Below are 45,698 nucleotides of genomic sequence, written 5' to 3'. Positions count from 1 at the left end.
TTTTTGAGACCGATGGAAAAAAAGGATTATTACGAAACGCTGGGCGTCACCAAAGAAGCGTCGCAGGATGACATTAAAAAGGCATTCCGGCAGCTTGCACGTAAGTATCACCCGGATCTTAACAAAGGGAGCAGAGAAGCAGAGGAAAAGTTCAAGGAGATAAATATTGCCTACCAGGTACTGAGCGACCCGCAGAAGAAGGCCGAGTACGATCAGGTGGGACACGCGGCGTTCAAACCCGGGGACTTTTCCGGGTACCGGACCCCCAGTTACGACGATCTGTTCCGCGACTTCGGGTTGGGCGATATCTTTGATGTGTTTTCCCGGGGTGTCGGAAGAGAACGAAGCCGGGCGGGCGCGGATCTCAGGTATGATATCGAAATCTCTCTCACGGACGCATTCTACGGTACGAAAAACACCCTCGAGGTTCCCCATTTTTATGAGTGCGGTACCTGCCACGGCACCGGCGGACAGCCCGGTTTTACCCGGGAGTGCCCCACCTGCAAGGGGACCGGCGAGGTCCGGCAGGTGCAGCGGAGCGGCCGGCGGCAGGTGATGACCATCGCCCCGTGCCCCGACTGCAGGGGACGGGGAACGATCATCGAAAAGGCCTGTGAAACCTGCGGGGGCAGAGGGACGATACGAAAAACGCGACGCATTGACCTATCCATCCCCCGTGGCGTGGAAGACGGCCGGTTCCTGCGAATTGCCGGTGAGGGCGAGCCGGGAAGCGAGGGGGGTCCGCCGGGTGACCTGTATGCCGTCATCCATATCCGGAAACACCCGGTATTCGAACGGCTCGGTGCCGATCTCCAGAGCACGACGGCTATCGGGCTCGGCATCGCGCTTCTTGGCGGCGAGATCACCGTGCCGACGCTCACCGGAACGGCCTCCCTGATCATACCGCCGGGGAGCCAGAGCCATACCCTCTTTCGCCTCAGGGGACAGGGAATGCCTCACCTGAATTCAGACAGGCGGGGCGACCTGCTTGTCAGAGTGGTGGTGAAGATACCCGGAAAACTGACGAAAAAACAGGAAGAGCTGGTAAAAGAGGCCTTTCCGGTGAAATAAATCTCCCGCAGGGCATCTCAACACTGTTTTTAATAATGCATTCTCACCAGTACCGGGACGACGTGAGTGTATGGAAGACCAGTTTGCCGCAATGATCGCCTACGTGCAGTCGGCGTTTCGGGAGTCGGGATCCCACGGATTCGATCACGTCCTCCGGGTCACGCTACTCTGCGAACGGCTGGGTGCGGATGAGCAGGCGGATATGCGGATCCTGCTCCCCGCAGCGTTGTTTCACGATATCGGCCGGCCTGCCGAGGAGGCGACCGGGATACCCCACGAGGAGGAAGGGGCCCGGATTGCGGAGCGGTATCTCCGGTCGGTACGGTACGACGACGCGCGTATCCCGGCGATTGTCCACGCCATCCGCACGCACCGGTTCAGGTCGGCGGCGATACCGGAAACCCCCGAGGCACGGATTCTCTCCGACGCGGACAAGCTGGATGCAATGGGGGCGGTCGGGATTGCCCGGACGTTCATGCAGGCCGGGGAGCGCGGCGGTGACATGACCGACGCCGCCGGCCATATCACGGAGAAACTGCTCCTGCTCCGGGACCGGCTGTATACTGCGAGCGCCCGGCGCATGGCACAGGAGCGGCACGCGGTGCTGGTCGCTTTTCTTGCGGCCCTCACCGATGAGCTGGCGGTACCCCCGCCGCCCCGGGCTCCTCCCTGACCGGGAGGCGGGACAGCCCCGACCCCGCAGGCCTCCGGACACGGGAATGTCGTGACGCACGCACCGATGCCGGCGGGATGCACGGCTTCGCGACAGGATACGGGCGGCATGTGAGATGTATGCTATTGCCGGAATCGCGGGAGTTCGATGATAGAACCGGTTGGTTCGCTATCGCGGCCTTCCGCTCATGCATGCGCGAAATGCCATGGCTCCGGGGAGAGGGGTGGAGGCGGCAGGCCGGGCTTCCCCCCTATTTGCCGGTAATCCGGCGCATGTCATTTCTTCCGGCCCGGAGCACCGGATCGTCGGGGGAGAGGGCGAGGGCTTTTTCGTATGCGTCGCGTGCCTCGTCGAAACGGCCCAGTTCCCGGAGCGTGCAGGCGAGGCCGCCCAGGATGTAGACATTCTTCGGATCGGCGGCGTGGGCGCGGCGATAGGCGTCGGCCTCCTCCTCCCGCCGCCCGAGTGCGGCAAGCGCATGTCCCTTGTTGAAGAGGATGCCTGCCTTTTCCGGCTCGTGTTCGAGCGCCCGGTCATAGTGACCGACGGCCTCCTCCCAGAGCCCGAGATCGGAAAGCAGGTTGCCGATATTGTTCAGGACGCGGGTGTCCGCCGGATCACGGCGGAGCGCCTCGCGGTACGTGGCGAGCGCCTCGTCGGGGCGGCCGAGTGCGGAGAGCACGTACCCTTTGTTGGCATACACCGCTGCGTTGTCCGGCTCGGCGGCAAGCGCTTTTTCATAGGCCGCGAGCGCCTCCTCCTCCCGCCCGAGGTCGGAGAGCAGGTTACCCATGTTGGTGAGCGCCATGGCATTGTCGGGCTCCTCGTCGAGCACCCGCTCAAAGAGGGCGAGCGCCTCCTTCTCGCGCCCGAGGTTCCTGAGTACGTGAACGGCATTATTCAGCGCGACATCGGCAAGCAGCGGATTTTCCGGCCGGAGATCGATGACTTTTTTGAATTCGGCAAGCGCCTCCTCTTCGCGCCCGGACTGTGCGAGTGCGTTGCCGATGCGGTTGCAGGCGGCGAGGTATTCGGGGTCCGTGGCCCGGATCTGCCGGTAGGCCTCGATCGCTTCCTCATACTTTCCTTTCTCAAGCAGGGCATCGCCCCGTTTCTCCCATTCCCCGGAATCCGGCACGGCGGACTCCTGAATCGTCGGCGGCATGGTTCTCACGGGGGTGTATGGGCACCGGGGCACTTCAAGGTGACGCCCGCGGACGGCTCGGGCACCCCGCATCCCAATCACGTTCTGCCGCTTCCGAACCGGTCCGGGTCCGTGAAAACATCGACGATGACAGGACGGTTCAGTGCCATCGCCCTCTCGATCGCCGGGCCGAGGTCCCCGGGCCGCTCCACCCGGATGCCGACTCCGCCGCACGCGTCGGCATAGGCGGCGAAGTCGGGATTGAGGAGATCGGTCGCGTAGTTCTCGTACTGCTCCATCATTTGCTCCACCCGGATCATGGCGAGCTGCCGGTTCGAGAGCACGACGACCACCATGGGAAGATCGTACTTGACGGCGGTCACGAAATCGGCCATCGCCATCGCAAACCCGCCGTCTCCGGTGATACAGAAGACGGCTTTGTCGGGATACGCGCATTTTGCCGCGATGGCGGCAGGGAAGCCGAACCCCATCGTGCCGAGATAGCCGGACATGGCGAACCGCTGGTGCTTCATCCGGAAATTGCGGCCGAACCACCACTGGTTTTCGCCCACGTCCAGCGTGATGACGGCGTCATCGGGAATCAGCGCGGAGAGCACCTTCATGATATAAGGCGGGCGTATCGGGACGGCGTTTTCGTCCGCCTCGCGGTCGGGGTGCGCCCGCCACTCCTCTTTCATCGCGGCGATGCGCTCCCGCATGCCCTCCTCCGGCTTCGGCTCAAGGAGAGGGAGGAGGAGCGGGAGGAGGTGCACGCAGTTGCCCCACAGAGGGATGCAGTCGGCGTTCATACCGAGTTTGACGGGATTCGTGTCGACCTGCACGATCTTTTTGTCGAGCGGAACATTGGTGAATTTCGAAAAGCCGACACCCAGTGTGATTAAGAGATCGGCATCGGTGACCAGTTTCCGTGCATGGGGCGACCCGACCGATCCGAGGATTCCGATGAGCCATTCATGGTTATCGGGGAGGATGCCCTTGGAGCGGAACGTGGTGACGATGGGCGCCCGAAGGGTGGCGGCGAGGCGGACGACGTCATCCGCCGCCCGGTGCGCTCCCCATCCGGCGATGATCACCGGACGGCGGGCGGCATTGATCGCCTCCGCCGCAGCGCGAAGGCCGCGTCCGGCGGGCACAACGGGGAAATCCCGGATGCATGTTTCACGCGGGCTGTGGGGTGCGCTGAGGGGCATTTTCTGGATGTCGTTCGGGACCGACAGCTGGGCGACGCCTTCGTGGAGGGACGCATATTTCAGCGCCTTCGTGAGCAGCAGGACCGCCGTCTTCCGATCGTAGATCGTGTTGTTGTAGACGGTGACCGGCCGGAAAAAGGCGTCCTGGTCGATCTCCTGGATGCCGCCCGGCCCGGTGTACTGGGTTTTCACCTGCCCGTTGATGGAGAGCACCGATGCGTGATCCTCCTTCGCGTCATAGAGGCCGGTCGCAAGGTTCGTCGCACCGGGCCCCGCGATCGTGAGGCAGGCGGCGATGTTGCCGGTGAGCTTGTGGTATGCGGATGCCGCCATCGCCGCGTTCTCTTCATGGCGGACCACGATGTACCGCATGCTATGGTTCCTTCGGACGGCGTCGACAAGCCCGAGGGACGACGTTCCGGGCAGGCCGAAGATCAGGGAGATCCCCCATGCCGCCATCTCGGCGATCAGCACGTCGGAAACCGTCGTATCCGCCGTTTCGTGCACCGCCTCCCGGAGGACGGGTTCGAAGACATTCTTTCCCGAGCCGCAGACAGGGCATTTCCAGTCGTCCGGCAGGTCCCCGAATCGCGTGTGCAGGGGAGTGTCCGTCGCCGGCTCGCCGGCCTCCTCGTCGTAGACATAGCCGCAGACACTGCATTTCCATTTTGTCACCGCCCGTGCCGGTCCGGTATCCGCTCCTTCGGGGAGCGGTGCGAAAGCGCTCCTGTCCGCCCCGCAGACGGGGCATCGCCAGTCCTCCGGCAGATCCCCGAATCGCGTACCCGGCGGGGTATCCATCGCCGGTTCACCCCGCTCTTCGTCATAGACATAGCCGCAGATGCTGCATTTCCATTTCGCCATAGAAATCTCCCGCCCCGCGATCACCGGTTTTCCGGGGATTCGGGGTCTGCCATAGGGGGAAGTGGGAAGGAGCGATCATAAAAAAGTATTGCCGCCGGATACGCGGTCAGGCAACAAACCGGGCGCACCCGCACGCCACCGCCTCGGCCCTCACGGCTTCGGCGACCGCCCTTGTGACCCCCTTGTCCAGCACGTTCGGGAGGATGCGGGACCGGTTCGGTTTTGCCACATAGTCGGCGAGGGCGTGGGCGGCAGCGAGCTTCATCTCGTCGGTGATGCGGGAAGCGCCGGCATCAAGGGCGCCCCGGAAGATCCCGGGAAAGGCAAGGACGTTGTTGATCTGGTTCGGGTAATCGCTCCGCCCGGTGCCCACCACCGCGGCGCCGCCCGCGTGCGCCTCCTCCGGCATGATCTCCGGCACGGGATTGGCGAGAGAGAGAACGATGGGGTCCGGTGCCATCGTCCGCACCATCCCGCGGGTGACGAGTCCCGGGGCCGATACGCCGATGAAGACATCCGCACCGGCCATCGCATCGGCCAGGGTTCCGGTGCGGTTTTCGGTGTTCGTCTCGTGGGCGAGGATGTACTTGTGGTAGTTTTCGAAGAGGTCGTCGCGCCCCCGGAAGATGATGCCCTTTCTGTCGCAGACGATGAGGTCCCCGACCACGATGCATGCCTTGTTCCTGATTCCGAGGCATTTCAGCAGCCGGGCGATGGCATACCCGGCGGCACCGGCACCGCTGACGGCAATTCTGAGATGGGTGAAATCCTTTCCCGTCGCCCGGCAGGCGTTGATGAGCGCGGCAAGCACCACGACCGCGGTCCCGTGCTGGTCGTCGTGCATGACCGGGATGCCGATATCCTGCAGCTCCTCCTCGATCGCAAAGCACCGGGGCGCCGCGATGTCCTCGAGGTTGATGCCCCCGAAGACGGGTGCGATGTTTTTAATCTCCTCGACGAGGTTCTCGTCCTGCGAATGGAAACAGATGGGAAATGCGTCGATGCCGGCGAATTCCCTGAAGAGAATTGCTTTGCCTTCCATGCCCGGGATTGCGCCGTACCCGCCGATATTTCCGAGTCCGAGCACCGCGGACCCGTCGCTGATGACGGCGACCGAATTCCCCTTGAGGGTATAGCGGAATGCGCGATCCGGTTCTTCGGCAATCTTCCTGGACACCTCGGCCACGCCCGGCGTATAGGCGAGGCTCAGGTCATGGCGGGTGTGGATCGGGATCTTTGACCGTACTTCCAGTTTTCCCCGGTGCCGCTTGTGAAGGGCAAGCGATTCTGCGTATATATCGTTCAGGCCGGACATCTCTCCTCCTTATGTTTCTCGTGTCGGGAACGGGACAGAAGAGCCTGAATTCCGCTATCCTTTTCCCTGACCGTGCCTATTGTGTCGTGTGGACATAAACGTTGGCGACCAGAAAATCTTCGCACTGGATGATCCGCTCGGGATGGAGGGGGCGGGAAAAAAGGCGGAGGAGCTGAAAGGGCAGGCATTCGGGACCCTGGACAAACTGCTTTTCCTCTCGCGGAACGACGAGACACACCTCCGGTACATCGAAAAACGGTACGAACCCTTCTGGCACCTGCACTACAGCACCCATATTGAATACGAGCGGCAGCAGAGGTATGCTTTCGAGGTCGGTCCTGTCGTGCAGACGGTCGTCATCGACGGGCGGGAGTACCGCCCCCGGTCCGGGAAATGTACCCTACAGGGCCTTGAGCGCTGCGTCGAGGACCTGTCGGCCGCGGCGTTCGTGGATGCCGTGACCGGTGGGCACCGCACGTTCGCCCGCCATGTCGCCGCTTCGCGTACCGGTATTTCCGGGACCGAAGAGCTGGAAAGCGGGGATGCCATCGTCGTTCCGCCCAGAGTGAAGGCGTCGTCCCTGACCCGCACCATTATCGCCGGGATGCTGCGTCCCGTCACGGCGGATCATATTGCGGTCGAGAAGATCCTGATCGATACCCTGCATCTCTATTTCCGCCCCGTCTATGCGTTCGAGTACTTCTGGCCGTCGAAACAGAAGACGGCCACACTCGAGCTTGATGCCGTCACCCTGGAATTCCGGCACGGCGGCGTCACGCTGAAGCAGAAAATGCGCGAGGTCTTCTCCGAACACGATCTCTTCGATCTCGGTGCGGATGTCGTCGATCTCATCGTGCCGGGCGGAGGGATAGCCGTCAAACTCGCGCGAAAAGTCGCGAAGAAGTGATGCGGTGATGGACGGAAAAGGAACGGAAGGGAGGAAAGCGACACCGGTTTCCGGGATTCTCCGCTGCTTCCTCGCACTGGCGGCCGTCATCGCGGTGTGCGGGTGCATGACGGGCATCGGCACACCGGAGCAGGTGCTCTCCGGAACGGGGACAATCACGTTCGTCCCGGAGGACGGCGGTTTTTACGGCATCGTGACCGAAGACGGTACCCGCTACCGCCCCCTGAACCTCGATGATCCGTACCGGGCGCCGGGCGTGCGGGTGATCTTTGCCGGGAAGGTGCGGTCGGACAGGATAGGTATCGGGCAGTGGGGCCTGCCGGTGGATCTCATTACGATACGGCCCGCCGATCCCGGTGCACGGGCGCTGAACGATTCCGCAGATGACGGTACTCTCACGCTCTTCGGACGGATCATCGCTCCCGGGGACGGGGGATATGCAATCCTCGGCGACGACGGCACCGTCTATCTCCCCGATCACATCGATCCCGTGTATCGGAAAGAAGGGTTGTATGTAGTTTTTTCCGGAAACCTAACGGATTCCGGCAATGATTCCGGTGCGGGCGGGACGGGGGTGGCGCTTCTTGAGATTGCCCCCGCGGAGACACCGGCGCCGCCCGTCACACAAGCCTGACGGCGGTGCCGTACGCAAGCAGCTCCGCCGCCCCGGCCATGGTTGCCGCTGTCGTGAACCGTACGGTGACGACCGCGTCCGCACCGAGCCGCTGTGCCTCGTTCACCATCCTGTTCACGGCCTCCTGCCGCGCATCGGAGAGCATTTCGGTGTACTCCTGCAGTTCCCCGCCGACGACGCTCTTCAGGCCGGACATGATGTCCTTGCCGATATGCTTCGACCGGACGGTATTGCCGAAGACGATACCGAGTATTTCCATCTCTTTTCCGGGTATTTCGCTGGTTGTGGTCAGGATCATGGTTTATTCTCCAGAATCTCTTCTATCGCCGCTTCACGCCCCCGGAAGAGAATCAGGGCGATTCCGATGATGATGAGGGGAACGGCAATATATAAAATGGCACCGAGCGGGATCGGGTATGCGGCCTGAAGGACAGGGATGAGAATAATCCCGGTGATGATAAGCCCGATTCCCCATTTCACCTCGCTCTGCATGAATCTGTTTTCGCATACCGTGCTGTTAATGGTTCTGGTGCCCGTGGCGTCGTGCGTCGGGGGCCGTAACAACATTATAACAAATGATTTTATTAAAGTGATTTAAAATTTAATATTGTAATAACATTTCATACAGAATAGAAATTCCTTAATAATATCGTAACCTTTTGTGTTTATTGATGTGATTTCCATGAGAAGTACCACTGTTTATGGACTTGGAACAATGCTGCTCATCGTGGCGATAATCGCCGTCTGCGGCTGTACCGGTGCCGGTTCGGCACCGGCATCGTCACAGGAGAGCGGAGAGATGCTAACGATTACCGATTCCCTCGGCCGGACGGTCACGGTGCCGAAAGATCCCGCAACGGTCGTCTGTTCGGGATCGGGATGCCTGCGGTATCTCACGTACCTGCAGGAGCAGCATCGCATCGTGGGTGTCGATGACATCGAAATCCAGGAAACCGTCTTTGACGCCCGCCCGTATGCCCTTGCGAACCCGCAGTTCCGCACTTTTCCCATGATCGGCGAATTCCGCGGCGCCGATGACCCGGAAAAGATCGTCGCCCTGGCGCCTGATGTCATCTTCAAGACGTACGTGGAGTCGGCGGATGAAGCGGACGAACTCTCCGCAAAGACCGGTGTGCCGGTCGTTGCCCTTGCATACGGCGATCTCGGAACCTACCGGGAGGATATGTATGCCTCGCTCCGGCTGATGGCGGAGGTGCTTGATGCGGAGGAGCGTGGCGAGGCTGTCATCGCGTTCTTCGACGAGCGTATCGCCGATCTCGATGAGCGAACCGCGGATATTCCTGCCGACCAGCAGAAAACCGTCTATATCGGTGGTATCGCGTACCGCGGGCCGCACGGGTTCCAGTCAACCGAACCGCTCTACCCCCCGTTCCTCTTCCTTGATGCGAACAACGCCGCCGCCGAAGCCGGGACCACCCATGCGGATGTCGCGAAGGAGAAGATTGTCGAATGGGACCCCGACATCCTCTTCGTCGACCTCTCCACCCTGCAGACCGATCCCTCTGCTATCGACGAACTGGGTACCGATCCGGCCTATCTCGGGCTCACGGCCGTAAAAGCGGGCGAAGTCTACGGTGTCCTCCCGTACAACTGGTACACCCAGAACCACGGTTCGGTCATCGCGGACGCCTATTACATCGGGACGGTGCTCTATCCCGACCGGTTTGCCGATGTGGATCCGGCGGCCGAGGCCGATGAGATCTATACGTTCCTCGTCGGAGAACCGGTGTTCTCCGAAATGAACGAGTTATTCGGCGGGTATGCCTTTACCCCCCTCTCCACGGCACCATAAGAATGGGAAACGCGAGTACCATGCAGCATTTACCGACAACCACCGTTCCGGCACGCCGTGCCGGAACCCGGGGCGTGGCAGGCCGTGCATCTGGCTGACGGCGAGATCCCGGCGGCATACCGGGCATATACCGGGAGGAAGATCTCGTGGTGTATCGGGGGGATTCTTCTCCTGATCCTCCTGCTCGTCGTATCGATATCGGTCGGCGCCTGCAGGATACCCGTCGACGACGTCGTCCGTGCCCTGGTAGGCTTCGAAACACTACCGAAGTGGCGGGTCATCGTCTGGAACATACGGCTCCCTCAGGCGCTCACTGCCGTTGTTGCGGGAGCGGGGCTTGCCGTGTCCGGCGCCGCGATGCAGTCAATACTCAGGAACCCGCTCGGATCCCCGTTTACTCTCGGGATATCGCATGCGGCGGCATTCGGGGCGGCGTTCTCGGTCATCGTCCTCGGCACCGGAACCATGCACAGTACGGGTGCCGATGCCGTCGTGCTCGACAATCCCTATATCACGACAATCATAGCGTTTCTTTTCTGCATGATCGCAACCGGCATCATCCTGCTGATTGCAAACATCCGCGGTGCGTCACCGGAAGTGATGGTGCTCGCCGGTGTCGCCATCGGCTCGCTGTTCACCGCCGGAACGATGTTTCTCCAGTATTTTGCCGATGACGTCCAGCTGGCCGCGGTCGTCTTCTGGACGTTCGGTGATGTCGGTCGGGCTGACTGGAGCGAACTCGGGCTCCTGTCCGTCGTCACCCTCGCGGCAATCATCTACTTCACCTGCCACCGCTGGAACTACAACGCGATCGATGCCGGTGACGAGACGGCGAAGGGGCTCGGCGTCCGCGTGGAAAGAGTCCGCCTCTTCGGGATGCTTGCGGCATCGCTGGTCACCGCGGTCACGATAGCGTTCCTCGGGATTATCGGGTTCGTCGGCCTCGTCTGCCCCCATATGGTGCGCAGGGTCATCGGCGACGACCACCGGTTCCTGATCCCCGGCTCCTGCATCGCGGGCGGGGTGCTGCTCCTTGCCTCCGATACGGCGGCGCGGCTGATGCTTGCCCCCCATATCCTTCCCGTGGCGATTCTCACCGCATTCTTAGGCGCACCGGTCTTTATCTGGCTGCTTTTGCGGGGGTACCGGCGATGATGCTCGATGTGGACGGCGTGGTGTTCGGGTACCGGAGCCGCGATGTGATCCGGGACATCGGGTTCCGTGTTTCCCAGCACGAAGTGCTCGCGATACTGGGCCCGAACGGTGTCGGCAAGACAACGCTGCTCAAATGCATGAATGCCATCCTCCGCCCGAAGGCGGGGACGGTGCTCGTCGATACGGAGGATATCATGCGGCTCGGGCAGCCCGAGATCGCAAAAAAGATCGGGTACGTCCCCCAGCGGTGCGAAACCGGCCGGCTCACGGCATTTGACGCGGTGCTGCTGGGAAGAAAACCGCATATCACGTGGAATGCGTCCGACCATGACATCCGGCTCGTCGAAGCGGCGCTCCGCCGGTTTGACATGGAGGCGCTCTCCCTCCGGTACATCGACGAACTGAGCGGCGGCGAACTGCAGAAGGTGAGCATCGCCCGGGCGGTCGTGCAGGAGCCGCGGGTCATGCTTCTCGACGAACCGACAAGCAGCCTCGACCTGAAAAACCAGATGGAGATTCTCCGGCTGATCCGCGGGGTGGTGCGGGGGCACCCCGTCTCCGCCGTGATGACCATGCACGACCTCAACCTCGCACTCCGGTATGCCGATGCCTGTATTTTCCTCAAAAACGGCACGATCTATGCCGCCAAACCACGCGACAAGGTGACGGCTGCCGATATCGAGGAGGTGTACGGCGTGCCCGTCTCCATCGAGACCTGCCACGGCCATCCGGTCGTCGTCCCGGTCGGGTGACCGGGATACACCTTTTTTTAACCGCGTGCCGATACCCCTGTATGCCCGCTCCCTATGAGGTTGCCGTTGCCCGGTGCGATTCGTATGACCCCGCGATTGTCAGGGCGGCGATTGAAGAAAGCCTTGCCCCGTTCGGCGGCATCGCGTCCGTCGCACGGGAAGGGAGCCGGATTCTCGTAAAGATCAACCTGCTGGCGGCCAGACGCCCGGAGAGTGCGGTGACAACCCACCCAGGAGTCGTCAGGGCGGTGATCCGTATGGTGCAGGAATGCGGCGCCGAGGCGATTGTCGGGGATTCGCCGGGCGGGCGGAACACCCCGGCTTCGTACCGGGCGCTGCTTAAAAAAACAGGCATTCAGGATGTTATCGAGGAGACCGGGGCGACCATGGCCTATTTCGACGAGCCCCGCATGGAACGGGTGTCGGACCGGTCGAGGACGTTTAAGAAATTTACCGTCACCGCGATGCTCGATTCGGTGGATGCGGTCATCTGCCTCCCAAAACTCAAGACCCACCAGTTCACCCTGTTCACGGGCGCCGTCAAACTGCTTTACGGGTATATCCCCGGCGTCATCAAGGCGGAGTACCACCTCCACGCCGGCCGGGACGTCACCACATTTGCGGAGCTGCTCCTCGACCTGCATGACACGTTTCCGCCCGACCTGACCATCATGGATGCGGTCATCGGCATGGAAGGCACCGGCCCCCAGTCGGGAACGCCGCGGCAGATCGGCCTCATTCTAGCGGGCAGGAGCTGCCCCGCGATCGATTTCGCCGCCACCCGTATCGTCGGTCTCGATCCGCTTGCCGTGCCGACGATCCGGTGCGCCCGCGAGCGTGGTTCCGGGCCCGGCAGCATGGAGGAGATAACACTCCACGGCCCTCCGCTCGAAGACGTGCGGATATCCGGCTTCCGGCATCCCGCCGTGCGGAACCCCGGCAGGATTCCCCCCTTCCTCTTCGCAATCGCGGACAGGCTGCTCGCCGAACGCCCCGTCATCGATCCCGGCCGCTGTGTCCGGTGCGGTGTCTGTGCGGAAGACTGCCCGCCCGGGGCGATCCTGTTTTCCAAAGGCGCCATACCCGAAATCGACTACGGCCGCTGCATCAGGTGCTTCTGCTGCCAGGAACTCTGCCCCTCCGGTGCCGTGGATGTTAAAACGCCTGTTCTCCGGCGGATCATCGGCTGAACCATTCCCTTCCACCGGCAGGTTCTTGAGCTGGCAGGCAGCAGTGCTCTGCAATGAGATGCTCGGTGATCACGCATCCCGCCTGTGCCCTCCATGATCTGCCGGGACACCCGGAGTCGCAGGAGCGCATCGCGATTGCCTGTTCGGGCGTGCCTGCCGGCACTCCCCGTCGTGAGGCGCGGATGGCGACGATCGAGGAGATCCGCCGTGTCCACCTGCCCGAGCACATCGCCCTCGTCCAAAACGCGTGCGACTGCTGCCCGGATGGTGATGTCAGGTTTTTAGACCCCGATACCTACATTACCCGGGATTCCTACGACATTGCCCGGTATGCGGCGGGAGCGGCCATCCAGGCCGTGGAACAGGCGCTCGACGGCACGCATACGCTGTCGCTGATGCGTCCCCCGGGCCACCACGCCCTCCCGCACCACTCGATGGGATTCTGCATCTTCAACAACCCCTCAATCGCGGCTGCGGCCGCACTGACCTCGGTCGACCGGGTGGCAATCGTCGACTGGGATGTCCACCACGGCAACGGCACGCAGTATATCTGGTACCATACCGACCGCGTCCTCTACCTTTCCGTGCACCATGGCGGAATATTTCCCGGGAGCGGCATGCCGTGGGAGACGGGAATCGGCCCGGGCGAAGGCTCTACCATCAACGTACCGCTCGAGGGCGGATCAACGGGGGCGGATTATGCCCATGTATTCACGGAGGTGTTTCTCCCCGCGATCCTGCGGTACCGCCCCGAAGCGCTGATCATCTCGGCAGGCCAGGATTCGCTGCACGACGATCTGCTCGGGGGAATGGCGCTGCTCCCTGGGGACTTCGGCATGATCACCGCGCTTCTCATGGATGCCGTCCGCCTCCCCGCCGCGATCGTGCTCGAAGGCGGCTACAGCCCGTCCGCAGGCGAAGCAATCCGTGCCGTCATCGATGCGCTCGGCGGCAGCAGGAATGCCGTTCCCGCCGGGACGCCGCACCCCGCCACCCTGTCGCTCGTGCGCCTGCTGGCGAAGCGAAACGATTAGCTTTTCAGGCGATATCCAGCGCCCGGAGCGTCTCCGGTTTCGGCACACCCTGTTCGTCCCAGCCCCGTGCCGCGTAATATGCCGGGAGGAGCTCGTCCCGCCGCCAGACTTCGCCGGCAGGCGGCCCCGAGCGCAGCGGAACGGTCAGGAAGCGGGCCGGGAGGGTGTCGTCGTCCCGGCCCAGCCCCGCCCCGATATTCCAGAGCTTCTGGAGGTTCCAGATGCGCTCGCCGATCCGGAGCAGCCCCTTTGCGTCGATATCCCGTCCGGTGACGGCGGCGACCATCAGGGCATACTCGGGCGCCCAGAGCACCCGTTCCGTAAAGATGCAGATCCCGGCCGCATCGATGGCGGCACCGAGATCCTGGAATTCCTTCGTCCATTCCGCCTTCCCCTCCGTCGCGTACGGGTCGAGTCTGACGGGCGAGCCGATCACCTCCGCGTACAGCATGTTCCCGTAGACGTGGCACCCGCCCCGGACGGAGGTCGCGTAGTTCAGGCCGAGCCCCTGCAGTCCTCTCGGATCATATGCCGGAAGCTCCTGCCCCTTCACGCTCATGGAGTACTCGGGTTGCCCGACGGAGGCGGCTGTGCGGTACGATCCCTCGGCAAGGAGATCCCCGATCCCCTCGCGGTACCCGATCCTCCGCACAATCCCGGCGAGCGCCCCGGCATCCCCGAACCGGAAGCCGGTGTCGAGATGGCCGTCTTCCGCAAGCTCCATGGCACAGGCGATGGTGGATCCCGTGGAGATCGTGTCGAGCCCGAGCTCGTTGCAGAGGTAGTTCGCCTCCGCAATCTTCGGAAGATCGTCGATGCCGCACGCCGGGCCCAGTGCCCAGATGGTTTCGTATTCCGGCCCCTCGCCCGACACACCGCCGGATTCGGTGATCCGCCCGCACCCGACGCTGCATGCATAACAGGGCTTTCTGCCTTTCAGCAGCGTTTCGGTCATTCGCTCTCCGGAGACGTTCTCCGCACCCTCAAACATCCCCTCCCGGAAGTTCCGGGTCGGCAGGATACCGAGCCCGTTTATCCGCGGCAGCACCCCCGCAGTTCCGTGTGTCCGGAGGCTGCCGGTGGTGAGGCCCGCCTCCTTCAGGGTGCGGAGGATCTGTCTCCCGACGTCGCGGGCACGCTCGGGATCGGCAACCCCGACCGTGCCGGTGCCCAGCACCGCCACCGCTTTTAAATTCTTCGCGCCCATCACGGCGCCGACTCCGCCCCGTCCTGCGGCCCGTCCCCCGTCGTTCATCACCGCCGCCATCCGGCACCGGCGTTCACCGGCGGGGCCGATCGCGGCCACCCGGATCCCCGCCTCCCCCGTATCGGCGGCAATCGCCCGGGCGGTCTCCCCGGTTCCCATGCCGTAATACGCGGACGCATCCCGGAGTTCCGCCTGTCCGTCGATGTACAGGTACAGGGGGGTCGGAGAGGCGCCGGAGATGATCACGGCATCATACCCGGCACGCTTCAATGCCGTGCCGAAAAACCCGCCGCTGTTTGCGGATGTGAGCGTCCCGGTCAGGGGGGATGCGGTGACCACGTCGTACCGTGCGCCGAGGGGCATGCCGCTCCCCGTGAGAGGGCCTGCTGCGAAAACGAGCACGTTGTCCGGAGCGAAGGGATCCGTCCCGGGCCTGACGCGTTCGCGCACCGCCGCAACGCCGAATCCCCGGCCGCCGAGATGGCGGTCCTTCCACACGGGGGGGAGGGGCGTGTCGGAAAGTGTTTTCCGGGAGAGATCCACGGCGAGAATCCTGCCTGCATAACCGTCCGGTGACATCGTACCGCCATATAGTCGCGATCCACCCATAAACTATCCGGCCTCACTTTCACCTCATCCGCGCCGGGGCCTTATCACTGCTGCCCGGACACTTCTGGTGGTGACATACCATGGGACGAAGTTTCGAGAGCATCAGGCTCGGGGTGAAGAACACGTCTGACCGCTGGATGCGGGCACGAAAGGCAATGAGAAAGGAGGACCAGAAATATGCAGAGCGGATTTCGGAGATGGCGAAGAAGCACGCGAGCGAGGGGTTCTATGCGTTTGACGATCCTCTCGAAGCGGCGGTCTTCTCCGTGCTTGTGGAGATACTGAAGGAGATCGAGCGGCAGGAGGACGGGAGCCCCCGTCCCGCCGGCCGGGAAGGGCAGACGGTCCTGCCCGCCCCTGCCGGGTAGGCGATCAGCGGCCGCCGGCCCCGCCACCGCCGAACCCGCCTCCGCCGCCGAATCCCCCGCCTCCGCCGAATCCTCCGCCGCCGGACGACGGGGGGGCGAAGGCGATGATGGGAACGAATGCAAGGTGCAGATTCGAGTAGAGCGGGACGCCAGCATCGCGTACGCTGATGTTGAGGTCCTTCATCGCCGCCTCCACTTTATCGCCGACACCGAGCGCCGTGCCGTACACGAGCCACTCGCCCCACATCCTGATATCGTCGGGAGAGTACTGGCGGATGAGGGCAAGGTCAGAGAGGAAATGCGCAAAAGCGTCCCACCGGAGCTTTTCCGCATACCCGTCGCCTTTCCAGTGGCCGAAAAGCGTGGTCGGGAAGAGTGCGGCGACGGCGACCTGGATGAGCACGACGGCAAAGAGCGCCACCGCCCCCGCAAGGAGCCGCACCGTGCCCGGTGAGAGCACAAGGAGCAGGATGGCAAGGCCGAGGGGTATTGCGCCGAGGAACGCGAACGGGAGCAGCTGCTGCCGTCCCTCGACAATGTACGTGCGGAGAATCGACCGGTCGGCCGTACCCATGAGCGCCGTGAGCGTCTGCTGGAACCGCATCGCCGTTGTCCGTGCCTGCAGCGAGTGCCGTGCCTTCCCGGCGAGCGCCGCAAATCCGCTCGTGTCAAGCCTCCCGTCCGTTGCGGCGTTCGAGATGAATGTCATGACGCGCCGTTCGTAGGAATCCGTGCCGGGAGCGTCGATCGCGTTGCTGTCGGGTATCGTGATAATCACGCCCGATCCGCCCTCTTTTTCCTCGATCCGCAGCATGCCGCGCCGGTGAAGATCGAGCAGTGTCGCCTGAAAGCCGTTTTCGCTGAAATCCCCTGCATCGCCCTGAAAGAGCAGGGTGACCTGCCAGGGTTTCAGTTTCGGGTTCGGGACGAAACTGAGAAACTCCGGAACCGTTACGTCTGCTTCCCGCCCGGAGCGGTACCAGAGCGCGGCAAGCAGGAACGGCACGGCAATGACGAGCAGCACGGCACACGGGGCGAGAATACCCGCGGCGGCGAAGGGTGCGCCGTAGAGAAGATTGGCCGATTCCGTCTGTGCGCGGATATCCGGAACGGAGGCGGGAAACCCGTACAGCTCGTCCTGCATGCCGGGAGCAAGCAGCAGTTCGATCTCGATGAGGTCGTCCTGCGGCGAGCTGCCGGAAACAAGAATCGTGTCTCCTGTCTGCGTGGCCGTCAGCAGGGGCGGGTGCGGGTAGACCGCCTCCACACCGCGGGCGGGAACGGTGATCGAAACACGGCGGTACGGGATGTGGCTGCGTGCGAACTGCAGGTTCAGGTGCACCGCTTCGGCATCGTATTCAATCGGAGGAGCGATGCGGAACATGTATTCAACGGTATAGGTGCCCGCACCGAAGTATGCAGGAAGATAGATGCCCGCCTCGTTTGCGAGCGCATGCTCCCGGACGAACGCCCGGGCGGCGTCGTCCCCTGCACCCTCCAGTATGACGTCGCCCCGTGCATCTTTCGCATACCCGATCACGCCGGCGGGGACCTGCATCCCGATATATTCGACGTGCGGATAATCCGCCGGCGCAAATACAAGGGAGGCATCCCAGGTACGGTAGAGCATCCGGTAGGTCCCGGCGGTTTTCACCTCGTAGGTGTACCGCTCGACGAGCGTCCCGTTGTCATGCAGCACCGCCTCGTAGGAGTCAACCGCCAGATCGCCTTCGAAGAGAGGCGGCACAACGGCCACGGCAGCGACGGCAAGGATGCCGAGGGCTGCGGTGATGATCAGAAGCAGAACAATCTGCCGCGTTTCGTTCACAGCCACACGCCTCTAGAACGCAATCTCGGGCGGCGTTTCGATCTCCTCGGAGAACTGCAGGTACTCCATCTTCTGAATACCGATGATTCCGGCGACGATATTCGAGGGGATGGTCTCGGTCATCGTGTTGGATTGCTGGGCGATATTGTTGTAGGTATAGCGCTGCCGTGCGATCTCCGCCTCGACCTCGCGGATGGCCGCCATCAGGTCGGCAACCGTCTTCGATGTCTTGAGATCGGGATAATTTTCAACAACGGCAAGAAGCCTGCCGAGGATTGAGCGTGATGCGGCTTCGACTTCGTTGAGATCTCCCGCACCCGCCGATCCGACACTTCCCCGCATTGCGGTCACTTTTTCGAGCGTCTCCTTCTCAAATGCCGCATAGCTCTTCACCGCCCCGAGCAGCTGGGAGATCATGTCAAGGCGTTTCTTCATGGCAACCCGGATCTGCCCGAGCGTAGCTTCGCCCGAGTTTTTCAGGCGGAAAAATCTGTTGTAGATGCTTACAAACCAGCCTGCCAGTACGACAAGCACGATGATGAGAACCGCAATGCCGATAAATTCAAGCATAATTATCACCTGATCCACGTATGTTCACCAGCCGGAGGAAAGGCTCCGGAACCTGATGTATCTATCACACTATACCGGCAGACGAATGCATATACCTTCTGGAGTCAGTCTTCTTTCCGCTTCCTCAGCATCCGGGTCTGGATCCCGCGAACCGCCTCGCCGGCCATATCGGCGACTGCCTCGCTCCGGTCTTTCATGAGGCGCCGGAGATGCGGCAGCGCCCGGGGATCGCCGATCTGCCCGAGCGACCAGGCGGCTTTCAGCCGCACCCGCCAGTCGTCGTCATGAAGCCGTTTGATGAGCGGTTCGACGGCACGTTCGTCTCTCATCCGCCCGAGCGCCTCTGCAGCCCCCCACCGGTACGGCGCTTCGTCATGGTCCAGGGCGGCTATGAACAATTCACGGCGTTTTTCCTGTTTTGCGCGCCGTCTGCCGGTTTCGTCCCCGTCATCCGTCATTCCCGTCACACCCATCTGCAGGCACACAGCCGCCGCATCCAACGATACGGTTTCCGCGGTAATATGCCATGCAAATGTTGATATAGAGTTAAAAAACAATTTCATATGACACGGAAGCGGTCAGGATTTTTCTCAATGGGATTTTTTGATTTCCTTAAAGGCGATAAACGGACATTCGACACGAAAGATGTCTCCGAACTTATCGAGAACCTGCGGGAGGAGAGGGACCGCCCGACGCGGAAAGCCGCCGAAGAAGCCCTCGTCAGAAAAGGCAAGTCCGCGGTATATTCCCTTATCGGAGCCCTGAACGACAATGACTGGCGGGTTCGCGAGGGATGCGTCAGGGCTCTCGGACAGATCGGTGACGAACGGGCCGTGCCGCACCTGATCCAGCTGTTCAGGGACAAAAAAACCCGGGTGCAGCTGTGGGCGACGGATGCGCTCATTCTTATCGGGAAAAATGCCGTCGAGCCGCTGACGACGGCACTGCAGGACACCGATCGCCGCGTGAGAATGGGGGCGATCGTCGCCCTCGGCGAGATACAGGACGCACGCGCCGTTGCGGCGTTAAAAGAGCTTCTCAAAGATACCGATGAAGAGATCCGCTCCGCCGCACAGGACGCAATCGATTATATTCAGGAAAAATAGCTTTTTTTGGGAAGCCGTTTTTTCGCACAACGCTTTTAACGTTCGCCGTCCCTGTTCGTTCATCCGTACGGTGATCCGGATGTCGTACCGTCTTCTCCTTGCCGTTGTTATCGTCGCGGGTGCCGTCCTGCTCGCCCTTCTGCTGACGGTTCCCGGCATCGATTCGCCGGAACTCACCCTGGTGTCGGCAGGGGAAATCAGGAATTACGAGGGGGAGGATCTCTCTTCGATCCGTGATTTCCGTGAAAATTCCATCCGTGGCCCCCAGCATATCACCATCACCGCCTATACCCTCACCGTCGACGGGCTCGTCGATCGCCCCCTTTCGTACCGGTATGACGATATTGTCGGATCCTTTCCGAGGTACGGGAACGTCGTGACGCTCTCCTGCGTGGAAGGATGGAGCGCGACGATATTCTGGGAGGGCGTGCGCGTGCAAGACCTCATCACCCCTGCCGGCATTGATCCCCGGTCGGACACCATCATTTTCCATGCCTATGACGGATATTCGACCTCGTTTCCCCGATCCTATATCGAGGACAACGACATCATTCTCGCGTACCGGATGAACAACGTGACCCTCCCCCCGGAACGCGGGTACCCGTTTACCCTGGTTGCCGAGGATAAGTGGGGGTACAAGTGGATCAAATGGGTCACCGCGATCGAACTCTCCGACGATCCCGGATACCGGGGATACTGGGAGTCGCGGGGATATTCGCAGGACGCGAATCTCAGCCGCGGATTTTTCGGGTGAGCGGAGATGCCATTATCTTTTCAGACGGTCATCTTCTTTTCCGGAGAGTATTATGCCGTTTTTTAACCGGACAATCGAAACGATGGAGCGGGGGGACCTCGATGCGCTGATTGACGAACGGGTCAGGTACACGATCCGGTATGCCGTCGACCGTACGCGTTTTTATCGAAAATGGTTCGGCGAACACGGCATCGATCCCCGCAGTATCCGGTCGCACGAGGATCTCCTCGGGCTCCCCGTGATATCCGGCGCAACGATTCGTGAACACCAGCCGCCGGATTCGCCCGCATTTGAGTTTAAGAGTGCTCCCTGTGCGGATATCTTCACCATTCACGAAACCTCCGGAACAAGCGGGACGCCCAAGGCGTTTTTCCTGACATGGGACGACTGGATGCGGTACGCGGAGAAGTATGCCCGGGCATTCGTCTCGCAGGGGTTCGGTCCGGGGGACCGGGTGGCGGTATGCGCCAGTTACGGCATGAACGTGGGGGCAAATACCATGACGCTCGCCGCCCACCAAATCGGGTTTACGATCATCCCCGAAGGGAAGTGCACGTTTCCCCTCCGGGTCATCAGGAATTTGCGGCCCACCGGGATCGTCGGCAGCGTCTTCAAGCTGCTCCGCCTTGCCCGCAGGCTCGAGAAGGACGGCATCGCGCCGGCATCCTCGGGTGTGAAGCGCCTCATCGTGGGAGGGGAGAGTTTCGCCGAAGAATCGCGTGCCTATCTTGAAGAACGCTGGGGATGCGAGGTATTCAATACATACGGCAGCACGGAAGGCTCCATGTGCGGGGAGTGCACCCGGCGGAGCGGTCTGCACGTGCCCGAGGATCTCGTGCATATCGATCTCTACGATCCGGCGATGAAGCAGTTCGTGCGTGACGGCGAGTGCGGCCGCATCATCCTGACAACCCTGCTTCCGGAGGGGGAAAAGTCGGGCAATATTCTCATCAACTACGACACGGACGACACGACCGCGGTGGTATCCCGGGAGACGTGCGCCTGCGGGAGAACGCACATGAAAATCGGAACGCCCCAGCGCGAGGCCGAAACGGTATGGATTCACGGCTCACCCGTCAACCGCGTCGACATCGAACGGGGCGTCTTTTTCCGGGAGAACATGGAGTACCTGACGGGGGAGTACGAGGCGTTCCTGTACGAAGGCGATACGGACGGCGATGTCGTCATGCGGGTATCCGTCGAATGCGAAGATCCCGGCACCTGTGATCGCCGTATTGTTGAAGAGAATTTTCTCAGGTCGTTCCTGTCAGAGAGGGATCTTCTCGCGAGTGCCTACGCAGACGGCACATTCAGGATTCTGTTCAATGAAACGGGGCCCGGCGGTCTCGAACTGCACCGGGCCACGGGCCGCCCGAAACGGCTGGTCGACCGGCGATGAGGGGAGATCTAGTCGACCCGGAATTCCTCGGCTTCCCTTTCCAGAAAATACCCGAGCACGACCCTGATGACAACGACGGTCCCGAGAAGCAGGAGTTCCTCCTGCGTCGGTGCGATCAGCGTGGTGAGAATGTCCGAGGCGATAAAAAACTCCAGGCCGAATACGATTTTATTGGTGAATTCCATCCGTATGAAGGTGTATTTGAGGGGCTGCCCGAGCACTTCGCGCTGAATGATCCGCACCGATGCCTGCACACCACCGTAGATCGTAATGACGGCACCGATCCATCCGAAGACCATGGCCGCATACTGAAGGACGAACTCACCCGGCATAGTGACGGATGGGTGCCTGTCCAAAAATAGCTTGTGCACCCGTCCTGATCCGGGCGGCCGCTTCCGACCTCCGGGTGAACAGGAAAAAAAGGGAGTCTGTCTCAGGCAAGCGCCGCAAGGCCGTCGAAATCCATTCCGGTGTTAAAGACGGTGAGATATGACTGCTGCCCGTTTTCAAGGTAGATCCAGACGATGAATCGGTCATTGACGGCGATGATCTGCGTATACGAATTCTCCATCTTGTCGTAGAACTCCCATGCGGGATATCCTCTCACCGTGGTCTGCTTCCATGACATTTCAGGGGTATCCATTTCGACATAGGAGTCCCATGCCTGGAAATACCCGACATTCATCCCTGCCGTATCCTGGATGACGATATCCAGGACGATCTCGGAATTGGTCTTGTGCGTGTATTGCCTCTGGGCGAAGCTCCATTCTCCTTCCGCGTCACTCATCGTAAAGCCGGTGGGATCCCCGGCAATCCAGTTGGATGTTGGTGTCGGGAAGAACCGGTAGAGTTCGGTGTAGTGCACGGCACTGGCAGCGGACGGCCCTCCGGCACTCGTCTGGGTGGGCGGCACCGTGGTTGCAGCCGGTGTGGCGGGAGTCTCTGATCCCGAATCGCCGGTACACCCGGAAACCATGCAAAAACCGATCAGTACGGTCATTATCAGGGCAATTATCCCAATTTTTCGGTAAAACGTGTACATAATAAACTACACCCTAAGCAAGAAGTCATGAGATTTCTGTATATATGCCTTTCTGTATTGCAGGGCCGGAGCGGTCCGCAGGATTCCATAGGGGCATTTCTTTGCCCGGGAACAGCGATCCGGGTTGCATAACGCCCGGAATGGGATTTTGTTGTTGAAATACACATGTATTAAATATCTGCGGCAGCATTTTTCAGATTGCAGAGGGAATGGTCATGCAGGACGAACAAAAACCGGAGCAGCGTCAATTCTCTTTATTCTCACTCAGTCCGCTTCGCATAGCCGCCATCTATGCGTTTTTCAGTGCGCTCTGGTTTCTCTTCTCGGCATGGATCCTCTTCCGGACCGTGAGCGATACCGCGACGATCCAGTGGCTGATGAATATCAACGCCCTCGTTTTTATCGTATTCACCGCATGGCTGGTCTTTTTCCTGACGCACAGTTATGCGCAGGCAATGCGTGCGTCGCAGCGTGCCCTTGAGGATTCGGAACGGCTGTACCACTCCACGATCGATGCCCTGAGAGACGGGATTGTCGTCATCACCCGTGACCGGAAAGTGCGGATGTGCAATACGATCTTTTCGGCATGGATCGGCAGCGAACCGGACAGGACGATTGGGGTATCACTGCCTGATTTGCCCGGGTCGTGGCCGGCCGCCGCGTGGGAGGAGATTGATGCGGTGTTTGCCGGAAAAGGGATGACAGAGAGGGAATTAACCCTGAAAACCGCTTCGGGCAGCACCATGCCGGCTGAAATACGCAGTATTCCCGTGATTGACAACGGCGGTGTGACAATGGCCGTCATCGTGATCCGGGACATCACCGGCCGCAGGATGCTGGAAAATCTTAAAATGGGAATGTTTAAGGAAATGGAGAAAAATACTCTTGAATTTGCACGACTCAGCGACCAGATACGAAACCCCCTGCAGGTGATCCTCGGGCTCGTCTCCCACGGGGAGACGGAGACGGATGCGACCATCGGGGGCCAGATCATGGAGATCGATGCACTCGTCCAGCAGCTTGATCGAGGCTGGGTGGAATCAGGCAAACTCAGGGAATTCATCACCCGCTATTACGGTGAAGCCGATATCCCGGGTCCGGAGTGACTGGGTCCCTCCGGTCATCCTTATATGTATTCATCATCCCATCTATCATAGCATGAGCCCCAAACGCCTTTTCAAATATTATCCGGAGGATTTCGACGAACCACCCGTCGTCGTACGCCATATGGATCTGGTGTTCGACGTCTTCGACGATCATACCTGCGTGCATTCCGTCCTCTCTGCAGAGACCCGCGAAACACCGCTCCCGGTTCTGCAGCTGAATGCACGAAATCTTGAGATTATCAGCGTGGAATCGGGCACGGGCCCGGTCACATACGAGTACGATCGCAACAAACATCTTCTGTCGGTCGTATTTTCCCGTTCCGTTCCTCCCCGCACGCCTTTTACCGTCGGGACACGGACGGTGTGCAGGCCTTCGTCCCATGTGCTCGAAGGGCTCTATTACGATGAAACCCCGGAAGGGGCACCGCCGCAGCAGATCACCCAGTGCCAGCAGTGGGGTTTCCAGCGGCTGGTCCCGTGTCTCGACGACATGACCGCAAAATGCACGTACACCACGACAATCATCGCCGACGAACGGTACACCAACCTGATCACGAACGGGGACGTTGCGGTGCCGCGACACCCGGTGGGCGGCGGACGGGTGTCGATCACCTACGAAAATCTCATCACTCCCATGGCGCCGTACCTCTTTTTCCTCGGCGTCGGGACCTATGCCACGTTGTCCCGTCCCTTCGAGTATCCCGACGGCAGGAAATTCACGCTCGAGCTGCTTGTCCCGCCCGATTCCGATGCGGATGCTGCGAACCGTGCTCTCGACGTGCTCGCCGATGCAATTCTCTGGATTCACCTCTATACCGGACCCGGATACCGCAGGGACCGGGAGATCCGCGACCGGATGTACGCGCTGTGCCGGAAACGCGACGCTTTCGCCAGAGATGGCGCCGATGCCGCACTTCCGGCGCTCCGGGCGGAGCTCGCCCGCCTCGCGGACTCGATCACGCCCGGATACACCTATACGGGAACCGTGTATCGGGAGATCGGCATGCAGAACTCCGATTTCGGGGGCATGGAGAATGTCGGCAACACGACGATATCCACGAACCGCATCATGCCATTTCCGCAGATGACCGATCCGGCGTTCGAATATATGGCGAACGTCAAGGTGCACGAGTTCTACCACAACCTGAACGGCTCGGAAGTGACCGGGTGGAGCCCCTTCGAGATATGGCTCAACGAGGCGGTGACGGTGCACATCGAACGAATGTACCATGCCTTCCTGTTCGGGGAAGCGTACAGCAGGCTCCAGACGGTGCTGACCCTGCTCTCCCCCGACGGGGGAACGCTCTCCTATGATCGCGGGGCGGGCTCCCTTCCGATCGAACCGGACGGGTTCAATGATCCGAACGAACTCATCACGGGTGTTACCTACGTGAAAGCTCCCGAATTCGTGCGCATGATCGAAACCCTCACCGGAAGGGAACGCTTTGCGGAGGGGCTTGACCTGTATCACCGGCGGTACCGTCACGGCAACGCCACCCGCGCCCAGTGGATAGGTGCCATGGAGGAGATTTCTGGAATGGATCTGTCGGCGATGTCCCGCACATGGCTCAAGCAGCGGGGATACCCCGAACTGCACGTGACGGCGGATTATCATCCCGGCAGCCGCACGATGACGCTCCGGTGCGTCCAGCAGGCGACCATCGGGGAGGCCGTCTGGGAGTTCCCCTTCGTGGTTGCGTGCGTGGATGCGGACGGCAATGACATCGCAGAACAGCTGGCTGTGATCCGGGATGAGGAGACCGTGATCCGTTTTCCGGATATCCCGAAACCGGCATTCGTTTCACTGAACCGGGGGTATTCCTTTTACGGGCGCGTGGCATACGAGGCGCCGGAGGACGAGCTGTATCTGCAGGTGCGAAAGGATTCCGATATCGTCGGCAGGTTCCTTGCGTTTTACCGGCTATGTGATCGCGAAAAAATGCGCCTCCTCGAAAATCCCGGCGCCGCCGTATCCGAGGCTTTCACCGACCTCTTCGTCGGGCTGCTCGCCGACGATACCCTGATGGCGACTGCCGGCGGGTATTTCCTGACGATATTCGAATCGGTGGAGGATGACCGGTTCGCCTACCGGTTCCGCGATCTCTACGAGGTGCGGCTCGCACTCCTCCGTGCGATTGCACAACGGCACTCGGAAACCCTGCTGAACCTTTATGCCCGCTACTCCGGCCTGATAACCGACAGTCAGGACATCTCCTCGCGCATCGCGGACATCAGGAACCGGCAGGTCAGAAATCTCTGCATCGGGATACTGGCAACGGGAGATACACCGGAGATCCACCGTTTGCTCCGCAAACAGTTCGACACCTCGACGAACGCGACCGACCGGCAGGCGGCGTTTGCCGCGTATCTCACCTGCACCACCCCCGATCGCGATGCCGTGTTTGCATCATTTATGGAGGAGAGCGGGCACCATCCGGTTGCATGGGAGGCTTTTCTCTCGGCTGTCGCCGGATCCGGGAGCGATGATGTGCTGGCGCTCATCAGGCGGGCCGAAGCGTCGCCGTCGTTTCGGATTCGGCAGGCCAACGACCAGCGGGCACTGTACGGCCGGTTTGCACGGAACCGGAAAATTTCGCTCCAGACCCCGGAAGGCAGACAGTACCTGCAGGAGATTCTCATCCGCCTTGCCCGGGTGAACGAATATACCACGGTAAATGCACTCTCCGTCTTCGGTGACATCGACAGGATGGAGCCGGAATACCGGGCTCCGCTTGTCGGGATGCTTGCGGCCCTCCTCTCCACGATCGACGGGACGTCCGCACCGAGCGTCTACAACACCGTGAGGAGGCTGCTGATCGGTTCTCCCGACGCGGTACGTCGGTACGAGGCGGAGACCGGAGCAGTGATCACCGCAATCCGCTGATCCGGGGGCAGCTGGGAACACGACACGGCTGAACGGGAAATCGCACGAAATCGCATAAGATTTATGTATCCGTGTTGAGATTATCGAAGTACCAGACAGATGGGAGTGAATGACTGTGCAATCCGAAGTAAAAGTGCCGCTTGACGTCCCCGAGGACTACCGGGAGATGTATCGTGAGAATTACCAGCTGATAACGCAGGGGACGGGGCGGCTGATGCTCTTTGCCGGCGACCAGAAGATGGAGCACCTCAACGACGATTTTTACGGTGAGGGTATCCATCCCGACGACGCCGATCCGGAGCACCTGTTCAGGATCGCGGACCAGGGCAGGATCGGGGTTTTTGCGACGCAGCTCGGCCTCATTGCGCGGTACGGGATGGATTACCCGGATATTCCGTATCTGGTCAAGATCAATTCGAAGACCCATCTCGTCAAGACGGCCCAGAAGGATCCCTTCAGCACCGCCCTCGTGAAGGTGAAGCAGGTCGTGGAGTTCCGCGAGGAGACGGGCCTTAAGATCGCTGGCGTCGGGTATACGATCTATCTCGGCAGCGAATTCGAAGACGAGATGCTTGCCCAGGCGGCACAGGTCGTCCACAAAGCCCATAAACACGGCCTCGTGACGGTGCTCTGGATATATCCGCGGGGGACGGCGGTCAAAGACGAAAAGGATCCGCACCTGATTGCCGGTGCGGCGGGAGCTGCCGCGGTACTGGGCAGCGATTTCGTCAAGGTGAACGCACCGAAGAAAGACGGAAAATCCACCGCCGACCTGATCACCGAGGTGACGCAGGCGGCCGGCCGCACGAAAGTGGTATGTGCAGGCGGATCCAGCGTGGATGCGGCAAAATTCCTCAAACAGCTCCACGAGCAGATCCATATCGGCGGAGCGTCCGGAAACGCGACGGGCAGGAACATCCACCAGAAGCCGCTTGACGAGGCGGTCCGGATGTGCAACGCAATCTCCGCGATCACCATGGACAATGCGGGCGTTGACGAAGCGCTTCGCATTTACCAGGGAAAATAATTTTTTTGTGCAGCGGCGTTTCGCTTGGCCCTTTTTTGGGAGGGATGTCCGGGGCCGCGCCGGCCCCGGTACCTACCCGCCGGTATCGTCCGTCAGAGCCCGAGATATTCAAGCCCCGCAAGGCAGGCGACGATGAGGGCAGCCACGGGGATGACGACCATCCAGGGGTTCACCCCGAGCAGTTCCGGGATGGTGTCTGCCGGAAACGGCCCTTTTTCCAGGATTTTTTCGCCGAGCACCGGATACAGGGCGGCAAAGAGGCCGGTGCCGACAAGGATCCCGGGAACACCGCCGACAAGGGCGTCGAGCGCCCCCTGGCCGACCGCTCCTGCCACGGTGCCGGGACAGTACCCGAGGGTACCGAAACCGAGGCCGAAGATCAGGCCCCCGATGACCGTCGAGCCGATCGCTCCCGATCTGACATGCAGGGTCACCCAGCCCCATTCCCTCATCAGGTAGATGCCGGGCATCCCGACCAGCACTGCCGCCAGCATCACTTTTACGACGGTAAAGTCAGTGAGCAGCAGCTGCCCGATGATAATGTTATAATCGGTCACCCCTCCGGTCTGGAGAAGGAAACCGAAGGCGATCCCCATAAACAGGCCGAGAATGAGCTGGATTTTTGGATTTTTCTGCAGTGATTCGAACATCGTCAACCCCCCTCAGACCAGCACCCCGTAGGTGATCGTCGCCGCGGCGATGCCGCCTATGAAGAAGCAGATCGCAGCAATCCAGCTTGCGACGGCAAGCTGCAGGGATCCTGAAATCCCATGTCCGCTCGTGCACCCGCCCGCCCACCGGGCGCCGAGCCCCATCAGGATGCCTCCGATGAGGGCAACGGCGATTCGAAACGACGTATCGTACCCGAACGCATCGCCGAAAACGGAGGGGACCCATAGGAGCGCGAACTCCCCGGCAATCACCGACGACAGAAAAGCGCCGATAATGATGCCGAATACCAGCATCCACTGCCATTCGATGGCGGGGAGCACTTTCTTCCAGTAGGGTTTCTCCCGGGAGGCAGGCCGAATAGCGGATTCTATCATGCCGAATGTCTGTGCAAACGCGGTCGAACAGCCGAGCGGTTTGTTCGAGAGCAGGAAGGTAAGCCAGCTTAAAACACCGATGCCCGCTCCCGCCAGATACGGAGTCCAGTCCATACCATATCACCCCGTTTTTTCCTTGCTACCGGTCATGAAACCGCCGGCGATATAGCCGGTGATGCCCCCCGCGGCATTGGAGACATCGCGAAAGCCCTGCTGTTTCAGCAGGCTGCTCGCAAGGCTCGACCGGTGGCCGGTCCGGCACATCACGATCACCGGAGCCGCAGGGTCAAGGTCGGTATGCCGGGTGCGCAGGTCCATCGCCAGGATATTGACGGCACCCGGCACATGCCCTTCTGCAAATTCCGCGGGGGTCCGTACATCCACGAGCACGACACCCGGGTCCCGCAGTCTGGCATGCACCTCCGCGGGGGAGAGCTGGTGCACATGATCCGCCGCGTACCCCGCCGTCACCCATGCATGCGTTCCGCCGGCGAGATAGCCGGCGATGCGGTCGAGCCCGACACGCCGGAGCATCACCGCCGCATCGGGCACCTGCAGGGGATTGTCCGTCACGAGCAGGATGTCCTTGTCGGGAGGAATGACCCACCCGGCGAAGGTGGAGAAATTGCCGCCGATGTCGATATGGTAGCTGCCGGGGATGTGCAGCCCGCCGAAGCCCGCATAGTCGCGGATGCCCAGCACCACGGTGTTTCCGTCTCCCCTCTTCTCCGCGAATTCATGCGGCGGGAGTGGCGGCACGGCGGGGAATGCGGAAAGAGGCGGCGCACCATGCCGGTTGATCTCGCTGCACCGGGAGAAATGATCCGGTGCAGGCGGCATATCGGAGGTCAGGGTCTCCGCAAACACCTCAGGATCGTCGATGGCGAGTGCCGGATTGTTGGCCCGTTCGTACCCGATAGTGCTTTCCCGCATCGCCCCCATGGCACGGCCGCAGAGGGACCCGGCGCCATGGGCCGGATAGACAAGGCAGTCGTCCGGCAGGGTGAGGAGGGCATGCCGGAGGCTCTCAAAGAGCAGGTGCGACAGCTCCTTCGCCCTGCCGGGAAAGAGATCGGGGCGGCCGACATCCCCGACGAAGAGGGTGTCGCCGGTAAAGACGACCGCCGGCCCGTCGCCCCGGGCATGATCGGTGACCACGTAGACGACGCAATCGGGGGTGTGCCCCGGGGTATCCGCAACGGAGAAGGTCATGCGATCGATGTCGAATGTCGTACCGGTGCGGACCGGCGTGTGGGGAAAGGTGCAGTGACCCTCGGCAGGCGCGTAGATGGCAGCCCCTGTTTTTTCGGCAAGCTCGATATGGCCCGATACGAAATCCGCATGGAGATGGGTCTCGAGGACATGGGAGATGGGAAGCCCGAGATCCCGTGCCGCTCTGAGGTAGCGGTCGATGTCGCGGCTCGGATCCACGACGGCACACTGCGTCTCACCGGCGATGAGATAGGAGCTGTGTGCGATTCCCGGTATGAAAAACTGCTGGACGAACATTGTAACCACCGGTTGCGCCCTTTCAGGCATTTAGCTATTCAGAGATATAATATATAAATCAGACCGACGGCCACCACGATGAAAACCACTGACATCAGCCCCCCCGCCCGGAAATAATCGTAATTATGGTACCCGCCGGGCGACATGAGAAAAGCGTTGACCTGATGGGTGGGGAGCATGAATGAGTTCGAGGCACAGATCCCCACCAGCAATGCGAGTGCCCGGGGATCGATGCCGGATCCCTCGCCGATGAGGATCACCAGCGGCACGAGGAGAACCGTCGCCGCCACGTTTGACATGAACAGGGTGAGAAACGTCGTAAGCAGGGCGACCGCCAGCAGAACGATGATCGCGGGGCTGCCGCCGGTGATGACTGCCAGCCAGTCCGCCATAAAAGCGGCGGTTCCGGTGGAGTCCATGGCGGCGCCGAGAGGGATGAGGCCTGCGAGGAGAAAGATCGTCCGCCAGTCGATTGAGCGGTACGCCTCGTCGATCGAGAGCACACCCAGCAGGATCATGGCGAGGGCACCGGAGAGGAGCCCGAGCGCTATCGGGACTCCCGTCAGTGTCAGCAGTATGCCGCCGCTGAAACAGAGGATGGCGAACGTCGCTTTGGAGGGGCGGATACCATCCCCTTCGACCGGGGTGACCAGCACGAAATTCGGGTCGGCACCGATTGCCCTGATGCGGGTCCACGACCCGTAGACGACGATCGTGTCGCCGGGAGTGAGAGGAATATCAGACATTGTTTCCCGTTCCTCGCGATCGCCCTTCATCAGGACGAGGGGTTCCAGTCCGTATTTTTTCCGGAATGTGAGATCCCGGAACGTTTTCCCTGTGATCCCCGCCCGGGGGCGGACCAGGAGTTCGGCAAAACCCGCGGCGTCCTCGTCACCCGGCAGTATCTGCGGTTCGTATTTCTGTGCACAGCCGAAATCACGGGCAAATGACCGGGCATCATCCGCAGTGCCGAGCAGGATAAGCGCCTGCCCGGCGGAGAAGGGAGTGAATCGCCAGGGTGCATAGAGAATGTCTCCTTTTTCCGCGATTGCCAGCAGACTGAGGTGATACCGGTTCTGCAGCGGAATCTCTTCGCGGGTGCGCCCGATGAGGGTGCTGTCATCCAGAATGGTGTAGGTATGGATATAGGAGGGGAGCTGCCATGTCTCGATCAGTTCGCGCTGCGGGTGCCGGACAACCCCGGAGGATTCTGCCGCAGGCAATACCGAGTGCCCGAGAACAAGAAAGTACAGGATGCCCGCGGCAAGGAGGCACAGCCCGATGGGTGTTACGGAAAAAAAACCGAACGGCTCAAGCCCGGACTGCCGGAGCAGATCGTTGAGCAGGATGAGCGGACTGGACCCGACCATGGTGATCGTGCCGCCGAGAATCGCTGCAAATCCCATCGGCATAAGCAGCCGGGACGGGGGTGTTCCGGTATTACGGGAAATCCTCAGCAATGCGGGAAGAAACAGGGCCGCCGATCCGATATTCTGCATGAATGCCGAGACAATCCCGACAACAGCCGAAGAAATAGCGGTCAGCCGTTTTTCGCCGGTGCCCGCCACCTCGACGATCTTCCAGGCGACGCGGTTCATAATGCCGGACCTGTCGATCCCGTACCCGAGCACCATGACGGCTATCACCGACAGGACGGCATTTGACGCAAGTCCTGAGAAGGCGGTTGCCGGGGAGACCAGGCCGAGCCACGCGAGTGAGATCATGACCAGCAGTGCAATCACATCGACCCGCAACGCTTCGGTGACGAAGAGAACCACCGTCACCCCGAGGATGAACAGCATCAGTGCAATCTGCAGGTCCACATCACATCTCCTCCGCACCGGCTGCGGGTGTAGCAGTCTTGCGTATCACGGCATTGGACGGATGCATTAAAAAAACGTCGGATGCTTCTCCGCCCTACACCGTGCCGGGGTAGAGTGTCCGGACCCTCCCGACGGTCCCGTCGGCGAGCCTGACCTTGATGCCGTGCGGGTGGAAGGGGGAATTGGTGAGGATGGCTGCGACCGTGCCGCGGGTCGTGGCGCCGCTCCGCTGATCTTTTTTCTGTACGACGTCAACCGTCATCCCGGGACGTATCGACTGCCTGCGGCGCGGATCGCCAATGGAGGGAGGAGGTACGGTCATGGCTCCTCACCGACCTCAAGCAGGATGGGACAGTGGTCCGATCCCATGACGGTATCGAGGATGCGGCTGTCGCGGACACGGGACGAGAAGGATGCATCGACAAAAAAATAATCGATTCTCCATCCCACATTGCGTTCCCGGGCCCGTGTTTTCAGGTCCCACCAGGTATACTGCCCTCCTTCGGGGGAGAACATCCGGAAGGTATCCACAAATCCACTTTCAAGGAGGCTGTCGATCCATGCCCGCTCCTCCGGAAGAAATCCGGATCGTTTTTCATTCTCTTTCGGGCGTGCGATATCGAACTCCGTGTGCGCCGTGTTCACATCCCCGCAGATGATGACGTGCCGTCCGTCCCGGAGACGCCTGACCGCCTCGGCCCGGCAGGCTTCGTAGAAATCCATCTTATATGCCAGTCGTTCTCGTGACATCTTGCCGTTCGGGAAATAGATATTCATGAGATCAAACCCCGGGTATCGTGCTATCAGGATCCGCCCTTCGGTATCGAAACGATCGATCCCGAACCCGTACGACACCTCCTCCGGTTCACGGCGGGTGAAGAGTGCCACCCCGCTATAGCCCTTTTTTTCAGCGGATGAGAAGTAGGCCCGGTATCCGGGAAGCCGTGCAATTTCCCCGGGTATCTGGTTCTCCTGCAGTTTCGTCTCCTGGATGCACACGATATCGGGCTGTATCCGGGCAAGTATATCGGCGAACCCTTTTTTTACAACGGCCCGCAGTCCGTTGACATTCCACGAAAGGATCTGCAAAAAGGCATGGTTTTCCGTCATCATCGGCCTCCGCTATGGCCTGACAAGGATCGTTTTCGTCTCCCTGTACCGGTCGGGAGCATCGGGGCCGTTCTCCCGCCCGATACCGCTCGCACCCACGCCGCCGAAGGGCACGTCAGGAGGGAGACTGAGGTGCTGGTTGACCCAGAACACCCCGCACCGGACCTGTCCGGCGACATGGGCGGCGGTCGCAAGATCCCGGGTCCAGACCGACGCCCCGAGGCCGTACCGGCTCGCGTTCGCGCATTCTATCGCCTCATCGATGCCGTCGACACGGACGACGGGAAGTACGGGACCAAAGATCTCTTCCGTCATGACTGCAGATGCGGGATCCGGATCGATCAGGATCGCCGGCTCCAAGAAATGGCCCGCAGGGTTTGCCCCGGGCGGAATCGAGCCGCCCGTCAGCACCCGCGCACGATTCTCCTCCCGCAGGGATTCGATCAGGGAGAGAAGCCGATCGCGGTCGCCCGCACGGTGCATCGGTCCCATCGTGGTCGCGGAATCCATGCCGTTTCCCACCTTCAGGGCTTCGGCCCCGGCCGCCAGTTTCCTGAGAAAAACATCGTACACCGGCCCATCCACATAGAGGCGCTTGACCGCGGTGCAGGTCTGGCCGCAATTGTAAAACCGCCCCCGGAGAGCGCCCGCAACCGCTGCATCAATATTCGCATCCCTGCAGACGATCATCGGATCGCTGCCGCCCAGTTCGAGCGTCACCCCCTTGAGTTCGCCGGAAGCCCGTGCCGCAACCCGCCTCCCCGTTTCGGTCTGCCCCGTGAACGAGACATGCCGGATACCCGGATGCGCCACCAGCGCTTCTCCCGCCTCGCTGCCCGTGCCGGTGACGATATTGACCACTCCGGGTACCCCGCAGGCATCTTCGACGATTGCGGCGAGACAGAGCGCGGTGAGGGGAGTTGTCTGCGAAGGCTTGACGACCATCGCATTGCCGGCGAGCAGGGCGGGCCCCAGTTTCCACGCGAGGATCAGGGCCGGCATGTTCCATGGGATGATGGCGGCGCAGATACCGAGAGGCTGTCTGACGACGGTTGCATACCCATACCCGGGGATCGGCGCCGCCGTTCCCGCCAGCGTGCCGGCGATGGATGCATAGTACTCAAATACATTTGCCGCCCCCCAAATCTCATTCAGCGCCTCGGCAAGCGGTTTGCCCTGCTCCCTCGTCAACAGCCGGGCGAGGGTGTCCGCCTGCTCCCGGATTTTCTCTGCCGCGGCGGTCAGCCGTCTGCCCCGTTCGCGGGGCGGTATCTCCGTCCAGCCGGGCCATGCCTCATCTGCGGCGGCGACGGCGGCGTCGACATCCTCCGCACAGCCGAGCGGAACAGAGTCCAGCAGCTCCCCGGTCGCCGGATTGGCAACACCAATCACCTCGTTGTGTGCGCCGGACATCCAGGCGCCCCCGAAACGCATCTGCATGCCAGATAATGGTGCATGCCTCTATTTTGCTTCTTTGACGGGAACGGGTATCAAGTAGCGGGAGGAGGAATAGGTAGTATATGAACGACCGGACACGCGAGGGAGCACATGCGGGTTAAAATCTGCGGGATCACCCGTGCCGACGATGCGCGTGCGGCAGAGGCGGCCGGGACTGATGCGATCGGGGTCGTCGTCTGCAGCGACGAGGTATCGGTGCGGTCGGTGCCGCTCGAATATGCCGGAGAGATTTTCGATGCCGTCGGGCCCCTGACGACGACCGTTGCCGTGACACATACAGAGCGCGAGTCCGATCTTGACGATATCCTTTCACTCCGGCCCGATGCCGTGCAGATCTCGCACCCCTTCCCCGTACCCCGCCGCGGCTGCCGGATACTCCGGGTTATCAGGAGCAATGACACGGTTCCCGCGGACTGTGACGCGGTGATTCTTGACGAGAGCCACGGTCGGGGGCAGTGCTATGACCCGGTGGCGGCGATCCGTCTGGTGCGGACATCCCGCGTCCCGGTCATTCTCGCCGGCGGCCTCACCCCCGACAACGTTGCCGATGCGATTGCCGCGGTCGGGCCGTATGCGGTCGACGTCTGTTCCGGGGTCGAAATCCGTCCCGGTGTCAAGGACCACCGCCGGATTGACGCCTTTCTGAAGGCCGCGGGAAGGCTGCAGCAGGAAAGGTGAGGACAGGATCAGACGTCTATTTCATCGAGAAACGGCATCAGCCCGATAACGTATGCCTTTCTCCCGGCCGACGTCCGCCTGCCGCACGACAGAATCGTGATCCGCAGGGGAATCGCCTCGAACAGTTCGTCGGTGCTCTTCGGGAACATGGCATATGTTTCCGTAAAAAATCGTATAAAACCCTCGATATGGATGAACGGCCTGTTCTCCTCGGGAATTCCGGCATAGTCCCGGATATCGCGTTCGAGGTCGCCCTCCCGTGCAAGATCCTCCTCCCAGTAGAGGTAGGCATCAATACCGTGCGTCTCGCAAAGGGCCCTGAGTTTTCGGATGTCGACGACATCTCCTGCTTTCAGGCCAATTGATTCGCAGAGTTCTGCGGCGGTTGCATCCGCCGTATCGTGTGATCCGTGCGACATGGTGTTCCCGGACATAGGATTTGGCCCGGGAACGGATAAGAGAATTGATCGCATTCTTCCCCCGGGTTTCGAAATATATTTGTGAAAGGACGATAAGGAAGATACAGTATACAGGAGGAGATAATATGCCGGATTTCGGAAACCCGTTTTCAGGTCTTGCACACGACCGCAAAGTAACCCACGAAGAACTCATCCGTGCGATTCGCTTCATGGTGGCGGCGGAATTTGAAGCCGTCCAGATGTACGTCCAGCTCGCCGAATCGACGGATAATGTGCTCGCGCAGGAAGTGCTCCGCGACATCGCGGATGAAGAAAAGGTGCATGCCGGAGAATTTCTCCGCCTTCTCAAGGAACTGGCTCCCGACGAGGAGTCCTTCTACGAGCAGGGATACCGCGAAGTCGAAGAGGAGATCGAAAAACAAAAGAAATGAGCTTCTGCGGAAGAATCATCCCGCTTTTTTTATTTTCTGTGCCCGGATTTGACCCCTGTCTCCCGGAAATCGTCGAACCTCTTCACCGAGAGGTCGAGGTAGTCGCTATCCGTGTCGATCCCGATAAACCGCCGGTTCATCAGGCGTGCCGCAATCCCTGTCGTCGAACTGCCGGTGAACGGATCGAGCACCGTGTCGCCCTCTTCCGATGAAGCGGCGATAATACGGGACAGCAGGGCAAGCGGCTTCTGCGTGGGGTGTTTTCCCCACCGTTTTTCCGCGGGTTTCGGCGCCGGAATGCTCCAGACGGACCGCATCTGCTTCCCGGGTTTTTTCAGCGGATCCGAGTCCCAGTCCCCGTCCTTCATCAGGTCATACTGAAAGGTATGCCTGCCCTGCGGATTTTTCCGTGCCCAGATCAGCGTTTCGTGGCTCGCGGTAAAGTACCGCCTGCTCAGGTTCGGGGGTGCATTGGGCTTGAACCAGCAGATGTCGTTTAAGATCTGATAGCCCGCCTGCTGGAGAGCGTATCCGCAGGCATATACGGAATGGTACGTCCCGCTGATCCAGATGCTCCCGTTATCTTTCAGCACGCGTTGGCACGCTTTAATCCATGTTGTATGAAAGGCAAAATCCTCGGAAATTCCCCTGCTGACATCCCATGGTCCTTTGTCGACGGGCGCCCGCTGTCCCGCATGGCACGTGAAGCCGCCGTTTGAAAGATTATACGGCGGATCCGCGAAGATCAGGTCGACGGATGCGGGCGGCAGTCCGGCAAGGCAGGCAGTGCAGTCCCCGAGGTATAAGAGTACGCCGTCTGCTGAATAGTACGGAGACAGGGACAGGGAAAGCACCCCGGTTCGGGTAATAAATCCTTTCGCCGGGGATGTATTAGTGTTTACTCCCCGAATCACCCGGTCTGCCGGATCTCAGTTGTTCGGGCGGAACGTCCGGGAGGGGCAGCGTCCGCTGTCGCGGTCCCCTTCCGTCGGGCCGTTGATGGTGCAGATCCCCGTCTTTTCGGTTTTCGGCTCGTAATACAGGCAGTCGCGGCATGCAGGCATATGCGAAAATAGAGACCCGACCAAAAAATATGTTTCGGAAGCGACAGCCGCAGGGTCTCCCCGGTTTGCCCGTGTTTTTCCGGCCCGGCAAACGATATTCTCAAGTAGTATCTTCTCGTATCCTAAGCCACGTATGAACGGATGTTACAGTGTCCAGGAGATGATGCGGTTGATGGCCTCGAAAATCCGTTCGACCGCCGACCTGCTCTCCGACGATGAGATTGAACAGTTTTTAAAGGAACTTCTCGCTGCACGGCGGATCTACGTGCTGGGAGCCGGCCGTTCCGGTCTCGTTGCCAAATCGTTCGCGATGCGCCTGATGCACCTCGGGCTGCAGTCCTATGTCGTGGGCGAAACAATCACTCCTGCCATGCGAGAAGGAGATACGCTTGTCGCTTTTTCGGGATCGGGGGAGACGAAAACCGTTGCGGAACTCTCGGAAAAGGCAAAGGAGATCGGGGGGCGTCTGTGCCTCGTCACCTCGAAAAAAGAGTCCCGCATGGGCCGCATTGCGGACTGTGTCGTGATTATCGAAAATCAGCGTGACGATGTGGAGGATGAATCCGCCGAGTTCGAAATCCGCCAGATGACCGGCGAACACAAATCGTTTGCGCCCCTCGGCACGCTCTTCGAGACTGCCGCCATGGTCTTTGCCGACGCGATGATCTCGGCGCTGATGGAGATTACCCACTGTGACATCGAGGATCTGAAAGACCGTCATGCGAACATCGAGTAAGGGGGATACAGGTTCATGGAAACATACCACTGTGCCCGGCGGATCGACGGTATCGCCGAGTCGGGTATACGGAAACTCTTCGATGCGGGAGGGCCGGACGCGGTCAATCTGGGCATCGGCCAGCCGGATTTCGACACGCCGGATCATATCAAGGAAGCTGCGATCAGGGCAATCAGGGAGGGAAAAACGGGATATACCCCCAATGCGGGCATACCCGAACTGCGGACCGCAATTGCCGATAAACTGGAGCGCGAAAACGGCCTCTCCTGTGGTCCCGACCGGATACTCGTCACGGCCGGGGGGAGCGAGGCGCTGCACCTCGCGATGCTGGCGCTGGTGAACGAGGGCGACCGCGTTCTGGTGCCGGATCCCGGGTTCGTCTCGTATGCACCGCTCGCCTCCATCGCAGGGGGGCGGCCGGTGGCTGTCCCGCTCGACGACACGCTTCACCTTGATGTCGAGGCGGCAAAGGAGCGGATGGACGGGGCGAGGATCTTTGTCCTGAACTCTCCCTCGAACCCGACCGGCATGGTCGAACCCGAATCCACCATCCGTGCACTGGTCGAATATGCGCAGGACCGGCACGTTACGGTCATCAGCGATGAAGTCTACGAGCACTTCATTTACGAGTCCCGTCATTTCAGCGCAGCACGGTTCGGCGAGGACGTCATTACCATCAATGCGACCAGCAAGACATACGCGATGACGGGCTGGCGGATCGGGTATCTCGCCGCACCGAAAGAGTATATCGATGCATGCCTCAAGGTTCACCAGTACTGCCAGGCATGCGCCACGTCCATCGCCCAGTATGCGGCGGTGGCCGCCTATGCGGGGGACCAGTCCCCGGTCGCCGCCATGCGCGAAGAGTACCGGGCACGGCGCGACCTCTTCTACGACGGGCTTTCCGCACTCGGGTATTCGTTTCCCCGGCCTGAGGGCGCATTTTATGTCTTCCTGCCGATAGAACGCGACCGCATACAGGAAGCAGTCGCAAAGGGCCTCCTGATTGTCCCGGGAAGTGCGTTCGGAAACAATGCACCCGATTACGCACGCCTGAGCTATGCGACTTCCCGCGAGAATCTCCGGCGGGCGCTCGACCGGTTCGGTACGTTATGAGGAAGTAGCATGGTCAGGGAACTTCTGAAAAAACTTGCCGACGCCCACGGCGTATCGGGCTTCGAAGGCAGCCTCAACCGGATTATTCGCGACGAGCTGCAGGGCCACGTGGACGAACTGCGCGAAGACTCGATGGGGAACCTCATCGCCGTGAAGAAGGGTGATGACTTTTCCATCATGATCGCGTCCCATATGGACGAAATCGGCCTGATGGTCCAGTATATCGACGAGAACGGATTCCTGAAATTCGTGCCCATCGGCGGATGGTTCGGGCCGGTCCTCTTTACCCAGCGGGTTATCCTCCACGGCACCAAAGGGCGGATTTCCGGCGTTATCGGGGCAAAACCCCCGCATGTGATGGATCCCGAGGAGCGAAAGAAGGAGATCAAGATCGAGGATATGTTCATCGATATCGGGGCAACAAGCGCAGACGATGCGGCCTCGATGGGCATCGAGATCGGTACCCCCGTAACCCTCGACCGCGAATGCGCCGAGCTCGCGAACGGGCGGCTCACCGGGAAGGCGTTTGACAACCGGGTGGGTGTCGCACTCCTGATACGGACGCTGAAGACCGTCCGGTCTCCGCATACCATCTACGGCGTTTTCACGGTGCAGGAGGAAGTCGGGCTCAAAGGCGCGAAGGTCAGCGCCTTCTCCCTCAATCCCGACTGCGCCATCGCCACGGATGTCACCATCCCCGGCGATCATCCGGGCGTCACGAAGAAGGAAGCCTCCGTCGAGATGGGCAAGGGGCCGGTGCTCGTGCTGGTCAGTGCGATGGGCCGCGGACTTCTTGCCCACCAGAAGATGATTGCATGGCTCAGGGAGACTGCCGAGCAAAACGGCATCCCGTATCAGCTGGAGGTGGGGACGGGCGGCAATACGGATGCGACTATTATCCACCTCGTGCGTGGCGGCATCCCGAGCATTCCGCTCTCGGTGGCAACACGCTATATTCATTCGCCGGTCGAAGTGGTGGATACCGCCGATATTGAAGCGGGTATCAGGCTCCTCGTCGAAGCCCTGAAGGGCAAACCCGACATATAATCCCCGCCCGGCGCTGTCAGGGGATTCGGGCTCTCCCCCCGAGTGCCAAGCATTGTATTATATTGTCCCAGGGGAATGGAATGTCATCGTAGTTCCGGTCGTGCAATAAGTCGCCGGTAGTACACCGTGGATCAGGGGGAGGGGACGCGTGTATACCGTACTGGTAGTGAATGATTCACCGATGGTCGTCGACGTACTGACGGCAATGCTCGAGCGGGGAGGGTATCACCCGATCGGCGCCGGCAGCGGTGAGGAGTGCCTCCGGCTCCTGAAGGAGATGAAACCCGACCTGATCCTTCTTGACGTGAAGATGCGGCCCCTGAACGGGTGGGAGACGCTCCGGATGATCAAGGACGACCCCGAAACACGCGATATTGCGGTCGCTATGCACACGGGCAAGCACCTGACGCCGGCCGAAATCCAGCAGTACGGCCGCCTCATCGAGGACTATATTCTTCTGCCGACCACCCACCGGGAACTCTTCGACGCAATCGAGTACATCCTGAACCAGAAAGTGCAGATCGAGCAGGAAGTCGAGATTGCACGGCGGGCCGGTGCGGATGTCGAACTGATCGAGGAATTCAGGTACCTCTCGGGAAGCGTGGACACCTTCCGGCGCCTCATCCGCCTGCTTGAACTGAGCCTGCGCACGGACGTCACCCTGCGGATCGGCGAGCACCTGATGAATGCGATGAAGAGCATGACAACCAGCGAAAAATGCATGGAACGCCGGCCCGAAGAGCTGAAACGGCAGTTCCACGGGATGGGAAGGCGAGAGGGCGCCTGACTTCCGTATGTATCTGCCGGGAAAATCCGCCGGCGTGCCGATGATGAGGAATTCGTATTAAACAGAAACCAATCCCTTTTCCCATGTTTCCGTGTAACGACAAAGCCCCGGATGACGTCAACCGGTTGTTATTCGGATAATAAATGGGGGGTAATTTTCAGTGTTAATACTACACGAAAATGATACGTTCATCCGGATTGCACGGCAGTCGCGGCTGGGCCGGGATCTCCCGGGTGTACTGCCATTGCATACGATGAAATCACCGCGAGCGGCCCGATGCCCGCATCACACCTCACTTCCGCCCTCTGTGAACCGCGAACTATCGTCGATAGGAAAAGCAGTGCAAAAGATTTTGATGACGTAAAAAAGATGGAGGGAAATAATCCTTCCGTTTCGACGCCCCGGCCGGGACTTGAACCCGGGTCGAAAGCTCCGGAGGCTCTCAGGATATCCACTACCCTACCGGGACTCTTCTCTACTATGTGTTCTCGCGGTATAAAAAGACAAACGATGGAGATTCCGGCGCTCACCGCTCTCGCTGGTAGAGGTGCCAGATCTTGCAAGCCCCTTCGTGGCTCACCATGCAGGGGCCGACGGGTTTTCTCGGCGTGCAGACCTTTCCGAAGAGTATGCAGTCGGTGGGACTTGCAATCCCGCGGAGCACCCTGTCGCAGATGCACGCCGAATGCTTGTCCACGTGCCTGATTTCCAGATCAAACTTTTTCTGAGCATCGTACCGGGCGTACTCGGGCCGGAGTTTCAGACCGGATTTCGGTATGACGGGGAATCCGCGCCATTCCACATCGCAGGGCTCGAAGACACGGTGCATGAGCTCTTTCGCCTTTGCATTCCCTTCGCGGCACACGGCACGCGGATAGGCGTTTTCGACCTCGTGCCTGCCGTCTTTGACCTGCCTGACGATCATGAGCAGCGCAAGCAGGATGTCCTCGGGCTCGAAACCCGCAACCACCTGCGGAACCGGGAACGCTTCATACTCTTCGTACCCGTTGACGACACACACGTGCCCCGGAAGAAGAAATCCGTCGAGTTTCGCCTCGCCCTGTTCGAGGAGCCATTTCATCGCCGGCGGAACGAGGCGGTGGCAGCTGAGAATGCTGAAGTTCTCCGGAGGGTCCCGGACGATTGCCGCGGCCACCGTCGGTGCCGTCGTCTCGAAGCCGACCGAGATGAAGACGACCTCTTCGTCCGTTTTTTCGGCGATTTCGACTGCCTTGTGGATGCCCTGTACGACGCGGACATCGCCCCCGCACGATTCGATCGATCCCCGTGAGCCGGGCACTCTCAGGAGGTCCCCGTATGTTGCGATGATACATCCTTTCCCGGCAAGGTCGAGCGTTGCATCGATCTCCCCCTGCGGGGTGATACAAACCGGGCAGCCGGGGCCCATGACGATCTTCAGGCCGTCGGGGAGGACACTCCGGAGACCCGACCGGGATATGGACGCCTCGTGGGTGCCGCAGATATGCATGACGGTAATGGTTCGGTCCAGTGTTTCGTGCAGTGCTGCAATGATCTCGTTTCCGCGGGGCATGGAGTTCTCAGGTACATCGCACTGCAGAATGCATAAGCATGCCGACACGGGCACCGGTTTCCGGCCGCCGGAGACGGATCCGCAATCACATGTAGTGCCGTGCCGGGCCATGGTGAAGGCATGGCTTCCCCCTGGTTGCGCTGGTCCTGTCGTTCTTCATTCCCGGCCTCGGACAGTTCTCTACGGGACAGCTTCTCAGGGCAATTGCACTGTTCGTGCTTACCGTCCTTTTTGCGGCATTGTCGTCCGTGATCATCGGCATTCCGCTGTACATCATCGTCTGGATCTACGGCATGTACGATGCCTCCACCGTGGCTTTATGACCACGCCACGCCAATATTCCTGTCATGGCAGAGGTGTGGCTCGGTGCCATCATACTGATGGCAGGTATTTTCCTGTCCATTATCTCCTATCAGGTATACCGCTGGCTTTCGGCCCGGGCGGATATGACGGAATCAAGTCTGGATGATATCATCGTTCTTGCGTTTGGAAAACCGCTGATTATCGCGATTCTCACCATATCGCTGTACATCGGCATCGCGGTGACGGATCTTCCGGAGGGGTACGACTGGCTCACGGACAGCCGGTACCTGGTCTCCATGTTCCTGGTGCTCGGAGCGTGGGTAATCTCGTCATTTATACAGAATTTCATCGCTCTCTACGGGCGGTGGCTGGCGGCCCACACCGAGAGCGATCTGGATGACAAAATCATCGGGATCCTCGAGGCGACAGCGCGGTATATTATCTGGTTTATCGCGTTTTTGCTGGTGCTTTCCTACCTCGAAATCGATATCACCCCGCTCGTTGCCGGAGCAGGCATCTTCGGGCTGGCAATCGCCCTCGCCGCACAGGACCTGATCTCGAATTTCTTCGGGGGTGCGCTCATCCTCGTCGACAAGCCCTTCAAAGTCGGGGACCGGGTAAAAATCGACGGGAATCTCGGGGATGTTCTCAGCATCGGGCCGCGAAGCACCCGGATAAAAACGCTTGACTACCAGCTCCTGACGATCCCGAACTCGAAGATCGCCAACTCCATCGTCACGAACTACGCCATGCCGGATGTAAAACTGAAGGTGAAGATTCCCGTTTCCGTCGCATACGGGAGCGATGTGCGACGGGTGAAGAACCTGCTCATGGAGATCGCCACTCATGCGGCAGCGACCGAGGAGTATATTCTCGACGACCCCGCACCCAGCGTATACTTTCTCGAACACGGGGAATCGAGCCTGAATTATACCATGGTAATCTGGGCGAAGGCCTTCAACATGGCGTGGGACGTCCAGGATCATATCAATTTCCGGATTGACGAGCGTTTCCGCGAGGAAGGCATCGAAATTCCGTTCCCGCAGATGGACATCCATACGCGGTAACCGGTTCTCCCCTCTTTTTTTTAGTCCGCCGGACAGGTCGTCGTTTTCTCCTCACGGCAGCGGTCTTCCCGGATCTGGGGAAACCGCCGGTCGAGTTCGGCCCGGATGTCGTCCGGTGCTGTTCCCTCCGTAGCCATGCCGTGGATGATCCCGATGATATACAGCACGTCCGGTGTATACAGCCGCTCCCTTCCGTCATCACCCCAGGTCAGGAATTCGTCGTAGATGTCCGCATAGTCACAGACGGTCTCTTCCGGAATGCCTGTCCGCCTGGCGATATCCGATATCCTGAAATATTCAAGCTTCATCCCCCATCACCGGAAAGAATCTCATCGTGTCAGGTGAAAAAGTACCGGTCAGCAGGGGGATTTCCCGGTCCGGCCGTGCGGCTGAGGGAAATTCACCGTCCCGAAAGGCGCAATAGCGCGAAATCGGCATCGCGGATGCCGCTCCGGCAGATTTTTGTGCTGTTCAGGGGTATCAATTCTTCATGTTCGGCGTGTCAACCCATTGCCTCAGCCACGAACCGCTCGAAAAAGCCCTCGAACTGCTTGTCCCGGTGACCGGCATCGTCGAGATCATGGACGACGGCTGCCACTTCTGTGCGACGGCGGAGCCGCTCGAAAGCTATTCGTTCGAGTATTTTCTTCACGCTCCGGCCCGGGGCGTGAATATTGCGAGCACGCTCGAGCCGATCCGGCGGGCGAGCGTCGAGGTAATCGGACAGGCATTTACCGTGGCGGGCGAGGTCGATGCGGATGTCGTCATCCACCCGGGCTACTACACATGGGTGCAGGAACGGGAGGCGGCCATCGGGCAGATGCAGCAGTCGCTCGGCGAACTGACACGGTATGCGGAGGAGTGCGGGATCACGTTTTTTGTCGAAAACATGCCGGAATGGCACTATTTCTTTCTCCGCTCCCCCGATGAGCTCCCTCTTATCGGCGGGCTGGGCCTTGCCCTCGACGTCGGCCATGCGCACCTGAACGGCTGCCTCGATGCGTTTCTCGAGTGCCCGATTTCCCATTTCCACCTCCATGACAACGACGGCACGGAAGATTCCCATGTGGCTGTCGGTGACGGGACGATCGATTTCACGAAGGTTTTAACGGCCGTTTCGAAAAATTCCGCAATCCCGGTCATCGAGGTCGGGACGCTGGACGGCGTGCTTGCGAGCATCGACCGCCTCGGCCTGCACCGGTAACGCCCGCGTTCACGGGCCCGGAATCCGGGGAAACACTCCCATTCTCTCATCCCGTTTCAGTAGTGTTTTATACGTTGCCTGCCGACATGTATGATGCACCAGTGCCTCAGTGGCTCAGCCGGCAGAGCGCGTCCTTGGTAAGGACGAGGTCGCGAGTTCAAATCTCGCCTGAGGCTCTTTTCCTTTTGTTCAAAGCTTTTTGAGAATTCAGAGCGTTTTAATCCGATAAGGCGAGTGGGGATCACTAGGGTAGTGTGGGTGCACCTGCAAGCACCCGGCGTATCTCTTTCGGGTCTCCTTGAAGAGAATCGAACGCCAGGTGGACTTGTTCCTCCGGCTTCATTGCAAAATAATCCGTCTCTTTGAGAAATAGATATTGTTTATAGCAGATTTGAGGCACGATCAAGGAATGCAGGGTCTCATTTTCTCCATTTTATACCGGATGATCGCGTGTTATACAATGGGATCAGATTCAGGTATTTGAGTGCCTCTTCTTTCGAAGATACACCATATACTCGATCATCAAGAATATCCGGATAACGGATACGTGAATCAACGCGTTGATCCGCAAACTCACCACTCCAGCCATCCACCCGATATCCAAGAATGAGTCTTCCGTGCGCCCATGCCATAGCTATTTCCGAGAGCGTGCCCGATCCACCTCCAATGGCAATAAGCGCATCAG

General features: G+C 60.4%; 46 protein-coding genes, 2 tRNA genes and 2 pseudogenes. 26 read left to right on the top strand and 24 right to left on the bottom strand.

Going from position 1 to position 45,698, the window contains the following annotated elements; translation table 11 throughout:
- Positions 1 to 12 precede the first annotated feature (12 nt).
- Complete coding sequence (locus tag APR53_03835) at positions 13 to 1,071, top strand: molecular chaperone DnaJ (protein KQC04181.1); 1,059 nt, start codon at positions 13 to 15, stop codon at positions 1,069 to 1,071.
- A gap of 70 nt (positions 1,072 to 1,141) precedes the next feature.
- Positions 1,142 to 1,744 (top strand): phosphohydrolase, encoded by a 603-nt coding sequence (locus APR53_03830; protein ID KQC04180.1) that lies wholly within the window; start codon positions 1,142 to 1,144, stop codon positions 1,742 to 1,744.
- Between the two features lie 250 nt (positions 1,745 to 1,994).
- Here APR53_03830 and APR53_03825 read toward each other — a convergent pair whose 3' ends face one another.
- The 3 genes from APR53_03825 to APR53_03815 form a co-directional block, all read right to left on the bottom strand.
- Positions 1,995 to 2,909 carry a hypothetical protein gene (locus tag APR53_03825; protein ID KQC04179.1) on the bottom strand — a complete coding sequence of 305 codons (915 nt, stop codon included), beginning with the start codon at positions 2,907 to 2,909 and terminating at the stop codon, positions 1,995 to 1,997.
- A 77-nt stretch (positions 2,910 to 2,986) separates the two neighbouring features.
- The gene (locus APR53_03820) at positions 2,987 to 4,774 is read right to left on the bottom strand and encodes a pyruvate dehydrogenase (protein KQC04191.1); all 1,788 of its coding nucleotides are present in this window, start codon (positions 4,772 to 4,774) and stop codon (positions 2,987 to 2,989) included.
- Between the two features lie 295 nt (positions 4,775 to 5,069).
- The gene (locus tag APR53_03815; GenBank protein ID KQC04190.1) at positions 5,070 to 6,269 is read right to left on the bottom strand and encodes a malate dehydrogenase; all 1,200 of its coding nucleotides are present in this window, start codon (positions 6,267 to 6,269) and stop codon (positions 5,070 to 5,072) included.
- 97 nt (positions 6,270 to 6,366) lie between these two features.
- On the opposite strand from APR53_03815, the gene APR53_03810 reads away from it, so the two are divergent.
- Both APR53_03810 and APR53_03805 read left to right on the top strand, forming a co-directional pair.
- Entirely contained in the window at positions 6,367 to 7,185 is an 819-nt protein-coding gene (locus tag APR53_03810; protein KQC04178.1) for a hypothetical protein, read from the top strand.
- Positions 7,186 to 7,192: 7 nt separating this feature from the next.
- Positions 7,193 to 7,819: a hypothetical protein gene (locus APR53_03805; protein KQC04177.1), complete on the top strand. Its 627-nt coding sequence runs from the start codon at positions 7,193 to 7,195 to the stop codon at positions 7,817 to 7,819.
- Here the strand turns inward: APR53_03805 and APR53_03800 are convergent.
- Both APR53_03800 and APR53_03795 read right to left on the bottom strand, forming a co-directional pair.
- The gene (locus tag APR53_03800; GenBank protein ID KQC04176.1) at positions 7,806 to 8,117 is read right to left on the bottom strand and encodes a hypothetical protein; all 312 of its coding nucleotides are present in this window, start codon (positions 8,115 to 8,117) and stop codon (positions 7,806 to 7,808) included. The genes APR53_03805 and APR53_03800 overlap by 14 nt on opposite strands.
- The gene (locus APR53_03795; GenBank protein KQC04175.1) at positions 8,114 to 8,311 is read right to left on the bottom strand and encodes a hypothetical protein; all 198 of its coding nucleotides are present in this window, start codon (positions 8,309 to 8,311) and stop codon (positions 8,114 to 8,116) included. The genes APR53_03800 and APR53_03795 overlap by 4 nt, the downstream gene beginning before the upstream one ends.
- 190 nt (positions 8,312 to 8,501) lie before the next feature.
- Here APR53_03795 and APR53_03790 point away from each other — a divergent pair, with 190 nt between their 5' ends.
- The 5 genes from APR53_03790 (at position 8,502) to APR53_03770 (ending at position 13,763) form a co-directional block, all read left to right on the top strand.
- Positions 8,502 to 9,632 carry an iron transporter gene (locus tag APR53_03790; GenBank protein ID KQC04189.1) on the top strand — a complete coding sequence of 377 codons (1,131 nt, stop codon included), beginning with the start codon at positions 8,502 to 8,504 and terminating at the stop codon, positions 9,630 to 9,632.
- 84 nt (positions 9,633 to 9,716) lie between these two features.
- On the top strand, positions 9,717 to 10,787 hold the full coding sequence (locus APR53_03785) for an iron ABC transporter permease (GenBank protein ID KQC04188.1): 1,071 nt from the start codon (positions 9,717 to 9,719) through the stop codon (positions 10,785 to 10,787).
- Positions 10,784 to 11,539 carry an iron ABC transporter ATP-binding protein gene (locus APR53_03780; protein KQC04174.1) on the top strand — a complete coding sequence of 252 codons (756 nt, stop codon included), beginning with the start codon at positions 10,784 to 10,786 and terminating at the stop codon, positions 11,537 to 11,539. Before APR53_03785 ends, APR53_03780 begins: the two co-directional genes overlap by 4 nt.
- Before the next feature lie 41 nt (positions 11,540 to 11,580).
- Entirely contained in the window at positions 11,581 to 12,729 is a 1,149-nt protein-coding gene (locus APR53_03775; GenBank protein KQC04173.1) for a hypothetical protein, read from the top strand.
- A 53-nt stretch (positions 12,730 to 12,782) separates the two neighbouring features.
- On the top strand, positions 12,783 to 13,763 hold the full coding sequence (locus APR53_03770; GenBank protein ID KQC04172.1) for a histone deacetylase: 981 nt from the start codon (positions 12,783 to 12,785) through the stop codon (positions 13,761 to 13,763).
- Positions 13,764 to 13,767: 4 nt separating this feature from the next.
- Here APR53_03770 and APR53_03765 read toward each other — a convergent pair whose 3' ends face one another.
- Positions 13,768 to 15,549: an aldehyde:ferredoxin oxidoreductase gene (locus tag APR53_03765; protein ID KQC04171.1), complete on the bottom strand. Its 1,782-nt coding sequence runs from the start codon at positions 15,547 to 15,549 to the stop codon at positions 13,768 to 13,770.
- Between the two features lie 110 nt (positions 15,550 to 15,659).
- Here APR53_03765 and APR53_03760 point away from each other — a divergent pair.
- A pseudogene (locus tag APR53_03760) lies at positions 15,660 to 15,884 on the top strand.
- 67 nt (positions 15,885 to 15,951) lie between these two features.
- On the opposite strand, the gene APR53_03755 reads toward APR53_03760, so the two are convergent.
- The 3 genes from APR53_03755 to APR53_03745 all read right to left on the bottom strand — a co-directional run bounded on the left by APR53_03755 (position 15,952) and on the right by APR53_03745 (position 18,743).
- Positions 15,952 to 17,781, bottom strand: coding sequence for a hypothetical protein (locus tag APR53_03755; protein ID KQC04170.1), 1,830 nt, complete (start codon positions 17,779 to 17,781; stop codon positions 15,952 to 15,954).
- A 6-nt stretch (positions 17,782 to 17,787) separates the two neighbouring features.
- Positions 17,788 to 18,345: a protein LemA gene (locus APR53_03750; protein KQC04187.1), complete on the bottom strand. Its 558-nt coding sequence runs from the start codon at positions 18,343 to 18,345 to the stop codon at positions 17,788 to 17,790.
- A 104-nt stretch (positions 18,346 to 18,449) separates the two neighbouring features.
- Positions 18,450 to 18,743: a hypothetical protein gene (locus APR53_03745; protein KQC04186.1), complete on the bottom strand. Its 294-nt coding sequence runs from the start codon at positions 18,741 to 18,743 to the stop codon at positions 18,450 to 18,452.
- A 195-nt stretch (positions 18,744 to 18,938) separates the two neighbouring features.
- Here APR53_03745 and APR53_03740 point away from each other — a divergent pair, with 195 nt between their 5' ends.
- The 3 genes from APR53_03740 (at position 18,939) to APR53_03730 (ending at position 21,604) form a co-directional block, all read left to right on the top strand.
- The gene (locus tag APR53_03740; GenBank protein KQC04169.1) at positions 18,939 to 19,451 is read left to right on the top strand and encodes a hypothetical protein; all 513 of its coding nucleotides are present in this window, start codon (positions 18,939 to 18,941) and stop codon (positions 19,449 to 19,451) included.
- Between the two features lie 79 nt (positions 19,452 to 19,530).
- Positions 19,531 to 20,205 (top strand): oxidoreductase, encoded by a 675-nt coding sequence (locus APR53_03735; GenBank protein ID KQC04168.1) that lies wholly within the window; start codon positions 19,531 to 19,533, stop codon positions 20,203 to 20,205.
- Between the two features lie 52 nt (positions 20,206 to 20,257).
- Positions 20,258 to 21,604 carry a coenzyme F390 synthetase gene (locus tag APR53_03730; protein ID KQC04167.1) on the top strand — a complete coding sequence of 449 codons (1,347 nt, stop codon included), beginning with the start codon at positions 20,258 to 20,260 and terminating at the stop codon, positions 21,602 to 21,604.
- Between the two features lie 8 nt (positions 21,605 to 21,612).
- Here APR53_03730 and APR53_03725 read toward each other — a convergent pair whose 3' ends face one another.
- Complete coding sequence (locus APR53_03725; GenBank protein KQC04166.1) at positions 21,613 to 21,936, bottom strand: hypothetical protein; 324 nt, start codon at positions 21,934 to 21,936, stop codon at positions 21,613 to 21,615.
- Between the two features lie 101 nt (positions 21,937 to 22,037).
- Positions 22,038 to 22,646, bottom strand: a complete 609-nt coding sequence (locus APR53_03720) for a hypothetical protein (GenBank protein KQC04165.1) — start codon at positions 22,644 to 22,646, stop codon at positions 22,038 to 22,040.
- A 209-nt stretch (positions 22,647 to 22,855) separates the two neighbouring features.
- Between APR53_03720 and APR53_03715 the strand changes: the two genes are divergently transcribed.
- The 3 genes from APR53_03715 to APR53_03705 all read left to right on the top strand — a co-directional run bounded on the left by APR53_03715 (position 22,856) and on the right by APR53_03705 (position 27,663).
- A complete protein-coding gene (locus APR53_03715; GenBank protein ID KQC04164.1) occupies positions 22,856 to 23,752 on the top strand; it encodes a hypothetical protein in 897 nt (298 codons plus the stop codon).
- 52 nt (positions 23,753 to 23,804) lie between these two features.
- The gene (locus APR53_03710; GenBank protein ID KQC04185.1) at positions 23,805 to 26,636 is read left to right on the top strand and encodes a peptidase; all 2,832 of its coding nucleotides are present in this window, start codon (positions 23,805 to 23,807) and stop codon (positions 26,634 to 26,636) included.
- Between the two features lie 109 nt (positions 26,637 to 26,745).
- Complete coding sequence (locus APR53_03705; GenBank protein ID KQC04163.1) at positions 26,746 to 27,663, top strand: aldolase; 918 nt, start codon at positions 26,746 to 26,748, stop codon at positions 27,661 to 27,663.
- Positions 27,664 to 27,755: 92 nt separating this feature from the next.
- Here APR53_03705 and APR53_03700 read toward each other — a convergent pair whose 3' ends face one another.
- The 7 genes from APR53_03700 to APR53_03670 all read right to left on the bottom strand — a co-directional run bounded on the left by APR53_03700 (position 27,756) and on the right by APR53_03670 (position 34,591).
- The gene (locus tag APR53_03700) at positions 27,756 to 28,313 is read right to left on the bottom strand and encodes a YeeE/YedE family protein (protein KQC04162.1); all 558 of its coding nucleotides are present in this window, start codon (positions 28,311 to 28,313) and stop codon (positions 27,756 to 27,758) included.
- 12 nt (positions 28,314 to 28,325) lie between these two features.
- A complete protein-coding gene (locus APR53_03695; protein KQC04161.1) occupies positions 28,326 to 28,823 on the bottom strand; it encodes a hypothetical protein in 498 nt (165 codons plus the stop codon).
- Positions 28,824 to 28,829: 6 nt separating this feature from the next.
- On the bottom strand, positions 28,830 to 30,218 hold the full coding sequence (locus APR53_03690) for an MBL fold metallo-hydrolase (protein KQC04160.1): 1,389 nt from the start codon (positions 30,216 to 30,218) through the stop codon (positions 28,830 to 28,832).
- Between the two features lie 38 nt (positions 30,219 to 30,256).
- A complete protein-coding gene (locus APR53_03685; protein ID KQC04159.1) occupies positions 30,257 to 32,041 on the bottom strand; it encodes a citrate transporter in 1,785 nt (594 codons plus the stop codon).
- Positions 32,042 to 32,135: 94 nt separating this feature from the next.
- Positions 32,136 to 32,363, bottom strand: a complete 228-nt coding sequence (locus tag APR53_03680; GenBank protein KQC04158.1) for a hypothetical protein — start codon at positions 32,361 to 32,363, stop codon at positions 32,136 to 32,138.
- Positions 32,360 to 33,151, bottom strand: coding sequence for an exodeoxyribonuclease III (locus tag APR53_03675; protein KQC04184.1), 792 nt, complete (start codon positions 33,149 to 33,151; stop codon positions 32,360 to 32,362). The genes APR53_03680 and APR53_03675 overlap by 4 nt, the downstream gene beginning before the upstream one ends.
- A gap of 12 nt (positions 33,152 to 33,163) precedes the next feature.
- Positions 33,164 to 34,591, bottom strand: coding sequence for an aldehyde dehydrogenase (locus APR53_03670; GenBank protein ID KQC04157.1), 1,428 nt, complete (start codon positions 34,589 to 34,591; stop codon positions 33,164 to 33,166).
- 108 nt (positions 34,592 to 34,699) lie between these two features.
- Between APR53_03670 and APR53_03665 the strand changes: the two genes are divergently transcribed.
- Positions 34,700 to 35,287, top strand: coding sequence for an N-(5'-phosphoribosyl)anthranilate isomerase (locus APR53_03665; protein KQC04156.1), 588 nt, complete (start codon positions 34,700 to 34,702; stop codon positions 35,285 to 35,287).
- A gap of 8 nt (positions 35,288 to 35,295) precedes the next feature.
- On the opposite strand, the gene APR53_03660 is transcribed toward APR53_03665, so the two are convergent.
- On the bottom strand, positions 35,296 to 35,706 hold the full coding sequence (locus APR53_03660) for a hypothetical protein (GenBank protein ID KQC04155.1): 411 nt from the start codon (positions 35,704 to 35,706) through the stop codon (positions 35,296 to 35,298).
- Positions 35,707 to 35,831: 125 nt separating this feature from the next.
- On the opposite strand from APR53_03660, the gene APR53_03655 reads away from it, so the two are divergent.
- Positions 35,832 to 36,137, top strand: a complete 306-nt coding sequence (locus APR53_03655; protein ID KQC04154.1) for a rubrerythrin — start codon at positions 35,832 to 35,834, stop codon at positions 36,135 to 36,137.
- 29 nt (positions 36,138 to 36,166) lie between these two features.
- Here the strand turns inward: APR53_03655 and APR53_03650 are convergent, their stop codons facing one another.
- Positions 36,167 to 36,907, bottom strand: a complete 741-nt coding sequence (locus APR53_03650) for a DNA methylase N-4 (protein KQC04183.1) — start codon at positions 36,905 to 36,907, stop codon at positions 36,167 to 36,169.
- Positions 36,908 to 37,334: 427 nt separating this feature from the next.
- Here APR53_03650 and APR53_03645 point away from each other — a divergent pair, with 427 nt between their 5' ends.
- From APR53_03645 to APR53_03630, 4 genes are all read left to right on the top strand, one after another.
- Positions 37,335 to 37,937 carry a 6-phospho 3-hexuloisomerase gene (locus APR53_03645; protein KQC04153.1) on the top strand — a complete coding sequence of 201 codons (603 nt, stop codon included), beginning with the start codon at positions 37,335 to 37,337 and terminating at the stop codon, positions 37,935 to 37,937.
- 15 nt (positions 37,938 to 37,952) lie between these two features.
- On the top strand, positions 37,953 to 39,053 hold the full coding sequence (locus APR53_03640; GenBank protein ID KQC04152.1) for an aspartate aminotransferase: 1,101 nt from the start codon (positions 37,953 to 37,955) through the stop codon (positions 39,051 to 39,053).
- Positions 39,054 to 39,062: 9 nt separating this feature from the next.
- Entirely contained in the window at positions 39,063 to 40,100 is a 1,038-nt protein-coding gene (locus APR53_03635; protein KQC04151.1) for a peptidase M42, read from the top strand.
- A 148-nt stretch (positions 40,101 to 40,248) separates the two neighbouring features.
- A complete protein-coding gene (locus APR53_03630; GenBank protein ID KQC04150.1) occupies positions 40,249 to 40,887 on the top strand; it encodes a two-component system response regulator in 639 nt (212 codons plus the stop codon).
- Positions 40,888 to 41,284: 397 nt separating this feature from the next.
- Here the strand turns inward: APR53_03630 and APR53_03625 are convergent.
- Positions 41,285 to 41,356, bottom strand: a tRNA-Arg gene (locus tag APR53_03625).
- Positions 41,357 to 41,413: 57 nt separating this feature from the next.
- Positions 41,414 to 42,439: a hydrogenase assembly protein HupF gene (locus APR53_03620; protein KQC04182.1), complete on the bottom strand. Its 1,026-nt coding sequence runs from the start codon at positions 42,437 to 42,439 to the stop codon at positions 41,414 to 41,416.
- 131 nt (positions 42,440 to 42,570) lie between these two features.
- Here APR53_03620 and APR53_03615 point away from each other — a divergent pair, with 131 nt between their 5' ends.
- Positions 42,571 to 42,762, top strand: coding sequence for a hypothetical protein (locus tag APR53_03615; protein KQC04149.1), 192 nt, complete (start codon positions 42,571 to 42,573; stop codon positions 42,760 to 42,762).
- 24 nt (positions 42,763 to 42,786) lie between these two features.
- Positions 42,787 to 43,809: a mechanosensitive ion channel protein MscS gene (locus APR53_03610; GenBank protein KQC04148.1), complete on the top strand. Its 1,023-nt coding sequence runs from the start codon at positions 42,787 to 42,789 to the stop codon at positions 43,807 to 43,809.
- Positions 43,810 to 43,829: 20 nt separating this feature from the next.
- On the opposite strand, the gene APR53_03605 is transcribed toward APR53_03610, so the two are convergent.
- On the bottom strand, positions 43,830 to 44,117 hold the full coding sequence (locus APR53_03605; protein KQC04147.1) for a hypothetical protein: 288 nt from the start codon (positions 44,115 to 44,117) through the stop codon (positions 43,830 to 43,832).
- A gap of 182 nt (positions 44,118 to 44,299) precedes the next feature.
- On the opposite strand from APR53_03605, the gene APR53_03600 reads away from it, so the two are divergent.
- On the top strand, positions 44,300 to 45,013 hold the full coding sequence (locus APR53_03600) for a xylose isomerase (protein ID KQC04146.1): 714 nt from the start codon (positions 44,300 to 44,302) through the stop codon (positions 45,011 to 45,013).
- Positions 45,014 to 45,116: 103 nt separating this feature from the next.
- Positions 45,117 to 45,189, top strand: a tRNA-Thr gene (locus tag APR53_03595).
- Positions 45,190 to 45,432: 243 nt separating this feature from the next.
- Here APR53_03595 and APR53_03590 read toward each other — a convergent pair.
- Positions 45,433 to 45,698, bottom strand: a pseudogene (locus APR53_03590).

This window comes from Methanoculleus sp. SDB, assembly GCA_001412355.1.
Lineage (GTDB): Archaea > Halobacteriota > Methanomicrobia > Methanomicrobiales > Methanomicrobiaceae > LKUD01.
Note: the sequence above shows the minus strand (reverse complement) of the source record. Positions and strands in the feature narration are given on the sequence as shown.

Coding starts and splice junctions, on each gene's coding strand:
- APR53_03835 (KQC04181.1), top strand. CDS start 13: ATGGAAAAAAAGGATTATTACGAAACGCTGGGCGTCACCAAAGAAGCG.
- APR53_03830 (KQC04180.1), top strand. CDS start 1,142: ATGGAAGACCAGTTTGCCGCAATGATCGCCTACGTGCAGTCGGCGTTT.
- APR53_03825 (KQC04179.1), bottom strand. CDS start 2,909: ATGCCGCCGACGATTCAGGAGTCCGCCGTGCCGGATTCCGGGGAATGG.
- APR53_03805 (KQC04177.1), top strand. CDS start 7,193: ATGGACGGAAAAGGAACGGAAGGGAGGAAAGCGACACCGGTTTCCGGG.
- APR53_03800 (KQC04176.1), bottom strand. CDS start 8,117: ATGATCCTGACCACAACCAGCGAAATACCCGGAAAAGAGATGGAAATA.
- APR53_03795 (KQC04175.1), bottom strand. CDS start 8,311: ATGCAGAGCGAGGTGAAATGGGGAATCGGGCTTATCATCACCGGGATT.
- APR53_03790 (KQC04189.1), top strand. CDS start 8,502: ATGAGAAGTACCACTGTTTATGGACTTGGAACAATGCTGCTCATCGTG.
- APR53_03780 (KQC04174.1), top strand. CDS start 10,784: ATGATGCTCGATGTGGACGGCGTGGTGTTCGGGTACCGGAGCCGCGAT.
- APR53_03775 (KQC04173.1), top strand. CDS start 11,581: ATGCCCGCTCCCTATGAGGTTGCCGTTGCCCGGTGCGATTCGTATGAC.
- APR53_03770 (KQC04172.1), top strand. CDS start 12,783: ATGAGATGCTCGGTGATCACGCATCCCGCCTGTGCCCTCCATGATCTG.
- APR53_03765 (KQC04171.1), bottom strand. CDS start 15,549: ATGTCACCGGACGGTTATGCAGGCAGGATTCTCGCCGTGGATCTCTCC.
- APR53_03750 (KQC04187.1), bottom strand. CDS start 18,345: ATGCTTGAATTTATCGGCATTGCGGTTCTCATCATCGTGCTTGTCGTA.
- APR53_03740 (KQC04169.1), top strand. CDS start 18,939: ATGGGATTTTTTGATTTCCTTAAAGGCGATAAACGGACATTCGACACG.
- APR53_03735 (KQC04168.1), top strand. CDS start 19,531: ATGTCGTACCGTCTTCTCCTTGCCGTTGTTATCGTCGCGGGTGCCGTC.
- APR53_03730 (KQC04167.1), top strand. CDS start 20,258: ATGCCGTTTTTTAACCGGACAATCGAAACGATGGAGCGGGGGGACCTC.
- APR53_03725 (KQC04166.1), bottom strand. CDS start 21,936: ATGCCGGGTGAGTTCGTCCTTCAGTATGCGGCCATGGTCTTCGGATGG.
- APR53_03720 (KQC04165.1), bottom strand. CDS start 22,646: ATGTACACGTTTTACCGAAAAATTGGGATAATTGCCCTGATAATGACC.
- APR53_03715 (KQC04164.1), top strand. CDS start 22,856: ATGGTCATGCAGGACGAACAAAAACCGGAGCAGCGTCAATTCTCTTTA.
- APR53_03710 (KQC04185.1), top strand. CDS start 23,805: ATGAGCCCCAAACGCCTTTTCAAATATTATCCGGAGGATTTCGACGAA.
- APR53_03705 (KQC04163.1), top strand. CDS start 26,746: ATGACTGTGCAATCCGAAGTAAAAGTGCCGCTTGACGTCCCCGAGGAC.
- APR53_03700 (KQC04162.1), bottom strand. CDS start 28,313: ATGTTCGAATCACTGCAGAAAAATCCAAAAATCCAGCTCATTCTCGGC.
- APR53_03695 (KQC04161.1), bottom strand. CDS start 28,823: ATGGACTGGACTCCGTATCTGGCGGGAGCGGGCATCGGTGTTTTAAGC.
- APR53_03690 (KQC04160.1), bottom strand. CDS start 30,218: ATGTTCGTCCAGCAGTTTTTCATACCGGGAATCGCACACAGCTCCTAT.
- APR53_03680 (KQC04158.1), bottom strand. CDS start 32,363: ATGACCGTACCTCCTCCCTCCATTGGCGATCCGCGCCGCAGGCAGTCG.
- APR53_03675 (KQC04184.1), bottom strand. CDS start 33,151: ATGACGGAAAACCATGCCTTTTTGCAGATCCTTTCGTGGAATGTCAAC.
- APR53_03670 (KQC04157.1), bottom strand. CDS start 34,591: ATGCAGATGCGTTTCGGGGGCGCCTGGATGTCCGGCGCACACAACGAG.
- APR53_03665 (KQC04156.1), top strand. CDS start 34,700: ATGCGGGTTAAAATCTGCGGGATCACCCGTGCCGACGATGCGCGTGCG.
- APR53_03660 (KQC04155.1), bottom strand. CDS start 35,706: ATGTCGCACGGATCACACGATACGGCGGATGCAACCGCCGCAGAACTC.
- APR53_03655 (KQC04154.1), top strand. CDS start 35,832: ATGCCGGATTTCGGAAACCCGTTTTCAGGTCTTGCACACGACCGCAAA.
- APR53_03645 (KQC04153.1), top strand. CDS start 37,335: ATGAACGGATGTTACAGTGTCCAGGAGATGATGCGGTTGATGGCCTCG.
- APR53_03640 (KQC04152.1), top strand. CDS start 37,953: ATGGAAACATACCACTGTGCCCGGCGGATCGACGGTATCGCCGAGTCG.
- APR53_03635 (KQC04151.1), top strand. CDS start 39,063: ATGGTCAGGGAACTTCTGAAAAAACTTGCCGACGCCCACGGCGTATCG.
- APR53_03620 (KQC04182.1), bottom strand. CDS start 42,439: ATGCCCCGCGGAAACGAGATCATTGCAGCACTGCACGAAACACTGGAC.
- APR53_03610 (KQC04148.1), top strand. CDS start 42,787: ATGGCAGAGGTGTGGCTCGGTGCCATCATACTGATGGCAGGTATTTTC.
- APR53_03605 (KQC04147.1), bottom strand. CDS start 44,117: ATGAAGCTTGAATATTTCAGGATATCGGATATCGCCAGGCGGACAGGC.
- APR53_03600 (KQC04146.1), top strand. CDS start 44,300: ATGTTCGGCGTGTCAACCCATTGCCTCAGCCACGAACCGCTCGAAAAA.